Genomic DNA, 57,671 nt, shown 5'->3' on the forward strand with positions numbered 1-57,671 from the left:
CTATTTGGAAAATGTTGCGTTTCTAAACAAAACGCTGCTCTTTTTTGATATAAAATATCGTTTTTGCCTTCTAAGTTATTTAGATGATTGCCTGAATAAAATTGTACTCCGGGTTCTGTAGTATAAACCTCTAAACTTCTGCCAGATTTTTCATCAACTACTTTTGCAACAAAACCAGCATTCACATCGTCCAAAACAAAATTATGATCAAAACCACTACCTAATGCTATTTGTTGATGTTCTTTATTAATAACTTGCTTTAAGGTTTTTAGTTTTCTAAAATCGAAAGGAGAATTCATAACATTTTCTAAACTACCCAAAGGAACCATTTTATCATTTACAGGTAAATAATGACTTGCCTTTATTTGAAATAAATGATTTTCTATGGATTTATTAAAATCACCCGATAAATTAAAGTAAGAATGGTTTGTTAAGTTTACTACCGTTTTTGCATCTGAAACTGCGGAATACTCTATCTGTAATTCATTTTTATCAGTTAACGTATACACTACTTTCACTTCTAAATTACCCGGAAAACCCTGATCTAAATGTTTCGAAAAATAAGTTAATTCTAAAGTAGAATCTGATAGTTGTTTTGCTTGCCAAACAACAGCATGAAAACCTTTTTCACCTCCATGTAATTGGTTTTCTACTTCGTTTTTAGCCAATAAAAACTCATTATTATCTATGCTAAATTTACCCTTTGCAATTCTATTTCCATAACGACCAATAATAGCTCCAAAAAAATGATCTGGCTTTTCTAAATAATCTTTTGCAGAATCGTAGCCTAAAACAACATCTTTAAAAACACCATTTTTATCAGGAACAAAAAGGTTTACAACCCTACCTCCATAATTGGTAATCTGACTAACAATTCCGTTTTTATTTTTTAGAGTAAATAATTTAATTGATTTGTTATTTAAAGTATATCTAAAATTTTCAGGAGTGATTAAATTCATAAATCTATTTTAAGACTATTCAATTTTATTGATTCTAAATTATCAAAAGCAATCTGTTTATTGTATCGTTTCTAAAATAGCTTTTCTAGCCAATTTTGGTTGCATATCTCTATTATACAAAAGAGGGTAATTCGTTCTATTTGGTATTGGATAATCATTTTTCCAAGACATACCATCATGAACACCCCATAAAGTTACTCTATCAATTTTATCTCTGTTCTTTACAAAAATTTCAAATAATTCTTTATAACGATTCGCTAAATCCTGTTCTACTGCTTTAGGCAAACCATCTTTATAGGGATCTAAAAATGTTTCAAACTCTTCTAATTGAAATTGAGGTTCCATCATACTACGCCCTATTATTTGACCTTCTTTAGTAACTGGTAATACATCAACATCTAATTCCGTAATCATCACTTTTATTCCTAGTGCAGCATAGGCATCAATAGCTTCTTGAATGTACTTATTCTTAGGGAAATTAAGACCCCAATGTGCCTGAATACCAACACCGTCAATACGAATACCTGCTTCTTTAAGCATTTTTACCATGCGTACTATACCATCTCTTTTTTCTGGTCGCCAAGCATTAAAATCATTATAATACAATTCTGTATCAGGAGCATATTCACTAGCATATTTAAATGCCAACTTAACCATTTCATCTCCATCTCCAATGCTATTTACCCATGTTGTAGATCTATAAGAACCATCATTGTCAATAACCTCATTAACCACGTCCCAAGCATGTACTTTACCTGCATATCTACCTGCAACAGCTTTAATGTGGGTACGCAATCGTTCTTTTTGTTCTTCTGGAGTATTAGCTCCTCCTTTTTCATTGGTAAAAAACCAAGCTGGTGTTTGGTTATGCCATATCAAAGTATGTCCAACAATAAACATGTTATTTTCTTTCCCAAAAGCAACAAATTCATCTGCAGCTTTAAAATCATAAACTCCAGGCTTCGGATTTACCACCTCTGCTTTCATACAGTTTTCTGGTGTAATTGTATTGAACTCCTTTTTTACAATTTGGTTTAAAATATTCTCTTTTCCAGAAACAATATCATCGTTTATTGCACTACCTAATAAAAACTGTTTTTCAAAAGCGCGTTTTAGTGCAATATCTTTATTAGACACAGGTAAATTATTACTAGTTTCTTTTGGTGTTTTATCATTATTACAACTTGTAATTGCAAGCATTAAAACACAAATTAGCGTACATGTGAATTTTGATTTTTTCATGAAATTTGTTTTTTTTTAATTATATTAATTAGTATATCGAACGCCTTTAACATTCATTTGTAAAGTATAAACAGAATTTAAAGCAGTTATAAAAAGTGTTTTAAAGTCTTTACCTCCAAATGTAACATTGCCAGTCCATCCTTTTGGAACTGCAATTTGTTCGATTTTTTCACCATCAGCATTAAAAACGGTAACACCATCAGCTCCTGTTAAATAAACATTTGCCTTATTATCTATAGTCATTCCATCAGAACCCTTAGCGGTGAATAGTTTTTTATTAGCTAAATTTCCGTTTTCTTGAACATCAAAAACAAAAGTTTTATTGTCTGCTTGGTCTGCTACATACAATTTTCTACCATCTTTAGAACCAATAACACCATTCGGTTGCACATAATTATCATTAGATACAATAATTGGTTTATCTGCATTGGGAGCTAAATAATAGACTCTATTTTCTTTTTGCTGTGGCTTTTTGTGAGACCACCAATCACGTTGATAATAAGGATCTGTAAAATAAATACCTCCTTTAGCATCAACCCAAAGATCGTTTGGCCCATTTAATTTTTTGCCTTCAAAATTGCGTACTAGAACCGTTTCTTTTTTATCTGAATTGATACGCCACAATTCGTTTTTTTCATCAGCTGCAGATAGTAAATTTCCTTCATTATCAAAATAAAGTCCGTTTGAACGACCAGAAGGTTTCATGTATTCAGATACTAAATTGGTTTTTGCATTCCATTTTAAAATCCTATCATTTGGCTGATCAGTAAAATAAACATTACCTTCTTTATCGGCTGCCGGTCCTTCTGTAAATTCGTAATCATCTGAAATTAAGACCAATTCTGCTCCATTGACTATAATTTGATTACTCTGTTTTTTTTGAGCATTACATGAAGTACATAATACAAAAACCAAAATGATGTTTTTAAAACCTAAAAAGGTTTTTAATAATTTTTCTTTTACTTTCATTTTAATAAATTTACTCTCTTACATAGTTTAAAAATTTATTAATTTCAAACTCACCATCTAAAACACTTGCTTTAAAAACATATTTACCTGCTTTGGGAATATAAATACGTGGTGTTGTAGTATTTGGATTATTATTTTCGAACTCACAATCAGCAGGACCCTCTACTTGCTCCCATACTATTTCCGGGCTAATGGCATCTTTATCGTCGTCAGTAATCACAGCCGTAATTGCAAGACTGTTATCTGTTTTTGAATACGTATAATCAATAGAAATAGTTGGGGGTGTATTTATTGCAGAAACTAAAGCATTGGTATCATTTGCAAAGCGTTGCTCATCCTCTATACCTGCTGCCCAAAGTGCAATACGTTGTGCAAACACCCTATTATCGGAATGACTTAAACGGGTACCAGCACCGGCATTCCAAAACAAATTACGATCAAAAACACCTATTACTCTACCTTTACCTATTTCAGCTATTGCTAAAGCTACATCGGTATTTTCATTAAATTCACCATCATTTGAATTTACAACTAACCTACCGCCTAATCCGCCTTCTTGCGCTTTCGCTAAAATTACTGCTGGTTTAGAAACACGAACAAAACTTACTCCTTCTCCTCTAAAAGCAACGCCTTTATGTTTATTGTTTTTATTAATAAAATGATTTTGTACATACTCGTTCACTAGGTAGTTTCCAGCACCATTGTCGGTCAAAAAACGCATACCAAATTGCTCCATTAAAACATTGTCAGAAATTCGCCCCACTTCATTATCAACACCTACAATGCTATATTCTCCACCAAATCCGCTATCCGACCAAGCAATTACTCCGCCACCTTTTTTTACCCAACGTTTTAAATCTTTAGCTTCTACTTCTATAAAAACTCGCTGATTTGAGCCTAAAATTAAAACATCAATCTCCTTTAGAAATTTGGCATTAATTACAATTTCTTGATCGTAAACTTCGCTTATTGTGCACCCAACAGCTTCCAATGCTTTTTTGAAACCACTCATTCCTAAATCACCTTCATCATTCAAACGCATTTGGTGAAATGGTTCTTTACTTCCAGATGGTATCGCACCATCAGCAGCAACATCTCCATATACATAAACAATGTTTTGCGCATCTACAGCTAGAAAACAAATTAAACTTATAGCTAATAATATTATTTTATGTTTCATATTTTTATTTTTAGTGATACATTATTAATAGTATATAAAATGCGTATTGAATTTTCGATAATGGAATATTATTCCTTTTTTTATTATATAAATTGAGGATATTTTTAATAGAATTTCATCTAAAATGATTCAACTATATCCCCATAAGTTTCTCTATTTTTTTTGGTAAATCTGTATTATCGAAATACTCAGAGAACTCGTCTTGACCTTTACCTATAACTTTAACAGGAATCGGTGTGCCAGAATGATCGCCAGAACCCCAACTTATTCCTGCCTTTTTATTTAAAATATAGGCTGCTGTTTCTCCAATGGATTTTACCTCGGTTTTACTTAAATAATCGGCATCCGCATTTACGTTCTTATTTCCTTTAAACTGTTTGTTGTAGGCTGATTTTAATAAGGCTAATTCTTTATCATCTAAAAACAAACCGATATCATTGTTTCCTAAACCAAAATCTGCCTGTACTAAATCTAAAATAGTATTGAAAGAAACTTCTGGATCCGTATTTTTAAGTTCAGTCATTTTTCTTTTAAACTCTTGAACTGAAATTATTTGGTATTTCAACAATTCAGGATGTGTGGCATAATTTATCCCTGTAGTTAGAGCGCCTGTTTCATGGTCTGCAGTAACTATTATTAATGTTTCATCTGGTCGTTCTTTATAAAACTCATAGGCTTCTTTAATTGCATCATTAAAAGCGATTACTTCATGAACCATGGATACACCATCGTTTCCATGACAAGCCCAATCAATTTTACCTCCTTCTACCATCATAAAAAAACCTTTATCATTGTCAATTACTTCAATTCCTTTTTTTGTGAAATCGGCAAGAGAAAGCGCGCCTTCTTTTTTATCAATAGCCCAGTAAAATTCTCCTGAAGGATACATTTCAGGATTTATGGCAATTATTTTTTCATCACCATTTTTTAGTTTATTAAATTCCTTATGAGAATCTGCAATGGTATAGCCCTTTTTAATAGCATTTTCAAATGAATCTGGTTGATCTCCTTTTTTTCCTTTAGGATGATGAAAACCTCCGCCTCCAAAATAATCGATATTATAATTGGGTAACTCCATACTAATTTCGTAATACATATTACGAGAATCTTGATGTGCATAAAAGGAAGCTGGAGTAGCGTGATCTATCATTACACTAGATAATATACCTACTTTAAAACCTGCTTTTTTTGCTTTTTGAGATATGTTTTCATAAGCTATTTTTTTATCGGGTGATTTTCCTATAATACCATTATTCGTTTTAAACCCTGTTGACATTGCTGTTGCTGCTGCACAAGATGTGGTAACATAAGAACTAGCTGAATAGTTAGTCATATTCGAGTTCACCGGAAAACTACTCATTAATAGTTTGTCTGCTTTAATCTCATTAGATTTTGCATTTAAAAACATTTCGGTAGCATAAACTTGATTTGCCCCCATACCATCACCAATAAACAGAAATACATATTTTGCATTTTGTTTTGTTTGGCTATAACCAATAGCACAAAAAAAGGCTATTGAAATTATCATTAGATTCTTTATCATAATATTTATTTTAGTAAATGTAAAGTGAGTTCTATTTTTTTGATAAAACCAAATAGGCTCTAAAATTTTGTAAATAGTTTATTTAAGTTGCACCCAATATATTGCACCCAAAATATGATTCAAAAAGTTTTTGTCTTTAAACGATTCTGGTTTGTGACCTAAAGCTGTGTAAAACGATCTTCCTCCTTCATATTCTTGGTACCAAGAAATAGGATGTTCTGCTCCCATGCCTTTTAACGGAATATCATCATAACCCGCAGTAAAATCATAAGAAGCCTCATCAACAGTTAATAGAATATTCAGTTTATCTAAATTCATGTTTTTAAAGTTATACCATTCATCACTACGAAGCCATTTATTTGGTAGATGCCAAGTTGCTGGAAAATCATTATTCTTGACGTTTACAATTGCGGCTTGTAATTTTGGATGATCTACAAATTTTGCTCCAACAAGACCATCAAACCAAGCATTATCATTTTCACCATCTGCTGTTCCGTGTATACCAACAAAGCCTCCGCCTCGTTTCATAAATTTTTTTAAAGCATCCATATGTTTTGGTGTTAAAAAATTGGCATTGGCGTTCATAAATATGACTACATCATATTTTGGTAATTTTTCTATAAGATCATCTGGTCTTTGTGTCCAATCAAATTGAAACTGATTTTCTGATGCCATTTCTTGAAAAGCCCCTACAGCAACAGGAATGGTATTGTAGTGCCAAGTATCATGTTGGGTAAACAATAAAACACGAAACTGATCTTGCGCATTGGTTTTAATCATTGTAAATAAAAATATAGTTAATAAAAGATACTTCATTGTAAAAGCTTTCATAAGCAAACTGTTATTTTAATAATTCATAATAAATATATTCCCAAGCTAAACCGACACTAAACAAAGGTGGAAAGCTATAATCTTCAACTTCGGACAAGATATATTGAACTCCAGCTATTTCTTGATAGTTAAAAATATCTTTGAAATCTATTTTACCACTTGCACCTAATTCTTTATAGTCTTTTATATGCCAACTAATAAATCGGTTAGGATAGGTTTTAAAATAATGGATAGGATTTACACCGCCCACCTGCATCCAATATACATCAGATTGAAAATAGACATACTCAGGATTGGTGTTTTGAAGAAAATAATCATAAATAGTTACGCCTTCTATCTTTAAAAATTCATCAGCATGATTATGATAAACAAACTTCAATCCGTTCTCTTTACAAAGTTTTCCAACTTTATTATAATAATTAGAATACTCTTTAAGTTCTTTGATCGTCTTAATACCTTTTAATTTACTATTTGAGGTCGATAGATATTCTACACCTGCTTTTTTATGATCTTGTATCGTTTTATTCCACCACGTATTTATTGCAGCATCATCATTTTTATCTTCAGGATCGAAAAAAGTCATTGAGCCCAAAAATTTCATGCCTGATTTTTCAACCATAACCTTAAACTGCTCTGGACTTTGACCATAAAAGCCACCTTTTTTATATACAAAGGTTTCCACATAGCTATACCCCATTCTACCTAACTGAATTAAGGTTTGTTCTGGTTTTTTTAGCATCTCTTTGTGAACAGAAACCAATTGAATACCAATATTTTTGTCTTTAGGATTCTGCTTAATATATCTCGTTTTCCATAAACTCTTTTCATTAGTGTCAAATCCTTCCAATATAACATCCGTATAATTTTGAAAGTTAAAATCAACCTTCATTGTTTTATTACCATTGAGATCTTTGTCTTGCATGGTCCAATGATTTTCTGAAGAAAAGGCACCTTTTCCTGTAAAAAATGCGCCTTGTGCATTATGACCGGCAGCAAAAATAGTATCGGTAACCCTATCATAACCAATAATTTCATGCAGTATTTGATCGTATTGATTGGTACTATCTTTTTGTAAAACATCAACCGTGAGCGAATGATTATTAAAATTATTTATGCTACTCATTTTTATTTGAGGAAATTTTGCTACACTATCTGTACTGGGATTAATAGCACTTACCCATTGACCAGCATATTGTCTAAGTCTCTCTTTTTGAGAGAATAGACTATCCTTTTCTTGAGCAAAACTGACAAATGAATTTAAAACTAATATTAAATATAGAACGCTTTTCATTTTTTTAAATTTATTTTAAAACACTAGTTTACAGACTACTATTAATTTAAATTCTTATTTTTAAACCAATGATAAATGGCTTTGTTTGTACTTTTTTCTCCCAATGAAGTTGTGTACATTCCGTAAATTGTACCGACAAAACCTCCAGCAATTTTTGTACTTAAAAAAGTAGCATCAACATTTTTATTTAGAACTAGCCAATCTGTATTGTTTATTGAGTAGTAAAAATTATAAAATGTTCCTTTTGCTTCTATTTTAAAAGATATTTTATCGTTCTCTTTTATTGATTTAAAGGCAATTTCTTCTATTCCTTTTTCTGATGATTTTAATAATTGAACTACAGGTTTGTTTTCTTTTAAACTCTTACATAAGTAGTAATAATGTTTTTCATTTTGAAAAGCAATTAAGCCTGCTTTTTCATTTTCTGCAACTGCTTTAAAAGATAAGTTTGTGGTTACCTCACCAAATAAATGCTTTTGTCTATAACCTATAAAACTTGGGTTTGATGTACCTGAGGTAGTTTCTGAACGTGTATTTATAGTTAATTCTCCGTTTAAAAGTGAATACCATTTTTCTTTTGGTGTTCTTAAAAAAAGCCAATCGAAAGCTAAAATATCTGTATTAAATTCATCTATAAAATCTGCATTAACAGACGGTATATTTGCAAATGGTTTTTCTAATGTTATTTGATAATGGTCTTTTACAACATCTCCTTCTAAATCAAAAATAGGCCAATCATTTTCCCATTTTACAGGTGCCATAAAAGTTTCTCTACCTGTGTTAAAATGGTTATCACCATCATAAGGTCTACATCCTAAAAAAACGCCCCACCAATTCCCTAAATTGTCTTCTATAATATCTGCATGCCCTGTAGATGTAATTGGATTTTTTCTAGTATTCTTTAAATTTCTTTGTGTTAAAATTGGGTTATTTTCATAGCTTTTATAAGGACCTAAAACACTTTTACTTCTAAAAACAACTTCAGAATGATCTTCTGCGGTGCCTCCTTCTGCAGCCATTACATAGTAAAATCCGTTTCTGTTATAAATATGCGGACCTTCAATCCAAATGGGTTTGTCTTCTTGTTTTGCGCCTTTATTTATAATTATTTTAGCTTCACCAACAGTTTTTAGATTCTTAACATCTAACTCTATAATTTTAATAGTTCTATGTCCATCATATTCTGGTAAATTATTAGGAGGATTGCTATTAAAAACCACATATGTTTTTCCGTTTTCATCAAAAAACATAGAAGGATCTATGCCTTCTACTTCTGGCAACCAAGTTGGGTTAGACCAAGGTCCTGCCGGATTAGAAGCAGAAATAATAAAATTATTTTTACCACCAACAATTGTGTTAATAATATAAAACACTCCATTATGATAAGAAATTGCAGGTGCAAAAACGCCTTGAGAAACCTCTAAACCTTCTAAATCTAATTGTTCTGGTCTGTCTAAAGCATTTCCTATTTGTTTCCAGTTTACTAAATCATCACTTTTAAAAACAGGAATACCAGGAAAATAGGCAAAAGTTGAGTTTATTAGATAATAACTACTATCTACTTTACAAATACTTGGGTCTGGATAAAACCCTTTTAAAACAGGATTTGCAAATGAAGTTTCTACGAATTCACTAGTCATTTTATTTTCTTTTTTACCTGAACAATTGAAGCAAAAAACAGAAACAATTACTATTATAAAAAAATTCTTCATTACTTACTTTTTTCTTTTAATCCTTCTAAAAAACCAAAATAGGCAGGTTTTGGTGCTAATTTTTCGTCAAAAATAGTTGGCCAATCATTTAAATTAAAAAAACCATTAATCCATGAATCTCTATCTGTAAAATCCCAAAAAGTAATTCCGTATTGTTGTTCTTTTGGTACAATAGATTTGTACATTTTAACCAAATTCTTATATTTTTTGGCTTGTGCTTGTTTCATTTCTTCTGTAAGTTTTTCATAGACTTGTATACCGCCACCTCTAGTATCATCGTGTTTATTAAAAATAATATCTAACTCAGATATGTGAATTTGTAACCCTGTTTCTACAGCTTTTTTTAATGAATTTGCAATTACCTCATCAGGAGTATCCATTCTAATGTGCATTTGAAAACCTAAACCAGATATAGGCACTCCTTTTGCTTGTAATTCTTTAATCATAGTAAGCGTACTGTTTAGTTTTAACGTATCTCTTTCAATATTAAAATCATTATAAAACAAAATAGCTTCTGGGTCTGCTTCATGCGCATATTGAAATGCTTTTGCTATATAATCTTTACCAATTGCATTGTACCAAATTGTTTTTCTAACTTCACCTCCATGAGATTCTAATCCTTCATTAACTACATCCCAAGCAGCAACTTTTCCTTTATATCTTGTTACATACTTTGTAATGTATTCTTTCATAAAAGTACCCAACCACAAACTATCTTTGGATGCTTTTTCTTGAACCCAATTTGGTGTAGAACTGTGCCAAATTAAATTATGACCAAATAATCTTTGCTTGTTTTTCTGTGCATAATTAACAATGCTATCTACTATTTTCCATGAATAAACACCTTCTTTAGGCATAATACTATTCATTTTCATATCACTTGCAGAAGTAATGCTGTTAAAATTACTTTTCTGTAATTTTTGTAGTTGTGTATCTTTTAATAATGTATTTATTTTAATCGCAGTTCCTATAGGAAAACTGGCGTACTCTTTTAGCCCTTTCACCTCTTCTTTTTTTACACCATTGTTACAAGAAAGCAATAAAAAAATTGTTGTAAATATAAATACTGAATTAAAATGTTTACTGTAGTTCATAGTATGGTATTTTTAAAATTAACTAGTTTTTTTGATAAAAAAACAGTTAAACGTATGTAGATATTTAACTGTTTTTCAATTCAAAACTTCACTTAATAATTATTATTTACTTATTGTAACCCCTCTAAGAAACCATCATATGCTTTCTTTTTATTGAAATTATCATCATACATTAGTGGCCAATCTATATGACCCCAAAAATTTATTAACCAAGTTTCATTATCTTTTAAACCCCAAACTGTTAATGCGTATTTATTATCTAATGGAATTGAATTATAAATTTGAACAACTTCTTTAAATTTTGCTTTTTGCTCATCGGCTCTTTCAGCCGTTAAACTAGTTTGATCATTATCTGGGTTTGCTCTAACATCTAGTTCTGCAAAATGTAGTTTTAATCCTCTGGATACGGTACCATCTGCAACTGCCTGAATATTTGACTTTGATGGAAAATTATAATTAATATGCATTTGAGCTCCAACACCATCAATTAAATCGCCTAGACTATCTACTATTTTAAACATTGCAGCTCTTTTTCCAGGACTAGACGCCATGTTATAATCATTATAAAAAAGCAATACATCTGGGTCTGCATCTCTTGCCCATTGAAAACATTTTTTAATATAATCATCTCCCATTTTTTGTTTAAAAATAGAATTTCTTAAAGGGTTTCCACTTCCATCTTCGATTGCTTCATTTACAACGTCCCAAGAGCCTATTTTACCTTTATATCTAGTAACAGTAGTTGTTATATAATCTTTTACCATGGCTTCAAACTCAGAATCTGAACCAGCAAAATCTTTTACCCAATCTGGAGTTGCATTGTGCCAAATTAGTGCATGACCATGCACATTAATTGCATTATCAAATCCAAAATTTACAATAACATCGGCAGCACTAAAATCATAATTACCTTGAGAAGGATACATTACATTCATTTTCATTTCGTATTCTGATGTAATACTAGAAAAATCACTTTTTAAAACCTCTGTATGTTTACCGACAGCGTTTATTCTAGAGGCTCTTGTAATATTACCCACAAAAAATGTTGTTGTAGCATCTTTTAAAGCAGAAGAACTATTTGACGTACAATTTCCATTAGGGCATATTCCACCAGTTCCATTGTTTACAACTACCGTTTTACTATCTTCTGTAAAACCTGCCTCATTTGTAACCTTTAATGTTACGGTAAAGGTGCCATCAGTATCAAACCTTATTTCTTCTATTCCTGGTAAATCTTCTACGAAACCATTTCCTTGTCCAAAATCCCATTCACTCATAAACTCTCCCTTTCCAACCGTTTTGTTATCAAACAACATTACATTTGGATCTGATGGAGAAATTGACATATTAAAAGTTGCCTGAACTTTTGCTACTGGTATTATTATTGGGTCATCACTTTCATTTGGTCCTCCACAAGAAATGATTAATAGAAATAACGGTAATACCTTTAATAGATTAAATAGGTTTTTTAACTTCATTTATGCTTTTTTAAAATTTATTATTTTTTTAAATTGGTGGTTAATTTTATTACCCTTTTTCTCATAAATGGGTAACTGTTCTCAAGCTATCTGCCGCAGCTTTATAACTAGTAATATCAAACTCAAAAAAACTATTGTAAAGAAAAGTAGACTTAAAAAATTAGCACTTTTCATAATTAATTTAAATATTTTTATTTAGAACCTTAAAATTATTGATTGTTCCTTGCTTAAAACATAATAAATAATGCATTTTGTGAAAAAAATACATCATTTATAGTTTTTTACTGTCTTCTATTCCATTTAATTACCGTAAAGATAAAATTGAAATTATTTATTGATTTTTAAATAACTTACCTCTTCATTATTTCTCACTACTATTATATACTTGTTTTCATCTTTACTAATTGCTCCCATTCCTTTTACATCTCCTGATGCAAAAAAACCTGACTCCTTTCCTGAAATTGCTTTAAAAGCACCAGTACCATCTCCTTCCAAAAAACCACCATAGCTAGCATCGTTTCTTGGCGTTTCTACTTCAGACATCTGTAAATTACCCGCTATTAAAGCATCTAAATTACCATCGTCATTAAAATCTTTAACAATAATTTCATTAATACTTGAAATTTGTACTTCTTGAGGAAGTTTATGTACAATTAGCTTTCCGTTTTTATTTTCTAAATAAATACTTGCAAACGATTTAACTTTATAATGTAAAGCAGATTCTAATGCTTTATCAGAATAAACATCAATTAAAGTAGCTTCAGAAAAACTTTCATAATTTTTAAATTTCTTTTTAATTCCAGGTATTTGTTGTGATGAACATGATCTACCTCTTACAGGGTATTGTTTACCTTCATTATAATAACTTAATACAATATCTTGTTTTTTGTTTTTATCAAAATCATTTACAAAAATGTCAAAAGATTCATTTTTATTTGCCTGATACTTGTAATTAAGTCCATTATTCCCTAAAATATAATCTGTATCGCCATCATTATCAAAATCTCCTTCATTTATGCTCCACCACCAACCAGTAGTGTTTTTATCCAATCCTAATTTTTTAGAAACATCAACAAAACTATTTTTGTTATTTTTAAATACTTTAATTGGCATCCACTCTCCAACAACAATAATATCTAACCAATTATCATTATTATAATCTGTAATAACAGCTGAAGTTGCCATTCCTAAATCTTTAAAAGGTTTTGAAAAATCATCAGAAAAAAACTCAAATTTTGCATTTCCTTTTGAACCAACATTTTTTAATAAATAGGTTGTTGTAGGTAATGGATATTGTCCAGGTGTTTGACGACCTAAAACCAACAAATCTTCTTTACTATCTTTATCAAAATCTGCACTATAAACTTTTGAGCCGCTAGAAATAAACTCAGGTAAAGTTCCTTTTTTTGCTTTTACAAAATTTCCTTTTCCATCATTTAGGTATAATCTGTCTTGTAATAATTCTGACTTTGCATCAAACTCATAACCCCCACTAACAACATACAAATCATTATCTCCATCTGCATCTGCATCAAAAATTAGAGCGCCTAAATCTTCACTTAAAATATCTTCTTCTAAAAAGCTAGTACTTGCTTCTGTAAAACCTGTTTTCGTTTGATAAAATAAACTGCCTGTTTTACCTTTTGATCCTCCTATAAAATAATCTTCTAAGCCATCATTATTTAAATCTCCAATTGCTAAAGCTGGTCCTAATGAAGACATTTTATGAGGCAATAAAACCTGAGTATCAAAATCGTTGTGTTTATTTTCTTCATGTTTGTATTTTGGAAACACAGAATTCTCTGTTACAAATAATTTTTCTTGTTCTTTTTCTTCTTTAATGATGGGTTTTGTTGCATCGTCATAATTAAAAACAAGATTATTATTAGCTTCAACATTATTTAGAGTTTGTGTATTTCCGTTTTGCCAAACAACTTTTACTTCTTCTATTTTAGAAGTAGCACCTAAACCAAAATGTAATTCTGGCGCTACAGAAGACTGAAAACCTCTTGTTAACGTTAACTCTTGCATTTGAGTTTTATCAGCAGTTTTTACATAAACACGATTTCCTAATCCAAATTTATTATTTATACCTCCTTTGAAATTCACCTTTAAGAAATTGCTTTTTTCAGCACTTGTATTCTCAAAAATAGCTGCATAATCGTCTATATTGTTGGTAATAATTTCTAAATCTCCATCATTATCTAAATCTGCATAAACTGCTCCATTAGAAAACCCTTTGTATTCTATTCCCCATTTTTTATTTGCTTTTTCAAAATTTAGATTTCCATTATTTTTAAAAATAAAATTATCTATTTTTTCTGATGGAATTTGCAAACTCATCTCTAAAGATTTTTCTTTACCAAGATTCGCATCTTCTAGTTTATTAAAAAAATCTCTATTATTTACTTCTCTTCTTGTACCATTTGTAATAAAAACATCTTTAAGGCCATCATTATCAAAATCTGCCATTAATGGACCCCAACTCCAATCTGTAGAAGAAGTACCTGTAATTCGTGAAACATTTGAAAAATATGGATTTCCATCAGTAAAAACTCCCGAATTTACTTGAAAGCAGTTTTGCATATATTGATAATGAAAGCCCGCATCTACAACACTCCAAAATAAATCTGGATTCATACTTGCCATATTTGATTTTTGTCTACGGTTGCTTTTTGCATCCATATCAACTTGAAAAATATCTAAATTTCCATCATTATTAAAATCAGCAATATCAACTCCCATACCATAGAAAGCAGTGTGTGCAGTTGTTTTTTTCACAACTTCTTTAAACGTACCGTCTTTTTGATTGATGTACATAAAATCTGGTGAGCTAAAATCGTTTGAAACATACAAATCTTGCCATCCATCATTATTTAAATCTCCAACTGTTGCACTTAAAGACAAACCAAAGCTTTTTAAACCAGCTGCGTCAGTAACATTTGTAAAAGTATTTCCATCATTTCTATACAAATGATCAGACTCATTTTTTTTTACGTTTTTCATTTTCATTTGATATACAAATGCTGGAGAACTAAATTTTAAAGGAGGATAATTTGCCACATAAACATCTAAATCTCCATCGTTATCATAATCAAAAAAGGTGGCATTTATGCTATTTCCTTCATCAGCCAAACCATATTTTTGTGCTTGTTCTGTAAAAGTATTGTCTTTATTATTGATGAATAATTGATTTTTTTTAGATCCAAATTTCCCAGAAACGGAACAATAAATATCTAAAAAACCATCATTATTTACATCCGCCATGGTAACTCCTGTATGCCATTCCTTACTTCCAGAAACACCAGCCTTATCTGTAATATCCTCGAATTGTAAATTCCCTTTATTTAGATATAATTTATTTGAAACTTGGTTACCTGTAAAGTACAAATCTGGTAAACCATCATTATTGATATCTCCTACAGAAACGCCTCCCCCCATATAAATATATGAATACGTGAAATAATTAATAGAATCGTTTTCTGTAAGAATATTTTGAAAATCGATATTTGTATTCGTATTTTTTAGTTGACTAAAAATTTTTGTAGATTCTATATTAATTTCTTTTTCAGCTGATGTACAATTCCAAAGAGTAATTATTGTGAGCAATAATAAAATGTGTTTAAAATAAGCTTTCATTTTTATATTATTTTTTTCAATATGGATAATTCATTGTTATTATTTACGATTATAAAATATGTTGTATTGGCTATTTTTTGGTTGATAAAAAGTTTATTTTTTCTTAACTCTTTATTATTTAATGAAACAGATTTACACACATAAACACCTCACCACCAGCGTTGTTAATATTGATAGTTACAACTCCACTACCAACTAATGAGTATCTATAATTGATACGCATTGGTTTGCTCATCAATATTTTAAAATTCTATATTCAATTTTGTTCCAGAGACAAGTGTAAATTTCTTTTTTAGTATGTCTTAGAATTCATTTTCTTTATTGCAAAAAAAATAGTTAGATGTTATGTATTTTTAAAAATAAAAAAAACGGCGTTTCGTTAGAATACGCCGTTTTAATCAATCAACTCAAATTATTAATTTTTATTACCACCCAGGGTTTTGGTCAGCACTTGTAACATTTGGATTTGATGAAATTTCGGCAGTAGGTATTGGCCACAATTCGTTTTTACCTACCTGAAAACCAGTACCGGCTAAAAAAGTTGCAGCTCTATCCCAACGAATAAGATCATCAAAACGAACTTGCTCTCCTGCTAATTCTACTTTTCTTTCATGTACAATAGCTTCAAAAACTTGTTCTTTTGAAAGTGTAGTTGATAACAATGGAAACACCCCTCCTTCTGTTGCTCCTGCTCTAGCTCTTACTCTATTAATTAAGCCAACTGCAGTTGCTTGAGAACCACCTGGTCTTTCATTTTCACACTCTGCCATCATTAACAACACATCTGCATAACGAATTACTTTAGCATTAATTCCAGATTCTTGTACTTCATTTGGTTGCTTATAATAGTTTTGGTATTTTCTCCAACCTCTCCCTACAAAAAAGTTACTTGCTTCAAAGGTGCTATTTCCATTATTATAAGTATCACCAGCAAAATAGCATGTGTAATTTAATCTGTTATCACCAACTTCAAAAGAATTAACTAAATCATCTGAAGGGGCAGACCCAGACCAATCTATGGACCCATAATCTTGTGATCTAAAAGTAGCGTGGTTTTGACCTTGACCTTGAACATTTGAATTCCATTTAGCAGATGTTCCTAAAGTTAAATCGTACTGAACTTCCCATACAGATTCAATTCCATGCTCTGTTTCTTCTAAAAAGTTATCTAAATAATTAGGTTCTAAATCATACCCTTTCATTTTTTCGAATGATACTAATGCTTCTTCATATCTTTTTTCATACAAGAAAACTTTTCCCAAAAATGCTTGTGCAGCACCTTTGTTTGCTCTCCCTGCATCTTCATTTCCTTTTTCTAAAAGGTTCGTAGAAGCATATTCTAAATCTTCAATTATTAATTTAATTACATCTGCTTTTGGACTAATCGGTTTTCCTTCTGGCTGTGTAAAGTCTCCGTTTCTTAATGGAATGTCTCCAAATTTATTAACTAACAACCAATAGTATTGTGCTCGTAAAAATCTAGCTTCTGCATAAAATTTTAGCTTAGTTGCATTACTTAATTTAGATTCTGGAATTGCATCAATAATTGACGCATTACCAATTACAAAATTTGCTTTATTGATACCTCTATAACAAGAATCCCAATAATCGCTAATCCAGTTAGTTGTTGAGTTAAAAGTAAAGTATAAAAAAACTGCTTTATTTGGCTCCATACCACCGGCTTCCATGGCTTCTTGAGACATATTGTCATTCATAAACCACATCATTCTACCGTATAAAGCAATAGTTTGTAAGTTAGCATACGCTGCATTTACAGCTGCCTGAACTTGTGCCTCATTCGCAAAATAAGTTTCAGGGGTTATTTGAGTTGGATCTGATAACTCGAGATCATTTGTACTGCAAGAATTTATGGCAAAAACTCCTGTAAGAAACAGAAATAAAATTTTATATTTTTTCATGATTATTATTTTTTAAAATGAAACTTGAACTCCGAATAAGAATGATTTTGGTTGTGGGTATCTTCCCAAATCTACACCAGATGTTAATTCTGGATCTAATCCATTATAACCTGTTATAGTTAATAAGTTTTGTGCACTTGCATACACTCTAAATTTGGTAAAGTATCCGTTAAACACATCGTTTGGAACTGTAAATCCTAAACTAATATTTTTTAATCTAGTATAAGAACCATTCTCAATAAATCTATCTGATACCGCAAAGTTTTCTGTAGCCCCACCAAACCTTGGCATCGAAGTAGTTAAATTACCAGGGGTCCAACTATCTAATAAAGCAGTAGTTCCATTAAACACTCTACGAGAACCTCCTTCTAAATCAAATCTAACGGTATTATATACATCAACTCCCTGTACACCAGTAATAAACAAACTAGCATCAAAGTTTTTATAATTAGCACTTAAATTTAATCCGTAGGTAAAATCTGGAAGTCCATCTCCTAACACAGTTCTATCATCAGCATCAATCTTTCCATCGCCACTTATATCTTTATATCTTATATCTCCAGGTTGAATAGCTGTTTGTGTAGGATCTCCAGAAAAAACAGCATCAACTTCTGCTTGGTTTTGATAAATACCATCACTAATATAACCATAAAAATGGTTTATAGATTCTCCTTCTTGAATATTTGTAACGTTAACCCCAGCATCTTGAAGTGCAAATCCAGGAATTTCATCTACTCCTAAAAATAAAACTTTATTAGAACTAGAACCAATATTAAAATTAGCAGACCACATAAAATCTCCTTCAGAATCATTATACCCAAAAATAGCTTCAAAACCTTTTGTTTCTACAGAACCAACATTTGCTGTAATGTTACCAGCATGAGAACCAGAAGATAATGCCGTTGGTAATTGAACTAATAAATCATCACTTGTGTTTTTAAAATACTCTAAACTAGCCGTAAATTTATTATTAAATAAACCTACATCAAGACCTATATTAAACATAGAAATTTCTTCCCATTTTAAATCTGGATTTGAACCACCATTTTCGGTAAAACCAGCTCCGTTTGTATCTCCTAAAGGATATTGAAAATCTCCAACAAGTGTAGCAGCATATCTGTAATCTCCAATAGCATCGTTACCAGTAATACCATAACTACCTCTTAGTTTTAAATTATTAATACTGCTATCATCTCCAATAAAATCTTCTTCAGAAAGAACCCAACCTAAAGATGCTGATGGGAATGTACCCCAACGATAGTTTGCTCCAAATCTAGATGAAGCATCTCTTCTTACAGAAGCAGAGAAAATATATTTACTATCATAATTATAGTTTAATCGTGCTAAATAACCTAATCTAGTTGTTTTACTATTATTACTTCCAATAGTTTGGCTATCTGATCCAAATTGCTGTAATTCATCAGTAACAAGGTTTCTTGCACTACCACCAAAACCTAAACTAGTATTTTCTGTTTTTTTCGGCTAAAGCTAAAAACTCAACATTATGCTTTTCTGCAAATGTTTTAACATAGTTTAAACTGTTTGTAAATACCAAGGCTTGCCCCCAACTTGCATCTGCATTATAAGAAGCAAAGTCTTGTGAATGTGTATTGCTTGGATCATCAGAAAAACTAGGTACAAAAGTACTATTTCTGCTATTAAAATAATCTAAACCTATTTGGGTTCTAAATTTAAGACCTTCTAAAATGTTATATTCACCATACAAACTACCAATAATACCTAAATTATTGGTACTAAATGTTGGAAGTGTTTGAATTCGAACAGGATTTTCTGCATCTTGATCATCACCAGCATTAGAAGGCCCCTGAAAACCACCTGGATTGTTAGGATTGTATACAGGTAAAAATGGAACAGATTTAATAGCATGTGTTATTAGTGTTCTACCACCACCCATTTGTTCTCCTTTAGACTTACTTAGTGATATAGACATCGTTTGTCCAAACTTAAACTTTCCTGTAGTATAAGAACTGTTTGCTCTAAAAGAATAACGATCGAAACCTGTATTAATAATTGTTCCTTCTTGCTTTAAATATTCTGCTGAAAAAAATTGTGTGCTATTTTCTGTTCCTTTAGAATAATCTAATTTATAATCTTGTATTAAACCTACTTGAAATATTTCATCTTGCCAATCTGTATTGTTTTCAAATATTGCTGCAGGTCTGTCTGGAAAGACATCGTTATTAGCTGCAAATTGTAAATACTGAGTAGTGTTCATAAGATTATACCTTTTAGTAACCACCTGAGCACCAGTATATGCAGAAAAATTTAACTTTCCTCTACCTGTTTTACCTGTTTTAGTGGTTACTAAAACTACACCATTAGAACCTCTTGCTCCATACAATGCTGTTGTAGAAGCATCTTTTAATATCGAAACATTTTCAATATCAGAAGGGCTAATTCCAGAAAGATTACCTACAATTACACCATCAATAACATATAAAGGACTACTGTTACCAAAGGTACCTAAACCTCTAATTAAAACTTGAGGACTAGACCCTGGAGCTCCTGAATTAACGATAGTTACACCAGCAGCTCTACCTTGTAAAGCTTGTTCTGCATTTGTTACTGGTAATGCTGCCATTTCTGCTGCATCTACTGTTGCAATGGCACCTGTAACTGTTTTTCTACTTTGTTTACCATAAGCTACTACAACTATTTCATCAAGACTTTCTAAAGACGCTGTTAAAACAACATCTATATTTGTTCTATCTCCAACTAAAATGGTTTGACCAGTCATACCAATATAGGCAAAAACTAACTCATCTGTAGGCGAAATATTCTCAATCTTAAATAGACCATCAAAGTCTGTCTGTACTCCTTTTTGTGTTCCGTTTACTACTACACTAACACCAGGTAATAATTCTCCCATAGCGTCTTTTACTGTCCCGCTAACAGTCTTGGATTGTGAAAACAGACTCTGAGTACATATCATAACTAATGCTATGATCGCGATTTTCATTTTTATCATTTTGAGTAATTTAATTTTATTGAATTTGAACTTTAGTTACTAATACATTCTTTTCTGATGACAACTTTACATCTGGTTGTTTACCACCAATACTAATATTCATCGTTCCAGATTCTATTACTTTTTTTCCTTCTTCAGATATTCTCGCATATTTTGTAGATGGAATTTTAAATGTTATTGTTTTAGTTTCGTTCGATTTTATAAGTACTTTCTTAAAATCTACCAAACTTCTTATTGGGTTATTTTTAATTGTATCATTTTTATGCGTAACATAACATTGTACAACTTCTTCTCCGGAATATTTACTGTTATTTTTTACATCAACAGAAATAACGACATCATCATTCTTTGCAATTTTATCTGATATTTTTAAATTAGAATACTCAAATTTAGCATAACTTAAACCATGACCAAAAGAGAATAAAGGCTCTCCTTTAAAGTATCTATAAGTTCTATTTTCCATGTTGTAATTTTTAAAATCTGGTAAATCTTTTACAGATTTATAAAAAGTTAGTGGTAGTTTTCCTGACGGATTATAATCTCCAAAAAGAATATCTGCAATTGCATTACCACCAAATTCACCAGGATACCAAGCTTCTAAAATGGCAGGAATATTTTCTGCCGTCCAATTAATAGCCAAAGCACTTCCGTTCATTAAAACAACCACTGTTGGCTTGCCTAATTTCTGAATTTTTTTAACTAATTCTACCTGTGTTTTTGGTAGTGTAATTTTAGACCTATCACCTTTATCAAAACCTTCTATAACAACAGACATTTCTTCGCCCTCTATTTCTGGTGTTAATCCTAAACAAAGAATTACAACTTCAGATTTTTTTGCAGCTTTTATTGCTGGTGATAATAAGTCTTCATTTAATTTTGCCCAAACTAAATGAGCTTGAGGGTCTGAAAGTGTATTGCTATATTCTATTCTTATTTTATAAGCTTCTTTTGCTTTTAATTTTGCATTAAAATATTCTAATTTCGGCTCATAATCTGCACTATACTCAAACTTTAAAGAATCGTTAACATAAAGCTTTGCATAGCTACTTGCTTTTAAACCAATTCTATAATCTCCAGTTTCTTTTGGTACTATTTCTCCAGACCATCTTACTGAAAAATCATCCGATTTTAAATCTTCGATAGGTCTAATAGGTGTCCAAATAAAATTTACAGTTGCATCGTTTCTTACCAATACCGGTTCTCCTTCTAAATTACTATTGTTGTAATATTCAGCTTTAAGACCTGTACCATTTTCATTTTTTAAAACCTCACTAGGTATTGCTTTTAAGGTTGGCCATTCTTTTGCAATGTAAGAACCTAATGCATAATTAATAGTTGTGTTTGGCAATTTCTCTTGCAATCCTTTTAACGGTGTAATAAAGTTTTTTGGTGTTCCGTGATAATTACCTAACAATGCTTGTTTAGAATCTGCATTTGGACCAATGACTGCTATCGATTTTATATCCTTACTTAAAGGTAAAATATTATTATCATTTTTTAACAACACCATAGATTCTTTGGCTATTTGTTCTGACAATTTGTAATGCTTTTCACTAGCTACAACATCGTAAGGTATTTTAGACCATTTAACATTGTTCTGATCATCAAACATCCCTAATTTAAAACGAGCAGAAAACAATCTTACCAAAGCAACATCTAATTCTTCTTCATTTATTAACTGTTTTAAAACTGCTTCATTTAAATTAGGATCGTAAACACTACCACAATTTAAATCTGTACCACTTGTTACTGCCATTGCAGCTGCTTCTTCTGGTGTTTTTACAACAGCATGTTTGTCTTCTTCCCAAAAATCATTTATTGCCCAACAGTCTGAAACTACATATCCACTAAACCCCCAATCTTCTCTTAATATTTTTTGAAGTAATAAATCGCTACCACAACAAGGCTTATCATTATATCTATTATAAGCACACATTACAGAGTGTACTTTTGCTTCTTTTATAGCAGCTTCAAAAGCGGGCAAATAAGTTTCGTATAAATCTTTTTTATTAGTTACATAATTGTCTTGATGTCTCGATTTTTCTGGCCCACTATGAACTGCAAAATGTTTTGCGGTTGCTACAACTTTTAAATGCTTTTCATCATCACCTTGTAAACCTTTTATATAGTTTACCCCTATTCTACTTGTTAAATAAGGATCTTCTCCATAAGTTTCTTGTCCTCTTCCCCAACGTGGGTCTCTAAAAATATTAATGTTCGGAGTCCAGAAAGTAAGACCTTGCCCCATTCTTCTTTTTCCCTCACTAATAAACTGATGATATTTTGCTCTTGCCTCATCAGAAACAACAGTTCCCATGTTAAAAATTAAGTCTGGATTCCAGGTTGCTCCCATACCTATTGCTTGAGGAAAAACAGTTGCTTCACCAGCTCTTCCAACTCCATGCAAACATTCATTCCACCAATTATATTCTGGCACACCTAACCTTTCTATTGCAGGTGCATCATATCTCATTTGAGATATTTTTTCTTTCAAGGTCATTAAACTAATTAAATCTGTCGCTCTTTCTTCTGTTGATAAAGATTCATTTTGAAATTTAAATTCAGTATTTTCTTTACTACATGAAAAAACAAGAAATAATGAAAGGAAGCAGATATTAAAAGCGCTTCTAGGTTTTAGTTTGTTGATATTCATTTTACTTTTATTCAAGATCATTAATTAAATATTAAAACTAGTAACAATATTAAAACACCCACAATTACTATTTCTAAAATGATATTTCTTATGGGATATTTTTTCTGCATAATTAACTCATACTACCATCCAAATATAGAAAGTTGATGTACTTTTAAGTAAAAGAAAGAATGCATACGCTGTTAATTTTGGATCTTTTTAAGGTAAAATACCATAAAACAGTACTTCTATTAGCTTTTTGTAGCTAATTTCACATTCAAGAAATATAAAGGAAAAAAGTTGTTCTTTTTCTTTGATAATAACTTCAGTTGGAAATTTTCTAAAATGTGCTTTTAAACATTTTTGGAAAATAAAATGCAGAAGAAAAACCAACTTTGCTTATAAATGTAGAACCTGTCTATAATTTTTGATATGCTCTTTCTTATCTAATTATTCTTAACAGGTAGTTTGAGTTTGTTTTGTTAGATATTTAATTTATCTGTATGATTGACTTTTACTTAAGTTTAATTGACAAGACAATTCCTCTACATTGAAACTAGAATTGTTTAAATTTTAAATTATATAGACTAAAACTTTATTAATAAATTCTTAATAATACAATTCTATACTAGGTAAAAAGGAATAGGGTCAAGACTAAATGATTTTATCATCTCTTAGCCTTAACCCTATTTCTAATTAACCCTTTAATTTAATATTACATTAAAGGGTTAATGTTATTCAAAATCTAGGAACCTAGCACTTTAAATTAAGTATTTTAATTGGAAGTTTATAATTTTTCAAGTTTAACATATCTAACCATAATACCGTTGGTTTGATATCCATTATCCAATAAAATCCTAGCCGCATTTGTAGTATCATTCGTCATTGTAAACACATTTTCATAGGTTGCGTATTCTGAATCGGAAAGTGATACACTTCCTTGTGCGCCATAGGCACCCCAACCGTGACGCCCATCACCATCACCAACGGAAAAGCTAAAATTAAAACCTCCTTGACCAGTAACGGCCTTTAATTCTATAGTAAGTTTATATTTTACATCTTTCTCTAAAGTAATGCTTGGTTTATACAATTGTAGCGACCATGGGTTGGTTCCAGGAACAATATCTGTAGAAATCATAACTCCTTCTTCTGCATAAACATTAGAAGAACCACCATCATAACCTTGATTGGTCCAACCATCTATACCGCCAGTAAAATCAGATTCGTAGATAATCTCCGATCCTAAGGATATGGAAATAGTATCTGCAATACCTGGATAACTAACAACGATTTCCGAAGTCCCACCCACATAAGCTGTTCCTTCTGCTGGGTTTGTAGTAATACCATAGATTTCAAAATCTTCAGAGACAACTTTCACGTCACCTTTTCCAGTAACGGCTAAAATTACACTTAAGCCTTTAAGGTCTATTAATTCTCCAACAGCATAAAGCGTTTTATCAGGTTTAAATTCCAAAGTCATGCTAGTAACATTAATTTGGTTTACGGTTAGAGGTATTCCTACCATGGTTCCCGTAGCAGTAATTGCTTGAACTTCATTATCCGTAGCCTTCAATTTTTCCTCATTGGCCGGCGTGGTGGTAATTCCGAAAGCAGTAAAATCATTAAAAGAAAGCTCAAGCTCCAGACCACCTAGAAGTACATAATTAACAACTGTCCCCTCAAGGTTCAACCTTTCACCTACATCATATACATTTTTTGTAGGACCAGTCACTAAAGTAGCGCTTACTGGTTCAAATGGGATTACATTGATGGATTGAGTAACCTTTACTTCTGTTTCTAAATAAGAAATAACAACACTTGTATTATTTATGGCCAAAACATCACCATTCATAGGAGTGGTTGCAAACTTTTTTCCAAAATCAGCAAAAGCCACATCTGCTGTGGTTCCATCCTCCTGTACCGTAGTTACTACAAGGTCAGATAAATCTAATATTTCTCCACTTACATAATTCGTCTTAGGTTCTGTTTTTACTCTAAGCTCTACTATATCATTGGTAACATCTATGGCCTGAATCATACCTTTTCCAGTATTACCTACCGTTATAATCACGGCTTCATCAGAAAAATCTAATACTTTTCCATTGGTTGGCTCTGTGGTAATTCCTTTTTCTTCAAAAGAAGAATAAGGTATATCTTCACCATTCTCTCCTTCACCTAAGGTGATTATCATACTGGTAAGATCTAATGTTTCTCCCAAAACATACTTTACTTTGGGTTGCGTTTTCATTGAAATTCCACTTAATCTCGAATAAGTATTTTCTTCATCGTCACTACAAGATGTGCACAATAATATTAAAGGCAATACAATGGCAACGAACTTAAATAGTAAATTATTTATATTTTTTATCATTATCTATAGGTCTTTAAGTTCAACTGTAAACTCTTCAAAGATGGCTGTTCTATCTCGTATTACTAAAGTATCCTTTACGGTATGTGTCTCTGCGTTAACGGCATCTTTATAAGTATAATTTAAATAAATTACATCTTTTTTATTTCCTCCAAAAGAATCTCCGTCTTCAACAAATTGACCGGTACCTGTAACTCCATAAGGATCGTTTTTATAACTACTTATAGTACAAGTGTTATCCTCATTAAAGGAAAGTTCCATAACAACATTACCTGGGCTAGAGTTTTCACCACGCCCAATAAGGTTTTGATATTTAACCTTGTCCATTCCTGCTGTTTCTAAAAGTGTTAATTCATCTCTCTCTACAAAACCTGCATTATATACCCTTCCTACTGTAGAGGTAGGATCCGTAATCATATCATTACCTCTTCTAAGGTAGTTACCGTGAAACCTGTTCATAAATTTAATACCAAACAAGGTATAATCCTTCGGAAGTACATCCCAATCTAACGGGTTTACACGATCTGGATTAGACATAAAGCTCCTTCCTACGGACAAGGTATCTAAATTATCAGCCTTGGTCATTACCAACGGAATTACATAATTAGTGGTATTTACTTTACCAAACGACAAGGTGTCTTTAAAAAACGCATCACGTAATTGAACTTGAATCCTTCCCTTGGTAGAACCAGAAGGAATAGATACAGGACTTACCGTTTCAAACGTATAATATTCTGCAGGAAGTGCCTTTACATTTGCTACGTTGTTTAAAAGACTATTGTCTACTTCAAAATAGATTTTTCGTTCTTTATCATTTGTATAAACTCCAGTCATCAAGGCAGTTATTTCGAACCTATAATCATTATCATTATCGTTAAAGGCCAAATCATAATCTCCTAGTATAAGAGTACGAGCTGGGGTTTGATAAGGAAAATAAGCTCCTTGAAAATCGTAATCATCAAACTCCGGTTCGGTGTTGCTGCATGATAAAGCTATCAGAGCACCTATTAATAAAACTATATTTTTTGTATTCATTAATGAAGAATTTATTATTATTAAACATATTTTGGATTTAGTTCTCGACCCCTACCAGGAACCTAAACCAAACCTAATTTATTTTCTGGTTATACGATAGGTTACCAACCTTGGTTCTGTTCTAATTTATTAAATTTAACTATCTCGTTCTGTGGTATTGGGCCATAATTGGCATTATCACCATAAATTCTAGATTCAACATTTAAAATTGTATAATTAGCCCCATTATATTTCGCTCCTTTAGCGTTAGGTGTATTATCCAAAATCCCCCATCGTCTTAGGTCGTACATACGATACCCTTCAAAACAAAGTTCTAATCTGCGTTCGTTTCTAATCAATTCTCGCATATCTGCTTTAGAAGTGATACTAGACAAGTAAGCATCCCCATTACTTAGACCTACTCCAGCTCTAGATCGGATCGCTCCAATTATAGTACGAGCACTCATACCATCTACCATATTATCAGGACCTCCTAATTCATTGGCAGCTTCAGCCAACAATAGATATAGATCCGTATAGCGTAGATAAATACTCATTTTTTCTGTTGTAGTTGTACTTCCATCATTGCTGATTACTAAACCTGGAGCTACCAATTTCTTCATGTAGAAACCAGAACGTGTAGATTTACCTTGCACCTTATCCACCTCATCACTACCGCCACCGACACCGGTATTGATAACTCTACCATTAAGATCGTTGCCATTGTATAATATGTACAAAGCCAAACGAGGATCTCTATTGGTATATGGATTCGCTGCATCGTAATCTGGGTGAGAAGTTGAGAACGGAGTACCGTCTAACATTGGAAATGCATCTACTAAGTTCTGAGTAGGATTTACAGCTCCATCTCCATTTAAAGAAGGCGGAAAATTAGCTTCCTCTACCCATGCAGAACTATATACATTTTCTCTCCATAGTACTTCTGGAAAATTACGGGTACCGTTAGGAAAATCGTAAAAATTGGTTAACCCATTTGGATCCAATCCTACTACTCCTCCGTTATCGTTCAATAGACCACCCAAAATATTGGCTGCTATTTGGTAATTATCTCCAGATCCGTTTAAGAATGCTGGACTAGCTGCCAATATATTTAATTTTGCTTGAATGGCTTTAATAATCCTTCCGCTAACACGACCATCTTGAGAACTACCAAAAACAAACTGATATCTTTCAGCATCAATATCATTATACCTTGAAGGGCGTTTTGCAAGATCTCCATCCCAATCCATTGGCAAATACTCTAAGGCTTCCTCTAAATCTGTATTGATACGATTCACCGTTTCTTGAAAGCCTAATCTTGGTATGTTAAAATCAGCATCAAAAGATAATAACTCAGAAATATAAGGTATTCCTAATAATTCACCTGAATTGTTCTTACCTCCATGTTCTTGTAAAATCCAAAAATGTCTTATCGCTCTCAACGCAATTGCTTCACCGCGCATCCTTTCCTTAAAAAGTTGATTGGTAATAGTATCTCTTTTCCAAAACACATTATCAATAACATCTAGGAAGTTGTTCACATATAGAATTTGCTCATACTGTCCCCACCTACTTGTAGGTGTATTTTGAGAATTCCATTCACCTGTAGCCATACGTGTATAATTGTTAACTACATTATTTACTGCATCGTCAGTTGCCACATCACTAAAAGAATACTGATTAGGCATTTCATCATAGCCGTTAAGCAGTAAGCCTTCTGCAAAGACGGGGTCAATGTTTAATCGGTCTTCCCCTAGTAGGTTTTCATCTAAGGGCTCGAACATAGTACAAGCACCTGCGGATAAAAGAACCAAAACTATCGCTGTATATTTAAAAATATTATTCATGTCTAAAATCTATTTTTTTTAGTTAAAACTTCATTCTAAGTCCCAAAGAATAGTAACGGTACATTGGGCTATTACTTAATTGCAGTTCTCGAATGTCCTTATTTTTTGAAATCTCTGCAAGATTTGATCCGGAAGCAAATACACTAAAATCTTGCATCTTCATCTTCTGTACCCAATTTGTTGGTAGATCATAAGTCAATTGTACACGTTGCAACCTAAAGTTACTATTGTCATACAACCAAAAGTCTGAGTTTACACCTAAGTTGTTTGTATTTGGCAATGAAGACAGTCTCGGAAAAGTTGCCGTATTAGCTGTTTCTGGAGTCCAACGCCCACGAACCACTTCAGAGTATTTTTGATCTCCTTGAGGACGATAATAGTTACCATCGGCTACACCATTACCTCCAACTTCGGCAGTTAAAAGTGCAAAGAGAGTAAAAGGACCATAATCTAAGGTAATATCAGAACTGAAAGTCCAAGGAGAATCCCATCGACCTATGGAAACTTCATCTTGATTGTTTACCACTCCATCGTTGTTTATATCTTTATAACGAATATCTCCTGGCTGTAATGCCCCAAACTGCGTAGGTATACCTGCATTAAGGGAACCATCCGTGTTAAAATCATCCTCCCCAAAGAAGCCCATAGACTTCAAGCCAAAAATAGCATTTACAGGTTTACCCTCTCTATTCTGGTACTCGTCTGCATAAACTTCATCTACCTTCTTTCTAGTAGAATTGGTGTATAATACTCTGGCACCGATGTTCATTCCAAACTCACCAAAACGATCTAAATAGTTGGCACCGAATTCAAAACCAGAATATTTATCAGCGTTGAAATTAGAATAAGGTCTAAATCCTCCATAGTATTCTGGATACACAGTGGTTGCATTGATTACTTGGTCTGTCAAATCAGATCTAAAAACATTAGCCTCTACCCATAATTTTTTAGCAATCAAGGCTTCGAAACCAAGGTTATAGTCCATTCTTTTTTCCATACCCAAATTAGTATTCTGACCTCTGGCTATTGTCGTGTATTGGTTATTGAAACCAGAACCATTAGCATCTCCCCAATTATAAAATCCATTATTACCACCTTGTTGATAAATAGCATCATATAAAAAATATCCATCAATACCTATATCAGAATAAACAACTCCCATAGAAGATCGTAGTTTTAAATAATTTAACCAAGAAGAATCTTTTAAAGACTCTTCTTCAGAAAGTACATAGGCAAAACCTAAGGTAGGAGCAAACTTACCTCGATTTCCTTCTGCTAATTTTATAGAATTTACATAAGACGCATTAAAATCGAACATCAATTTGTTCTTGTATTTATAATTAACGATCAATCCTAAATGGCTATTCTTAGAAGATTGTTTTTCGTCTATAACCTGAGTGCTATTTGCAAGCGCTATTAAAGAAGTATTAATCTCATGATTTTTGCCTAACATTTTCTCGTAGTTAATCATCCCATAGAAACCGTAACGAATAGTAAACACATTAGAATTAATATTTTCTGTAAGTCCAGCAATGTCATTATCCCTTATGTTTTCCAATCCTATAATCTTACCCTCATCATTCCAAGTAGGCTCATAAGCGGCAAACTGATTTACATTACTAGTATTGTAGAAATTATAAAAATCAAAACTCAAATAGGTTTTAGCCGATAATCCCTCCGTAACAGCACTCAAATCAAAATCGATTGCATTGTTTACCTGACTTATTCTTGTTAAGTTGGTAGTACGCCCACCAGCATATACATTAGCCAAAGGCACATTGTCTCTAAAATTTCGATTTCCTCCTATAAGGAATCCATTAAATTTATTGGCAGCTTGTAAGACACCTGCTAATTCTGGATAGTTCGTGACATCTACAGCACTAATAGGTAATAAAGGAGAATATAGGTTTGGTCTAAAATTGTTACCTTCATCGTAAAGATTAGTTAAAGAAGCTTTATTTTGTTCAATAACAGCAATCATATCAAAGCTACTCTTGATCCAGTCATTTACTCGAAAGTCTATATTACCACGAACATTAAAACGTTTAACACCTTTATCGTTATCGGTAACATTCTGTATTGTCTGATCGTTCCTAAAACCAACATTGATATAGTATTTGGTATCTTCTACGGATCCTGAAAAATCGGCCACCACATTGGTAAATGAAGCGTTATCTTTCATATAATCACTACTGTAAAAATCTACATTAGGATACCTGTAAGGATTTACTCCACTGGCGTGATTAGCAATTTCTTCGTCGGAAAAACTTGGAGTTGCACCGTCATTAACTCTAGCTTCGTTAAAAAGCGTCATATATTCAGCAGATCCCAGATAATTTGGCATTCTTGTAGGAAATTTGATCCCTGAACTAACACTTACATTAAACTCTTGCTTTACTGCACCACGTTTCGTTTTTACAACGATAACTCCATTCTTTCCCATAGCACCGTAAAGAGCTACTGCATTGGCATCTTTTAGAATGGTGATTTCCTCGATTTCTTCCATATTTAGCAAATCGATACTTCTACCTGGAATACCATCCACAACGATTAAGGCAGAACCTAAACCACGGATGTTGTCGCTTCCTTTAAGCCCAAGCATTCTACCTGATAAGGCATCGCGAACCCATTGGGTGTTATCATATTTAAGGAAATCATCGGGTTCGATAGTTGATACCGCACCAACCACGTCTATATTCTCTCGATTCTGGAATCCTAAATTTACTTCTTCCTTAATTTTGGATACCAATTTATTGGTATTCATTTTAATGGAATCGGTTGTTGCGGTTAAATCATTGTCCTGAGCGGATACTGTAAGGGAAAACATCACAGAGACGCAACCAAACAACAATGATTTTTTATATTTATTAAAGTGTGTCATAGATTATTTATATTAACAAATAGTGAAACAGTTTTGATTTTACCATCCTGGGTTTTGTGGGAATCCTTCGTACAATTCCGTATCATTCTGAGGAAATGGTAACCAATAATGTTTTTCATCAAAAACTTTAGTACGTATTATTTCTTCTCTAAAATTGATTGGTTTTCCAGCTGCATTTCTGTCAAAACGAATACCTGTTTTCAAACGGTATTTCATATCTGTACCCAATTTCCAACGTCTTACATCCATCCAGCGGTGGTTTTCGTAACTCATTTCTACGGCTCTTTCTCTACGGATCTCATCCATAAATTTGTTTACACTGGTTAAATTCTGTGGCTTAACATTTAAACTTCCGTCAGGAACGGCACGTTCACGTATTGCATTAATAGCGTCTACTGCCGACATATTGAATCCAGGTGCTTTTCCGTCTAAGCCATAAGCCATTACAGCTGCCTCTGCATACATAAGGTAGATATCGGTAAGCCTTACATGAGATCTCCATCCAAATGCTTCTACATTATCGAACTTATTGAAATTTCTTGGAGACCATTTTTTCATTCCATACCCTGTTAAGGAACCAGTATTCTGGTTAGGATTACGGTGTGCTCCATCATTATATAATTGGGCATATCGGTGTACTTCATCAGCGCCAGTTGCGGCTCCTATGTTATCAATTAACTGATCACCATCAACAACAATCCATTTGTTAAAACGGGGATCTCTATTTTTCCAAGGATCCTGAGGATCGTACAAAGGACTATCGTCACATGACAAACCATCCTTCATACCAAAATAATTATGGATATAATTATGGGTAGGAGCTGCACCTGTATCACCAGAACTCATTGCAACATCTGTTAACTGCCATATAGACGGTAAATACTTAGGATACCAACCTACGTTTCCTGGTTGACTTAAAATAAACTCAGAAGAATAAGGATACTGTCCGTTCTCAGAATAGAACACAGAACCATAATTATCCCAAGGCACCAGATGATATCTAGGCATTTGTATTACCTGAGCTAATGCTTCGGCAGCTTTCATACTCAATTCCTTATTATATCCGTAGGTATCATTACTACCTTGCATTAATGGGCTAGCTGCATATAAAAGATTCTTTCCTTTCATAGCCATGGCCGCACCTTTGGTAATACGGAACATATTCTGTCCTCTAGTCTTAGCGCCAGGAGCCCAACTTGTATCGTCCCAATCTACAGGAAGCAATGCAATGGCTTTATCAAAATCTGCATCTATTTTTAATGCCGTTTCAGACCATTCTGCAGGTCTTGGCAACTGCCAATCATCCTCTAAAACCCTATCTATATATGGTATAGACCCCCAGAATTTCATAATTTCATGATGAAAAAACGCTCTAAAGAAATAGGATTGTCCCATAATTGCATCCCTTTCTTGTTGTGTAGCATCTACCATTAAGGTCTCTGCATTTTCAATAGCTATGTTTGCTTTTCGTATACCTTGCCAGCTACTTACCCAAACAGAACTTCTATCAAAAGGATAATCTGAATTAGTATCCTTTGGATTACCGTTACCCGAACCTTGGTTAATCATAAAGATACCTCTTAGATTTGCCCATTGACCGTATTCCCCCTGATCTATACTAAAATCGAACATCCAAGTACGGTTATTCACAGATTCTTCACCATAATAGCCGTAATACTGCCAGAAAGCTCCGGCATAATCAACCATCATAGCATACATTTCTTCTACCCAACCTTGAGAATTGTCAAAATCTTGAAAAACTTCATTGATGCTTAGGTCGGTTTCAATTGTTTTATCTAAATATTCTTCACAGGAAACTGTAAGTGTTCCTATCAAAAATAAGCAGCATATTATTTTAAATATTTTTTTCATTGTTATCGCTCTTAAAAGTTAATATTTACCCCTAGGTTAATTCTCCTAAACGAAGGATAGCTACCTCTAAAGTTACCATCTTCATTGCTCAATCTATCATCCGGAAGCTTCGACCAGAAAGCCAAATTGTTTCCGTTTATAAACACCCTATAATTGCTACCTCCCTCAGAATCAAAAGTGTATGCAAACTCCATGTTTTGTAATTTTATAAAAGATGCATCATACCATTGTCTATAAGAATCTGTACTGTGTTGTGTGTTATTAAATCCACTAAGAACGTGTTCTCCATCAGGATTATCTTTGCTCCAATAGTCAGAAAGAAAATCAAAGTACAAATGAGATTCTGCAACAAATGTTCTGTCTTGATATGACTTGGTCGCATTGTTAACTCCATAAAACTGAACACTAAAACTAAATTTCTTGTAGTTAGCCCCTAAGGATAAGTTAAAAGTATTTAGAGGACGTTCTGTATACCCAAAAGGTACTTGATCATAATCTGTACTTACAAACCCATCCATGTTCCAATCCTGTTCATCATAGAAACCTGGTCTACGAGCACTTTGGTTACTTTCTCGAGGATATGAGCCATATACATCATCCCAATTCTCCAATAAATCTCCTCTTATTAATTCACGTGGTTGCCCTATAGAAAAACCAGCCTCTTTTTGATACGAAGGTCTAAGTTCTGGATCTTCCTTATAAATTATCTCATCCTTGGTATAGGTGTAAGCTAAATTTGCATTAACACTCAAATTATCCGTAAGATCTTGTCTATAATTAAGAACCAACTCCAAACCTTTTACAGATGTTTTTCCTAGGTTGGCATCTGGCGGTTGAAAACCAAAAAAGCTAGGAACACTTCGGTCATTAGCAGGGATCACAATATTATCACGATCTTCCTTAAAGAAATCTACGTCTAAAGTGAACATATTGTTTAGTGCAGCTAATTCAAAACCAATATTTGCTTTCGTTGAGGTCTCCCATTGCAAATTTGGGTTTCCGATTGTAGTTTCTTTATAAAATGTATAAGGAGATTTACTCCATTTATCACTGTTGTTTAAATAAGCGCTTCCTCCACTACCCCATTGAGAGACATAACCCCATCTACCACCAGAAGAATCATCACCTACTACACCGTAAGAACCACGAATCTTAAGCTTGTTTAACCAACTTTTTGTTCCGCTCATAAAATTTTCATTAGTTACCATCCAGCCAAGTGCTACAGAAGGAAAGAGATCGAACCTAAAACCTGGCCCATATTTCTCTGATCCGTTATAAGCTCCGTTGACATCAATAAAGTAACGGCTATCATAGTTATAGGTAGCTCGGGCAACCCAATCTTCTCTATATCTTGGAAACATATTTCCAATAGCATACTCCTCTCTGTTCATTAAAGCCAACAGACCTACGGTATGTTTCTCTCCAAAAACACGATCATAATTGAAAGAAAGCTGATAAAACAAACGTCTACTAGAATTATTATCATTAATATTCAAACCATTTCTAGACCATGGCTGAACCACATAATCAAATTGATTTTCACCTGGAGGCGTTACATAATAAAAGCTTCCATCATCATTATAAATCTTAAAAACCACATTATCATCTGCATCAACTTTAGGGTCATTAATCCCCTCATTACCTCTAAAATTGTTATCAAAGGAGAACGAACCTCTAAAACTTAAACCTTCTGCAATAAAGTCTAATTTTTGTTGTAAGACAAAATCCGTATTTACCTGTACCCTATGTTCATTGACATCACTTCTTGCTGTTAAAGAAACTGCTGGATTAAGGACATCGTATCTATTAGGATCTGCACGCCCGTAAGTACCATCAGGATACAAAGGATAAAACAAGTCTGGCGACAATTCGTAAATACTGTTATTAAGTAATGATCTATCAACACTTGTACCTCCCTGAACACCATAATACCCAGAAAGATTTACGGAAAGACGGGTAGATTTTGTTATATCAAAATCTATATTACTTCTAAAATTAAAACGATTGTAAGAAAAATCGGTAGTATAACCTCTTCCTGTATCAAAGGCGTTTGCATCATAAATATCCCCTACGTGGTTATAGTTAATAGCTCCGAAATATTTTACAGTCTCGGTACCACCTCTAACAGAAAGATCTACCTTATAATCCATAGCAAAATCCTTTTGAGTTGTGTCTATCCAATCTACATTGGGATACACATACTTATCTGTATCATTAATTGGGTTTCTATATCTATCTGCAATTGACTCAGGCACATAAAACGTCCAAGCTCCTTCATTAGCAGGTACAGAACGCTCAATAGACTCATTGGCAACCTTTATACCGTTATAAGAATCGTATTTCCCTGGTAATTTCGATGGCTTTTTCAAGGTAGAACTAGCTGTTAAAGAAAGTTGTGCCTTACCAATTTTACCACGTTTAGTAGTGATAAGGATAACCCCATTGGCTCCTTTTACACCAAATACAGCCGTAGCCGAAGCATCTTTTAATACAGAGATACTCTCTACATCATTGGCATTAACATCATTCATACTACGCTCAATACCATCTACCAAAATAAGTGGCTGTCCACTTCCATTCCAACTACTCTTTCCACGAATAAAAATATCAGGAGACTCTTCTCCTGGACGCCCCGTAGAAGAAACAGTGGTAACACCTGGCAAACGCCCTGTAAGCGCTTGTCCTACCGTAGATACTCCACCAGACTCCATCAATTTCTCTCCTGTAACTTGTACAATAGAACCTACAACACTTTCTTTCTTTTGTTTACCGTAACCGACAATTACAATTTCACCTAGACTAGCTACATCTTCTACAAGTTCTACACTAATTGTTGCACTACCTGTTACAGGTATTTCTAAAGTTTTAAATCCTAGATAAGAAAACACTAACGTTTTGGTACCCAAAGTTAATTCAATAGAATAGTTTCCATCAAAATCTGTTGTTGTTCCCCTAGTCGTACCTTTTTGCACCACACTTACACCTGGTAAAGTCAGTCCATTTACATCCGTAACAACACCCGTAACATTTTCCTGTGCTTGCACATTAACAGCTGTAAAACTGCAGAAAACAAGTGCGAGTAACAACATAAATCCCGAAACTGGTTTCTCGTTTTTTAGTTTTTGCTTCATTTTTTGTTTTAAATTTTAATTATAATATAAACTGACTCAAAGTAAGAATACAATCAAAATCCATCATTGTAACATTACCAACACCTTGTTGTAGTATATTGGCACCGGTTACAGACAGATCCGCTTCTGTTTCAGTTACTAAACCTTTAACGGTAATATTTTGTTGAGAATTCTCATTGGCCCATATAGTAAAATGGGACATAAAAATGAGTAATACAAAAAGCCGCATTTTCCTACATAAATTAAAACAGAAAATGAGCTGTTTTGTATAAAGTTTTTGTTTTTCCATACATTTAAATCTTTTTTAATCACTTATGTCTATAAGTTTTGGTTGATATTTATTTTAACTAGCCAAAATCATTCGTAGAGTTTCTACTTATCATGGCTTAAATCTAACTAATACATCATTTCATTGTTTTTACTTCATAAATGTTAAATTAATTGCCCTTTATAAAAGCACTGTTATATATTTAGTTTTGTAGGTTGCTGAGTTACTCCTCAATGTTAAAGAAATCTTAAATAAATAAATATTTGAAATAAAGCATATACTATAACTAATATTGCATTAATTGTAATTAATTGCGATACAGAACATACTGACTAATTAAACCTACCGCTCTTTCTTTTGTTGATAAAGATTGATTTTGAAATTTAAATTCAGCTTCTTTTTTACTACAAGAAAAAACAAGAAATAACCAAATAATAAAAGCACCTTTAGGTTTTAGTTTTTTGATATTTGTTTTAGTTTTATTCAAGGTCATTAATTAAATATTAAAACTAGTAACAGTATTAAAATACCTACGATTACTATTTCTATAATGATATTTCTTATGGGATATTTTTTCTGCATAATTAACTCATACTACTCTCCAAATATAGAAAGTTGATGTACTTTTGAGTAAAAGAAAGAATGCATGCTATGTTAATTTTGGCTCTTTTTGAGGTAAAATAGCACAAAAACACTATCTATATTAGCTTTTAGTAGCTAATTTTACATTTAAGAAATAAAAAGGAAAGAGTTATTGTTTTTCTTTGATAACAACCTCCGTTGGAAGCATTCCAAAATGTGCTTTAAAACATTTTGTAAAATAAGACGCAGAAGAGAAACCAACTTTAAAACCAACCTCGCTTATAAATGCAGAACCTGTTTCTAATATTTGATATGCTCTTTCTAATCTAATTCTTCGTAACAGTTCGTTTGGAGTTTGCCCTGTTAAAGATTTTATTTTTCTGTATGATTGACTTTTACTTAAGTTCAATTCATTGGCTAATTCTTCTACACTTAAACTAGAATTGCTAATATTTTCACCTATGTATGCCAAAACTTTATTAATAAATTCTTTGTCTATAGAGGTAGCATTTGTGTTCTCTTTTGCACCACTCACTTCACTAAAGTATTTATCAAAAATTAATTTTCTACTGGTAATTAATTGAGACAGTCTTAACGTGAGCAAACGCATATCGAATGGTTTGGTCATATAGGCATCAGAGCCATGTTCTATTCCTTCAATACGATCATCAATTCTTGCTTTAGCAGTAAGCATTAATAAAGGAATATGACTTGTTTTAATATCTGTTTTAATACGTCTACAAAATTCAAATCCATCCATTTCTGGCATAATAACATCTGTTAAAATAACATCTGGAAAAGATTTTTCTGCAATTTTTAACCCTTCTAAACCATTATTTGCTAATAAAACTTTGTAGGTTTTACTTAATTCTGTTTTTAAATAATTTCTTAACTCAGTATTATCTTCTACCACTAAAATAGTATACTTTTTAGAGGTTGTTTTTTCAATCTCTTCTTGCTCTTCTGATCCCAAAATTTTATTTTCTGGGATAAAGTTTATTTCTTTTTTAGGAAGATCTGACTCCGCTTTAAAACTCTTAATTTCATCTTTAGTAAAATGCTCTTTTCCTTTTGGTAAAATTATTCTAAAGGTAGTTCCTTCATCTATTTTACTAGTTACTTCTATTTTACCTTTATGTAAATTAACAAAACTACTAACTACTTCTAGCCCGATACCCGTTCCGCCATAGTAAGTTTTATTAAGACTTTCTACTTGATAAAATCTTTCAAATATTTTATCAACCTGATCCTCTTCTAACCCTTTTCCTGTATCTGATATTACAATCTCTACTACTTTTACTGCTTTGGTTGATGAAATAAGTGGTAATATATAGTCTTCATCATTGTCTATTAAATTTACATTGATCACCCCATTATCTGGAGTCACTTTCATTGCATTAGATAAAATATTGAAGATAATTTTTTCGAGCATATTTTGATCTGCCCATGTTTTTATCAACGACATTTCTGTATCTAAAGTCAAGAATATATTTCTATTTGAAGCTTCTTCTTTAAAGAACAGCACAATATTCTTGGTAAAATCTACCAAATTTAATTCTGATGCTCTCACTCTTACCTTATCAAATTCTAACTTTCTTAAATCCATTAGCTCATTTATAAGCCTAAATAATCTATCAGAATTTCTATAAATAGTGCTGTGTTTAGATTTAACTTTTTCTGGTAAATTTAAAGTTTTATCCCTCATCATATCCTTCAAAGGATTTAATATCAACGTTAAAGGAGTTCTAAATTCGTGAGAAATATTTGTAAAAAACTGTAATTTATTTTTATTTAGAATCTCTTGTTGAATTCTTTGAGTTCTTTCGTTTTTAATGAGTTCTTTTTCTTTTATTCTACTTCTTGTTATTTTATTTAAAAGTAAAACTCCAAATCCAAAAAGTAGCACATAAGTAGCCAACGCCAAGTTAGATTTCCACCAAGGTGGTAAAATTGTTATTTTTAATTCTAATGGTTTTTCATTCCAAAGACCATCATTATTTGCCGCTTTTAACTTAAAAACATAGTCTCCGTAATCTAAATTGGTATAAGTAGCACTTCTTTGATTGCCTACATAATTCCAAGATTTTTCTAAACCTTCTAAATAATAAGCATATTTATTTTTCTCTGGTCTGGTGTAGTTAATCCCTGTATATTGTATGGTAAACACAGACTGCTCATGATTAAACTCTATACTAGATGTTTCTGTAATGGTTTTAGTAAGTGGCGAGTTTTCTTCATTAGGAATCACGTCCTTGTTAAAGATTTTTAAACCCGTTAAATAAAGAGAAGGTACACTAGAATTTGTACTTAAGTCTTTTGGGTTAAAAAAGTCTACTCCTTTATAATTTCCAAAATAAAGTTTTCCTTCGTCGTCTCTTAATACTGCATTAAAATTAAAATCATCAGATAATAAACCATCGTTTGTGGTGTAATTAACAACTTCACTTGTTTTTAAATCTAGCTTTGTAATTCCAGCATTTCCACTCACCCAAATATCACCTTTTTTATCTTCGATGATACTTGCAATGTTTTCTTCATTTAATCCAGAAAACTTATTAAACCATTTAAATTCGTCTTTAGTTTTATCATACCTACATAATCCAGCACCTCTTGTACCAATCCAAAGGTAATTATCGGTACTTTGATATAAAGATAATATGTGCGTTGAACTTCTTTGGTTATTGTTTGACTTAGCCAATTGGTTAACAAAAGATTTTACACTTAGTACACCTTGGTTATTATTTATTTTAAAGAGTCCAATAGTTGTTCCTAACCAAATTGAACCATCATTATCTACTAATATTTTTCTAACGTCGCTTGTAGGTATACCATGTTTTGCAAATTCATGCGAATTATGATACGTTAAAACATGTGTTTTTGGATTAAAACTATAAACACCTGTGTAAAAAGTACCTATCCAAATAACACCATCTTTATCTTCTGCAAAACTTAAGATAGCGTTAGAAAAAAGTTTTCCATTTGAACTTTTGATATTAATATTTGTAATATTTTTAAATCCATCTTTTAAAACGTAAATTCCATTATCCCAACTACCTGCCCAAATATTCTTTTTACTATCAATAAAAATAGTTTGAATGTGATTACTAGTAAGCCCCGAATATGCTTTATCATTAGCTTTATTAATATGGTCTACTTTAGATGTTTTAATATCAAAAACATCAATACCACCACCATCCATAGTAATCCATAATTTATCATGAGCATCTCTTACAATACCTGTAACAGATCCTATCTGCAAAGAATTTGGATTATTTTCTAAACTCTCTATGTTATCGAACTTATCAAATAAATGATCACTAACTACAACTCCATTATTGTAATACCCCATCCATACCCTCTTACTTTTATCAACAAATAATGACCAAATTGAATTTGAACGGATACTATTTTTGTCTTTTTTATTATAGAGGTAGTTTTTTATTAAAGCACCATTAGAATCCATGTGAAAAAGACCGTCATTTTCTGAACCAAACAGAAAGGTTTTATCGGCTAATTCTACTAAAGATAAGATGCGTTTTTCAGTTATCGGAAATTGCGAGAAATCAACAATATTATCATCTTTAAATTGATACTTAAAAACACCTTTGGTGTAGCTTCCTACCCATAAATTATTGTCATTATCTACCAATAAAGTTTGAATAGGTATCGCGAAATTTAAAATACTGGAATCCTCTATTTTTTTAGGTTTTAAAATTGTTGAGTTTAGAGTATCTAACTTTCTTAATCCTAAACTTGTACCCAAAAATATAGTACCGTTTTTAATCTTTTGTATACTATTTATAGCTGGCCTACTATTATCTTTACAAGCTATTCTTTGTATTTTATTCGTTTTTAAATTAAGCTTAAATAAACCATTTAACCTTGTACCAATGTAAAGGTTACCTCTAGATTCTAGAATACTTAAAACAGATATATTAGCATTATCTAATAACCCAACAGATATTTTTTTAAACTGATCTAAATCTCTATCATAAAGATTTAAACCATCTTCTGTACCAACCCAAAGGTTATTATCTTTATCTAAATAGGAAGAAAACACCAAATTACTACTTATAGAGGTTGCATCTTCTTGCATAAACTTGTAAGAAGTGTAATCAAGACCATCAAATTTATACAAACCAGATCCATTTGTTCCTATCCAAATAAAACCGTAATTGTCTTGTATAATCGTATAAATACCAACTTTAGAGATACCTTCTTTTATTGTTTCAAAATTAAAATTTTGCGTTTTATTTTGTGCCTCTATATGTACACAGAAAAATGTACATAAAGACAAAATAAAAGTAATACCCCATTTAAGTTGCATAATATTGAATTTTAATTAGGACTAAATTTACTGTTTTTTGTTAGAATAAAACGATCCATTTTAAAACCATCTTCTCTCATAGAAAAAGACAACACGTATTCTCCTGATTTATCAAAGTTTAAGTAAATTGTTTTTTCTGTACCACAATGATTATCTGTCATTCTTTGTGCAGAAGACCAAGTCCATTCATTTTTACCATCGCACCATTGCATTCTTGCGCCGCTTTCTTGCCAATTTTCATTAAAACCAACATGTACTCCATTATCTTCTGTACCGGTAGAAAGTGCGTTCACCCAAATATAGTATTTTCCGGGATTATTTATTTTTATTTTATAAGAAATCACACCTCCTGTACCCGAAACCGGAAAGAAATTTTCACCTAAAATAAGTGTATCATCATGTGTAACCCTTGTATCTGGTAATGCTTGGATATAACTGTTTTTATTAGCAGAATTACTATAGTTTTCTCCGCTTATTTTATCATCCAAAGATCTTACAACCCAATTTCTCTTTGTGCTGTAGTTATTTTTATAATGATAATTTTCAGCTTCAATTTCTAACATTCCGTCTTTTTCTTCAAAAGATTTTGTGTCTGCTAGTATTTTTAGCAACGAATAATCTTTAGGAGTAAAAGTAATAGAATTCCATCTTCCTCTAGACCAAGCTGTTTCCTTTCCTTCTGGAATTAAACCATTGGTAACTGCCTTAGAGGTTATTTCTAGGATATCATTTTCATGTAAAAAGACATTCTCAATTTGGTGTCTAACATTTTTAAAATCTTCAGAAACTCTAGGGTTTTTAATAGTATCTAAAGCAGTACCATTAATTTTAATTACATATTCAGATTCCCCATCATTTTCTGCGGTAGTTACAAAAGTAAAATTATAAATACCTGTAACTCCTTTAAATTTAGCAATTGCCGTTGCAAATTTGTCTCTATTATTTTCTTCTGATGCTTCAATTGCCAATACGTTGTTTGGAAAATCTTTGTAATATTCTAAACCATCATTTTTTAATAGCTCAAAATCTTGAATCGCATTTAAACTGATAATTTTTTGCTCATTTTCATTCGGACTTTCTTTTTCATTTTTGATTGCTATAATCAGTGCAACCCAATCTTTATCTTTATTTGGTGGAAAACCAATTGATTTTTCACTTCCACCTGTAATTTTTTTAATAGAACCGTTTACTAGTTTTCCGCCAGTTCTTGGATTGTACCATTTAACTGTGTACTTTTTGGGTGCACCAAATAAATTGATTTTAGTTTCTTTTACCTCTGGTAAATAAATAGCATACGTTTTATCATTTTCTACAAAAACATAATCATTTGGATTATCTGTTAAGCCATCTGCAGATTGCATTTTATCGAAAGATAAGTACTTATTAAAAAATTCTAATGCGTGTTTTGTTTGGTTCCAAACGTTTTCTCTTGATCTCCAATCTTCACAGTTTAAATCATTGTGCACATATTTATACCCAAAATACCACTCTACTCCGGCACCACCAGCCATTAAATTTCCCCATAAAACTTTATGTCTTATATTATCGTGATCAGGATCATCTGCATCTGGTTTTGCTCCTATTTCAGCAGGCCCGATTTCATCTTGTGTAACAATCCATTTTTTTCTGGTTAATTGAGATTCATTAACCCATTTTTTAGTGATATTATGAATTGAATCTGGACTATTTGTTTGCATAGAAGAACCGTCTAAAAACTCATAGCCTAACAAAGGCTCTAAATACAAATCTTGCTCTTTTGGAATAGAATGTGTGTGTAAAGCCACAAAATTCTGATAAGGATCATGTGTTTTAATATACTTTGACATCGCTTTTCTATCAGTATCATTTTGCCCTTTAGGAGACCAATGTACAGGCCCATTTTCTTCACCTAAATTCCAGGTAATTGCTAAATGATGTGCAAATCTTGCAATTAATTCTCGGTAATATAATTTACGTTGCGTTTTTAACTCACCAATATCTAATAACAATTCGTTTTCTGTTTCTTGAGTAACAATATGCAACATCAAACCTAAATAATCCATATGATCAAAGACAATTTCCCATTGATCTAATTTACTTGTATCAAAACGAGTTCTGTCATTTTTAGTAGTCCAAGGCCAAACATCATCTCCATCTCCCTGTACATTCATTGTTAAAAAATAAACAGAGTTCATTCCTTTAGATGCCAAATAATTTAATGCTCCAATAATGTTTTTCCCTTTTCCGTTTTGCCAAGTTGGATCACCTTCTTTCCAATCCTTAAAATGTGGTTGATACTTATGAGTTGCTGGAGTTTCATCAAACTCATAATACGCCAAAAAGTTTTCTGGACTATCTGCACCACCTTTTAAAAATGGTTTGTTAGATTCTGAATAATACAAATAACGTTCGTCTTTGTAAATTAATCGTCCATTGGTTCTATCTGCACTCTCTTTTATTACAAAACTTCCGGTTTCGTTATCGAAACCAACAGATTCCCCTGCTTTTTCATCATCATTTATAGCAATTTCATTTCCTTTTTTAAAAGAAGCTTCATAAGTCCATTTTCCTATTTTATTAGGCATAAAACGCACTTGCCAAACAGTTCCTTTTTTAGAACTTGTTTCTGCAGAATTTCCATCCGCAGCAAAAAAACCAGGAATTGTGATTTCTTCATCTCCGTTTTTAAAAGTTACATTTAATCTATAATTTAAGAAAGGATTGTCTTCATCGTTTTCGCTAAATTCTTTATAATCAAAATGAATGGTTACTTTGTTCCATTTTTCTAATTTTCCTTCGATTTTTCCTTGAGAAAATAAAGTAAAATTAAAAATGAACATTAAAAAATAGAGTACAATACTTCTTTTATTTATTGACATAAACTAAAAATTAAATTTTGAATTGAGAGAACTTAATCAACAATCTCGCCCCAAGGGTACGAGGTATGCTTCAGAAACATGTTATTTTATTTCGAGGCAAGCTTCAGGGAATTAAACCCTTGGCTATCGCCCTGCGATTAAAAGAATAAAAATACGTTTAAACTAAATTTATGGATAACAAAAAACGTGCATGAAATGTTATAGATTAAGCATATGATACTAATAACTTATAATTTACGAGGTTTATCCTAAAAACATTATTGCATAAAAAAAAGGTAAACTCTACATAGAATTTACCTTTTTTCCTTCTTCATAACAATGCTCACAGCATTAATTCCCCTTTTTATAATCTTCTAAAAACTTTGCCAAACCACTATCTGTTAATGGGTGATTTAATAAACCTGTAATTGAAGACAATGGTCCTGTCATTACATCAGATCCTAATTTAGCACAGTTAATAACATGCATTGTATTTCTTACAGATGCAGATAAAATTTGTGTTTTAAAACTATAATTATCATAGATCTGTCTAATTTCTTTAATCAAATGTAAGCCATCTGTAGAAATATCATCTAAACGCCCTAAAAAAGGAGACACATACGTTGCTCCTGCTTTTGCAGCTAATAATGCTTGTCCTGCAGAAAAAACTAACGTTACGTTTGTTTTAATTCCTTTATCAGAAAAATATTTACATGCTTTTACACCATCTGCAATCATAGGTAATTTTACCACAATTTGTGGATGTAAAGCAGCTAATTCTTCTCCTTGTTTTATCATTCCATCATAATCTGTAGCAATAACTTCTGCAGAAACATCTCCTTCTACAATGTCACAGATCTTTTTATAATGATTTAAAATATTCTCTGCCCCTGTAATTCCTTCTTTTGCCATTAAAGATGGATTTGTTGTTACTCCATCTAAAACTCCTAAAGCTTCTGCTTCTGCAATATCATTTAAATTTGCTGTATCTATAAAAAATTTCATACTTTTAATTTTATACTGTTTTTAAATATTCTAATACTTGTTGGCTTACTTTTTCGCCTGTAAATCCAAATTTATCATCTAAGATTGTTGCTGGTGCAGAATATCCAAAATGATCCAATCCGAACACTTTACCTGCATCACCAACCAAACCTTCTAAGTTTACTGGTAAACCTGCAGTTAAGCCGAATAATGGTTTATTTTTAGGTATAACACTTTGTTGATACTCCTTAGATTGTAACCTAAACACTCCTTCAGAAATTACAGAAGCAATATTTACTTTCAATCCGTTTTTTGCTTCTAAAATTTCTGCTGCAGCCACTAATGTTGCAACTTCAGAACCGTTTGCTACTAAAACAACATCTGGGTTTGCTACTTCTTTTACCAAATAACCACCTTTTTCTGCTGCTAAAGCTTCTTTATATCTTGATGATGCTCCTTTGGTTGGTAAATCTTTAATGCCTTGTCTAGATAAAATTAAACCTGTTGGTGTATTTTTATTTTCTAAAGCCATTTTCCAAGCAACACTTGTTTCTGCAGAATCTGCAGGACGTAAAGCCATGAAACTCGGATTTCCACTGTGGTTTTTCAATTTTTCTAACAAACGAATTTGTGCTTCTTGCTCTACAGGTTGATGTGTTGGTCCGTCTTCTCCAACTCTAAATGCATCATGAGTCCACACATATTTCACTCCCAATTCTTGAATTCCGCTTAAACGAATCGCTGGTTTCATATAATCTGAAAATACAAAGAAAGTTGCTACTACAGGAATAATTCCACCATGTAAAGCAATTCCGTTTGCAATACAAGACATAGTTAATTCTGCAACACCTGCTTGTAAAAATGATCCACTAAAATCTCCTTTTTTAAGCGCGTGTGTTTTCTTTAAAAATCCGTCTGTTTTATCAGAATTTGATAAATCTGCAGAAGAAACAATCATGTTTTCTACATTCTCAGCTAAATACCCTAAAACTCCAGAAGAAGCTGCTCTTGTTGCCAATCCTGCTTTATGTTCTATTCCTTCGAAATCTAATTCTGGTAATTCTCCTGATAAGAAGAAATCTAATTTTGTCGCTAATTCAGGATTTGCTTCTCTCCAAATAGAAATATCTACTTTCTTACTTTTAGCTTCTTCAATTTTTCTTTCTAATAATTCTTTATAAAAAACACTTACATCACCATAAATATCAAAAGGACTTTCAGGGTTTGCACCTAAATTTAATAAGGTTTTTGCATAATCTGCTCCTGTTGCTCCAATAGGCTGACCGTGTAATTCACATTCACCTTCAAAAATTGAATCATCTGCAGAAACACATCCTTTACCCATGATGGTTTTACCAATAATTAAGGTTGGTTTTTCTGTTTCGGCATTTGCGTCTTTTAACGCTTTTCTTATTTCATCATGGTTATGACCATCAATAGTTACTACTTTCCAACCCCAAGCTTCATACTTCATGGCTGTATCTTCAGAAGTAACTTCATCTGTTGATGTAGATAATTGAATATCATTAGAATCGTAGAACATAATAAAATTGTTCAACCCTAAATGACCTGCAATTCTTCCTGCTCCTTGAGATATTTCTTCTTGCACTCCACCATCAGAAATAAAACCATATACCTTATGATCCATCCAGTTACCAAAACGAGCTTTTAAGAATTTTGCTGCAATAGCTGCACCAACTCCCATAGTATGCCCCTGACCTAAAGGTCCAGATGTGTTTTCGATACCTCTTGCAACATCAACTTCTGGATGCCCAGGAGTAATTGAACCCCATTGTCTAAAATTAGCAACATCTTCCTTTTTATAATTTCCTAAAAGATAGTATTGCGCATACATTAAAGTTGATAAATGACCAGCATCCATAAAAAAACGATCTCTGAATGCCCAAGTCATATCTGACGGATCGAAATTAAAGAATTCTGAATATAGAATGTGCATAAAATCTGCACCTCCCATTGGTCCTCCAGGATGCCCAGAGTTTGCTTTTTCTACCATTGCAACCGCTAAAGCTCTAATATTGTCAGCCGATTGTTGGTCTATTTTTGTATTCATTTTTTTAAATTTATAAATTAACCCAATTGAGAAATAATAGCTTCAATTAGGATTTTTTTTTTAATTATTTCTTTTTCCAAAGACTTTCCATTTCTTCTAATGTTTTACCCTTTGTTTCCGGAACATATTTCATAATAAATAACATTGCCAGAACACTCATAATACCATATACCCAATACGCAAAACCATGGTTAAATAGCCCTGTTAAGTATGAATTATCATTCATCATTGGGAATGTTAAAGACACTAAATAGTTAGATATCCATTGTGCTGCAACCGCAATTGCCAAAGCTTTTCCTCTAATTTTATTAGGAAAAATCTCTGCTAACAGAACCCAAGTTACAGGCCCCCAACTCATAGCAAAACTTGCCACATACAACATCATACAAAACAATGCAAAATAGCCTGTTGCTCCTACATAAAACACAAAACCTAAGCTTACCATAGCTACTGCCATACCTGCTGCTCCAATAATCATTAACGGTTTTCTACCATATTTATCTACTGTTTTTACAGCAACAATAGTAAATAAGAAGTTTACAACACCTACAATAATGGTCATTAACAAGGCACTATCTGTACCTGATGAAATGGTTTTGAAAATTTCTGGTGCGTAGTACAATACCACATTAATCCCTACAAATTGTTGAAAAATAGAAAGTAAAACTCCAATGATAATTACCAACCAACCAAAAGACAAGATATGGCCTGAAGTTTTTTCGTTCATAGAAGCTTCTATTTCTGTCAAAACTCTATTTCCTTCTTCTTCTCCATTTACTTTTACTAAAACTTCTAACGCTTCTTCTGGTTTGTTTCGCAACATTAAAGAACGAGGTGTATCTGGCACAAAGAATAAAAGTCCTAAAAACAAGCCTGCAGGTATTACTTCTGATGCAAACATCCATCTCCAGCCAACAGAGTTTAACCAAGTATCTGAACCTCCACTTCTAGAAATAAAATAGTTTACAAAATAAACTACCATAAAGCCACCAACAATGGCTAATTGATTAAAAGAAACCAACTTACCTCTACTTTTTGCAGGTGCAATTTCTGCTATGTATAGTGGTGATAACATAGATGCTAACCCAACTCCAATACCTCCAATAATTCTATACACAATAAATATGGTTGAATATGTATGGTCTAACTCACCTAAAGTACCAATAAACATTTCTGGCATTGCAGAACCTAAAGCTGAAATTAAAAACAAAATTGCGGCTAAGATTAACCCTTTTTTTCTTCCTAATTTTTTACTGACTACCCCTCCAAAAACACCACCAATAATGCAACCTATTAATGCACTTGACACTAAAAACCCTTTAAAAGCACTTGCAGCTGTTTCTGATAATCCTTTTGGAATTACAAAAAAACTATCTAGAGAACCTACAGTTCCTGAAATTACACCGGTATCATAACCAAATAGTAATCCGCCTAAAGTGGCTACTAATGTTAACTTAATAAGATACCCTGAATTTGTTGATTTCCCCATAGTTTTCTAGAAGTTAGTTTGTGTGTCTTTTTTATAACTAAGTTTTATTAAAAGACCTTTCAAAATTAAATTTTGAAAGGTCTCTTCGTTTTATATATGTTGATTGATAATATTCTCAAACAACTCTTGTTTACCACTTTGTAATGTTAATTCCCCATTTTCTTGCGCAATGTTGTATAGGTCTTTTAATTCTAATTTCCCTGCTTCAAAATCCTTTCCTTTTCCTGCATCAAAAGAACTATATCTTTTTTCTCTTAAAGAATTATAAGAAGAAGAAGAAGTCATAATTTTATCTGCAGTAATTAATGCTCTTGCAAATGTATCTGCTCCACCAATATGTGCGTGAAAAACATCGTCCATATCCGTAGAATTTCTTCTGATTTTTGCATCAAAATTAACTCCACCTCCTTGTAAACCTCCTGCTTCTAAGAAAACTAACATTGCTTCTGTAACTTCTTGTATGTTGTTTGGAAACTGATCTGTATCCCAACCATTTTGGTAATCTCCTCTGTTTGCATCTATACTTCCTAACATGCCTGCTTTGGCAGCAACAGCCATTTCGTGCTGCATAGTGTGTTGTGCTAAAGTTGCGTGGTTAACCTCAATATTCATTTTAAAATCTTTGTCTAAACCATATTCTTTTAAGAATCCGATTGCAGTTGCAGAATCAAAGTCATATTGATGTTTCATTGGCTCCATTGGTTTAGGCTCAATAAAGAAAGATCCTTTAAAACCTTGTGCTCTAGCATAATCTCTTGCCATGGTTAAAAACTGCCCCATGTGGTCTAACTCACGTCCCATATCTGTGTTTAATAAAGACATGTAACCTTCTCTACCTCCCCAAAAAACATAATTCTCTCCACCTAATTTAATAGTAGCATCTAAAGCCAATTTAACCTGACCTCCTGCTCTGGCAACTACATCAAAATCTGGATTTGTAGAAGCTCCGTTCATGTAACGTGGATTAGAAAAACAGTTGGCTGTTCCCCATAATAATTTTACACCACTTTCTGCTTGTTTCCCTTTTATGTAATCTGTAATGGCATTTAATCTTGCTTCAGATTCTGCAAAGGTTGCCCCTTCTTGAATTAAATCGTAATCGTGAAAACAGAAATAATCAAAACCTATTTTGTTGATAAATTCAAAAGCGGCATCTGCTTTGTCTTTTGCTGCTTGTACTACGTCTGTAGATTTATCCCAACCAAAATTTTGTGTTCCTGGACCAAAAGGATCTCCTCCTTGACCACAGAATGTATGCCAATAAGCGATTGAGAATTTAAACCATTCTTTCATCTTTTTACCTGCTACTACTTGTTCTGGGTTGTAGTATTTAAAAGCCATTGGATTGCCTGACTCTTTACCTTCGAATTGAATTTTGTTGATTCCTTTAAAATATTCTTTATTTGCCATCTTTAAATGTTGTTTAATTGTTTATTTGTATAATTTTTTTATTGAGCTGTATTGCGTTAGGGATTGAAATGACATCCTTTTTGCTTTTTTGCAAAAAGATATAATGTAAAGCCCGACCTTTTTAGGGAACGCCCTAAATTTTATTATTTTATTGATTTTTTAAAACAAGTTCTAATTCTTTTTTCCAGTTGTTATAAGCCTCTAAATAAGGCTTTTGGTCTTTAAAAGGCATAAAAGTCATAACATGGTCATTGTCCATAATTACTTTTCCGAAAGCTTCGAAATCGCCTTTGTGTAAATTTGCTGCTCTTGCCGCACCAATAGCTCCGGTTGTATTATAGATTTCAATTTCTTGCTCTATTAAGGTTGCTACCGTGTTTGCAAATATTTCTGAACGGAATAAATTGTCGTTTCCTGCTCTAATAACGCTAGGCTTAATTCCGTCTGATTTCATGATTTCCATACCGTACACAAATGAAAAAGCAATACCTTCTAAGGCAGCTCTACACATATGCCCTTTGTGATGGTTATTTAGGTTCATATTTACAATTCGGGTACCAATTTCTTTATTGTTTAGCATACGCTCTGCTCCGTTACCAAAAGGAATTAAGCAAACGCCATCTGAACCTACAGGAATTTCTGATGCTAAAATATTCATCTCTTCATAAGAGTCTACAGCTAGATTATTTAACAGCCAACGGTACTGAATTCCGGCTCCGTTGATATTTAAAAGTTTCCCGATTATTGGATTGGATTTTGTATAATTTACGTGTGCAAAATTATTTACACGAGTGCTTTCTTTTCCTGATAAACTTTCTGTAACTGCATATACAACACCAGATGTACCACCTGTTGCAGCAACTTCGCCTGGATTAAATACATTTAATGACAATGCATTATTTGGTTGATCTCCTGCTCTATAAAAAATTGGAGTCCCAGCAGCGATTCCGCTTTCTGCTTCTCCTTTTTCATCTACTAAAGATTGAATACCAAAGGTGTCTACGATATCTGGTACCAAATTTTTATTGATACCATAATGTGTTAAAAGAAAATCTGCAATTGTGTTTTCTTTGAAATCCCAAAAAATACCTTCTGATAAACCAGAAATAGTGGTATTTATTTTGTTTGAAAATTTATAAGCTACATAATCTCCAGGCAACATAAATTTATGAATCTGACTGTAGATATCTGGTTCATTTTCTTGTACCCATTTTAATTTAGATGCGGTAAAATTTGCTGGTGAGTTTAATAAATGTGAAGCACATTTTTCTTCGCCAATCTTATTAAAAGCATTGTTTCCTATTGCAACGGCTCTACTATCGCACCAAATAATACTTTTACGAAGTGGATTTCCTTTTTTATCTACTAAAACCAAACCGTGCATTTGATACGAAATACCAATCCCTTTAATTTGAGTTCTACTTATATTGTATTCTTTTTTTAGCTTTGTAATTGCATTGCAAATATGCATCCACCAGTCGTTTGGTTTTTGTTCTGCCCAACCATTTTTTTGAGCAAACATCCCCATTTCTTCTTTAGGTTCTTGTACAACTCCTAAACTCTTTCCCGTTTCTACTTCTACCAAAGCCGCTTTTATAGAAGAACTCCCAATATCTAATCCTAAATAATACAAACCTTATTGTTTTAAGTTAAAAAAAATGGCCTAATACCGTTTATAATTCTTAAGCCTTTTATCGAGTAATAAAATTACTTTTAAACCCATTAAAGCAATAACAAAAAACGTGCATGATGTATTATAGAATAAGCAAATTACCCTATTAATAAAGAGAAATTTTAGATTACCAATTACAAAAGACAGTAAGTAGATTAAAAAATTAGAAAAACTAAAACTATTATTTATATAAAGTTTACAATCTTTATAATTCAGTTTTTTTTTAGATTTTATTTGCTTTGCTCTTTTATTTCATTCCTTTCAATAAAAAATACTTTTTGCTTTTTCTTTAATAAATCTAGAATATCTTTTAGTTATTCTTTTGAATTTGAATAAAACCAAAAACAGCGACTTAATTACGACATGACCTTATGTATACCATTTTGAGAATGCGCTATTTTTCGATATCTACCTGATGAAATTGTTTTCTATTTTTTAGTTGATTCAAATAATAGTTAGCTATTAAAAAAAGTTTTCGTTTTTTTAATTTAAAACTTTACTTTTTATTGCTGTTACCTACTGATAGTTTAATTCTATCTCAGCATCAATTAATTTTTTATTGGCCTCAGACTTTTTATTTAAAATAAGTTAATTGCTATATAAAAAATCAGGGTGAGACTTTTTAACAGCACAATTTTTATTATCCCTGTCAATTTGTTTTATATATTGACCAATAAAAATAAAAGTAGCTTTTCTATCCTTTATAATCCTGAGTGGAATAGGATATAATTTTTGAGAATTTACTTTTTTTATTAAAACTGCTTTAATTGAAAACTCTTTGTTAAATTTATTAAACTAAAGACACAAAATTCAGGTACAACATAGGTACAACATTTGCTGATATTATATGAAACCATTTAATATCAGAAAAAACTAAAACACTAATAAACAATTAATTACCAATACATTTAATTTATTTTGATATCTATTTTTTAGAATTCATAACCCTGAGGTCACGGGTTCAAATCCCGTTCTCGCTACAAACTTAATGTTAATTAAATCAACGAATTGTGTCTCATAATTCGTTTTTTTATGTCTACATTTTTCTTACTTTTACAAAGAGTACACGATAAAGTACACGATTGCACTATGAAATTGAATTATTCAGAGCCAAAAAATATTCACTGGAGGAGCTGATATTGGAGCTTGGTCTAAACTGTCAAAAAAAGATAAAAAAGAAGCATTATCCAAAAGTTGGTATGTCTATTATTCAATTAGAGATCCAATTACAGGAAAACTAAAAAGGCAGACTAATATAAAAGCTGGAGTCAACCTTTATAAGGATAAAAGAAGTAGAATACACATCTTAACTCAATTAAAAGAAAGTTTACAATATGTTTTATCAAAAGGCTTCAATCCTTATGAAGATAATAGTTCTTTAGCTGAATTTATCGAAAATCATCTTTCTCCTGAAAAAAGCGAAGTCAACAATACACCAACACAAAAGGAAACTCCAGTGTATCTTGAAAAAAAGGCTGTACAAGAAACACCGATCCTCTACCCCATTAACACTTCTTTTGACTTAGACTTAGCATTAGACACCAAATCCAAGGTTCTAAATAGGATTTCATATCAAAATTTTAAAAATAGAATTGAACGATTTAAAAAATGGCTCAATGAAGAAGACTATGACCTCTATGAAGATATTTTAACTATAAATAAGAAACTTGTAATACAATATTTAAACTGTATCTGATTTATTGTTAGCTTTAACCTACTGTCCAAATTATTTATCAAAGCTTTCAATTCCCGTCTGAAGCCATGAATGATAATCTTCTGGATTAGACATATAACCAACAGGAGGTAATAAATTTTCTTCGTTGTGATCCATCAATACATAAAACGGCTGTGAATTGGCTTTATACCTAATGGTTTGTAATTCACTCCATTTCTGACCAATATACTTTAACTGTTTACCTGGTTTTAGTTTAGACTCCGTAACTTCATTTGCTTCTAATGGGCGCTTATCATCTACATATAATGAGATTAAAACGACCTCATTTTTAAGAATGTTTAAAACTTTTGGGTTTGGCCAAACGTTTTGTTCCATTTTTCGACAATTTACACATGCCCAACCTGTAAAATCTATCATAACAGGTTTGCCTATTTTTTTAGCGTAAGCTAAACCTTTATCATAATCATTAAAGGCTAAAATATCATGAGGAGCTAATAAATGTGCACCATCTGGTAAACCTTCATTAACACTTAAAACTGAAGATGTCCCCATTCTAGAATACCCAACACCGTATGACGACTCACTATATTCTAGTGGTGGAGGGAAAGCACTTATTAAATTTAATGGAGCTCCCCAAAGTCCAGGTATCATATAAATAGTAAATGATAAAACAACTAACCCTAAACTTAATCTCCCTATGGAAATATGAGGTAATGGTGAATCATGTGGCAGTTGTATTTTTCCGAATAAATAAAATGCTAAAGTTCCAAAAATTGTAATCCAAATAGCTAAAAACACTTCACGTTCTAGTAAATGAGCTTGTAAAACTAAATCGGCCTGTGATAAAAACTTGAAAGCTAATGCTAATTCTAAAAAACCTAGAAAAACTTTAACAGTGTTTAACCAACCTCCTGATTTGGGCAAAGAATTTAACCAACCCGGAAAAGCAGCAAAAAGGGCAAAGGGTAAGGCAATAGCTAATGAAAACCCAAACATACCTACCACTGGCGCTACCCCACCTTTAGAAGCTGCTTCAACTAATAAAGTTCCAACAATGGGACCTGTACAAGAAAATGATACAATAGCTAAAGCCAATGCCATAAAGAAAATACCAATAAAGCCTCCCCGATCAGCTTGTGAATCGACTTTATTAGCCCATGAATTTGGTAACATAATTTCGAATGCTCCTAAAAAAGACACTGCAAAAATGACCAATAATAAAAAGAAAAAAATATTAAACCAAACATTAGTAGCTAGCGCATTTAACGCATCTGCACCAAAAATTCCAGTTACAGCGATACCTAATAACAAATAGATAACAATGATACAAATACCATAAGTAACCGCATTTTTTATACCTGCTGCTTTGGTTTTACTTTGTTTAGTAAAAAAACTAACTGTCATCGGAATCATAGGAAACACACATGGTGTTAACAAAGCTGCTAAACCTGATAAAAAGGCTATAAAAAATATACCCCACAACCCTTGTCCTGATTCTTCGGGGATGTTTTTTGATAGAGATTTATATGAAATAACCTGTGCCTCTTTCTCGGACATACCTCGAAGACTGAATGTTAACTCAACCTCTGTAGGCGATAAACATCGAGTATCATCACACACCATAAACTCCACAAAACCATCAATAGTCGCAACTTCTTTTTCAACCGTAATTTTTTGTTTGAACGTTGCTGTTTTTTCGAAGAATTTAATCGTCATACCAAACACAGGATCGTCTACAGTGTGCCCTACTTCTTCAGAAGTATTTCCTAAAATTTTAAAAGCCCCTTCACTATCATCATAAATAAATGTGGTAGGTATGGGACCATCTTCTGGAACTGTTTGAGCATATAAATGCCACCCCTCTTCTATGGTCGCTTTTGACACTAAAATATACTCGGTATCTGATGTTTTTTCAACAGAAGTACTCCATGTTACGGGATCTAAAATTTGCGAATAACCTATGGTAAAAGTTAATAAAACGTATAAAAAAATTAGTTTTTTCATTTATAAAATCTATCTTAAACTATTTGATATTAAAAATTAAACCTTCTTCACTTGGAGGCAAACACCTAGTATCGTCACAAACCATAAACTCTACAGTGGCATAGACACTAAATGGCATTTTTTCTTTTATTAAAATGCGTTGCTTAAATAAAGCTTTGGTTTCAAAAAATTTAATTTCCATATTAAAAACAGGATCATTTATAGTTTCTCCTATCGCTTCCTTTGTATTTCCTTTTTTTAAATAATTGGGACTACTTTTAAATGAAAACGTAGTAGGTATTGGCCCTTCTTTAGGTACATATTGTGAATATAAATGCCAGTTCGTTTCTATGTCTGCTTCGGCTACTAATTCATATTCTTTATCTGATATTTTATTTACAGATGTAGACCATGTTAGAGGTTCTAAAATCTGAGCGTTACCAATAGCAAAAACTAATAACGTTAGTAATAATGTAAGTTTTTTCATATTTCTAAATTTATATTTTATTAAAGGGTTGTTATTTATTTAACAACCCTTTGTTAATCTCTATTTGTATTAGTTTACCGACTAATTAACTCAAATAATTTCTAGATAAATAATAATAGAAAGAGATTAATATAACCTTAAGACAAAGACGTAAATACCAAATAAAAGGCTGATACGTTTTATAATTAAGTATTAAAAGACCTTTAATTAATGTAGTTATTTAAGACACTAACTGGTACCACTTCTTTTATAACCATTTGTATGTCTCGATTTGTTTTAGACCCCATTGTATAATGAGAAGAAGTAGCACTTACAACACCTATTAATTGTCCGTAACTATTAACTACAGGCCCTCCACTTGCACCTGTACCAAAATCTGCAGTTATAGATATTTTAGGCATGTTTGTACGACCATTAAGATATTCTCTAGCCACTATACCTTTAGACATAAAAAAAGTTTTTTCAAAAGGATGTCCCATCATAAACACATCTTCTCCTATTAATTCTTTTTCTGCCAACTCCAAAGGTTTTAGTTTCTTTCCTTGCATATCTAACTGCAGAACAGCTATGTCATTTAATTTACTAGCAGACAAAACCTCAGCAACAGAATACACATTACCTTTATCATCAATTGCGAAAATAGCAGATGATTTTAAATTTCCTTTCACATCAATTACATGATAATTTGTAACGATTATACCATCTTCGTTTATAACAAACCCCGACGCATTACTTAAATGCATATTGGGACATCTCGTACATAAAAAAGAATCTCCTATATATAAAGTACGCTCCTTTAAATAATTATATATTTCGTTTCCTGTTTTTATTTTAGAATCACCACTTTTATACATAGACACTTTAAATTTCACTTCAGTTTTATTTTCCTTTTGTTTTTGTAAAACCTCAAAGGGCGTGTATGCATTTTCACTTAATAGTTCCTTTGCTTTTTCCATTGCGTTATTAAGGAACACCGAACTGTTTTCTGGTTTAGTAACCTTAACGGTATTACTATTCAAATGGAAATCATCATGTATATTATTAATCGATCCACAACTAACCAAGGCTAGTGCCATTAAAGCACCTGTTAAATAACTAATTCTCATAATTTATATCTTTATTTTAGGAGCTGTAATAATTATAGATCAAGTTCATTAAATAACTTGATTAACTTCTCATCTGATGGTCTTGGTGCATTTGCATCAATAATTTTACCTTGGGGACCTAATAAGATAAATCTTGGAATACCACTAATTGCATAATCCTTTATAAACTGTGAATTAAAATTATTATCA

General features: G+C 32.1%; 33 protein-coding genes and 1 pseudogene (2 of these 34 cut by a window edge). All 34 read right to left on the reverse strand.

The window, feature by feature from the left end; genetic code table 11:
- Nucleotides 1-959, reverse strand: the 5' portion of a protein-coding gene (locus tag H0I29_RS01425) for an aldose epimerase family protein (RefSeq protein ID WP_218754167.1). The gene continues 91 nt to the left of window position 1, outside the view; the window shows 959 of its 1,050 coding nt (coding positions 1-959); the start codon lies at nt 957-959; its stop codon lies beyond the left edge, outside the window.
- Nucleotides 960-1,016: 57 nt separating this feature from the next.
- Nucleotides 1,017-2,201 carry an endo-1,4-beta-xylanase gene (locus tag H0I29_RS01430; RefSeq protein WP_218754168.1) on the reverse strand — a complete coding sequence of 395 codons (1,185 nt, stop codon included), beginning with the start codon at nt 2,199-2,201 and terminating at the stop codon, nt 1,017-1,019.
- A gap of 24 nt (nt 2,202-2,225) precedes the next feature.
- Nucleotides 2,226-3,170 (reverse strand): SMP-30/gluconolactonase/LRE family protein, encoded by a 945-nt coding sequence (locus tag H0I29_RS01435; RefSeq protein ID WP_218754169.1) that lies wholly within the window; start codon nt 3,168-3,170, stop codon nt 2,226-2,228.
- Nucleotides 3,171-3,180: 10 nt separating this feature from the next.
- Nucleotides 3,181-4,350 (reverse strand): hypothetical protein, encoded by a 1,170-nt coding sequence (locus tag H0I29_RS01440; protein WP_218754170.1) that lies wholly within the window; start codon nt 4,348-4,350, stop codon nt 3,181-3,183.
- A 133-nt stretch (nt 4,351-4,483) separates the two neighbouring features.
- A complete protein-coding gene (locus H0I29_RS01445) occupies nt 4,484-5,893 on the reverse strand; it encodes an alkaline phosphatase (RefSeq protein WP_218754171.1) in 1,410 nt (469 codons plus the stop codon).
- A gap of 78 nt (nt 5,894-5,971) precedes the next feature.
- Nucleotides 5,972-6,724, reverse strand: coding sequence for a ThuA domain-containing protein (locus H0I29_RS01450; protein WP_218754172.1), 753 nt, complete (start codon nt 6,722-6,724; stop codon nt 5,972-5,974).
- Nucleotides 6,725-6,734: 10 nt separating this feature from the next.
- A complete protein-coding gene (locus tag H0I29_RS01455; RefSeq protein ID WP_218754173.1) occupies nt 6,735-8,015 on the reverse strand; it encodes a sugar phosphate isomerase/epimerase in 1,281 nt (426 codons plus the stop codon).
- Nucleotides 8,016-8,056: 41 nt separating this feature from the next.
- Entirely contained in the window at nt 8,057-9,655 is a 1,599-nt protein-coding gene (locus H0I29_RS01460; protein WP_254712677.1) for a glycoside hydrolase family 43 protein, read from the reverse strand.
- Nucleotides 9,656-9,726: 71 nt separating this feature from the next.
- Nucleotides 9,727-10,821 carry an endo-1,4-beta-xylanase gene (locus tag H0I29_RS01465; protein WP_158838281.1) on the reverse strand — a complete coding sequence of 365 codons (1,095 nt, stop codon included), beginning with the start codon at nt 10,819-10,821 and terminating at the stop codon, nt 9,727-9,729.
- A gap of 110 nt (nt 10,822-10,931) precedes the next feature.
- Complete coding sequence (locus H0I29_RS01470; RefSeq protein WP_218754175.1) at nt 10,932-12,299, reverse strand: endo-1,4-beta-xylanase; 1,368 nt, start codon at nt 12,297-12,299, stop codon at nt 10,932-10,934.
- A 327-nt stretch (nt 12,300-12,626) separates the two neighbouring features.
- A complete protein-coding gene (locus H0I29_RS01475; RefSeq protein WP_218754176.1) occupies nt 12,627-15,938 on the reverse strand; it encodes a VCBS repeat-containing protein in 3,312 nt (1,103 codons plus the stop codon).
- Nucleotides 15,939-16,363: 425 nt separating this feature from the next.
- On the reverse strand, nt 16,364-17,857 hold the full coding sequence (locus H0I29_RS01480) for a RagB/SusD family nutrient uptake outer membrane protein (RefSeq protein WP_218754177.1): 1,494 nt from the start codon (nt 17,855-17,857) through the stop codon (nt 16,364-16,366).
- A 12-nt stretch (nt 17,858-17,869) separates the two neighbouring features.
- Nucleotides 17,870-19,249, reverse strand: a pseudogene (locus H0I29_RS18295) (SusC/RagA family TonB-linked outer membrane protein); the annotation flags it as partial.
- A gap of 67 nt (nt 19,250-19,316) precedes the next feature.
- Complete coding sequence (locus tag H0I29_RS18300; RefSeq protein ID WP_254712678.1) at nt 19,317-20,837, reverse strand: SusC/RagA family TonB-linked outer membrane protein; 1,521 nt, start codon at nt 20,835-20,837, stop codon at nt 19,317-19,319.
- Nucleotides 20,838-20,862: 25 nt separating this feature from the next.
- Complete coding sequence (locus H0I29_RS01490) at nt 20,863-23,499, reverse strand: glycoside hydrolase family 3 protein (protein WP_218754178.1); 2,637 nt, start codon at nt 23,497-23,499, stop codon at nt 20,863-20,865.
- 766 nt (nt 23,500-24,265) lie between these two features.
- Nucleotides 24,266-25,849: a carbohydrate binding domain-containing protein gene (locus tag H0I29_RS01495; protein WP_218754179.1), complete on the reverse strand. Its 1,584-nt coding sequence runs from the start codon at nt 25,847-25,849 to the stop codon at nt 24,266-24,268.
- 3 nt (nt 25,850-25,852) lie between these two features.
- A complete protein-coding gene (locus H0I29_RS01500; RefSeq protein ID WP_218754180.1) occupies nt 25,853-26,881 on the reverse strand; it encodes a DUF5627 domain-containing protein in 1,029 nt (342 codons plus the stop codon).
- 101 nt (nt 26,882-26,982) lie between these two features.
- Nucleotides 26,983-28,707, reverse strand: a complete 1,725-nt coding sequence (locus H0I29_RS01505; RefSeq protein WP_218754181.1) for a RagB/SusD family nutrient uptake outer membrane protein — start codon at nt 28,705-28,707, stop codon at nt 26,983-26,985.
- Nucleotides 28,708-28,729: 22 nt separating this feature from the next.
- Nucleotides 28,730-31,588 (reverse strand): SusC/RagA family TonB-linked outer membrane protein, encoded by a 2,859-nt coding sequence (locus H0I29_RS01510; RefSeq protein ID WP_218754182.1) that lies wholly within the window; start codon nt 31,586-31,588, stop codon nt 28,730-28,732.
- A 39-nt stretch (nt 31,589-31,627) separates the two neighbouring features.
- Nucleotides 31,628-33,460 carry a RagB/SusD family nutrient uptake outer membrane protein gene (locus tag H0I29_RS01515; protein ID WP_218754183.1) on the reverse strand — a complete coding sequence of 611 codons (1,833 nt, stop codon included), beginning with the start codon at nt 33,458-33,460 and terminating at the stop codon, nt 31,628-31,630.
- Between the two features lie 11 nt (nt 33,461-33,471).
- Nucleotides 33,472-36,591: a TonB-dependent receptor gene (locus H0I29_RS01520; RefSeq protein ID WP_218754184.1), complete on the reverse strand. Its 3,120-nt coding sequence runs from the start codon at nt 36,589-36,591 to the stop codon at nt 33,472-33,474.
- Nucleotides 36,592-36,610: 19 nt separating this feature from the next.
- Nucleotides 36,611-36,793 carry a hypothetical protein gene (locus H0I29_RS01525; RefSeq protein ID WP_218754185.1) on the reverse strand — a complete coding sequence of 61 codons (183 nt, stop codon included), beginning with the start codon at nt 36,791-36,793 and terminating at the stop codon, nt 36,611-36,613.
- Between the two features lie 817 nt (nt 36,794-37,610).
- The gene (locus H0I29_RS01530; RefSeq protein WP_218754186.1) at nt 37,611-41,768 is read right to left on the reverse strand and encodes a two-component regulator propeller domain-containing protein; all 4,158 of its coding nucleotides are present in this window, start codon (nt 41,766-41,768) and stop codon (nt 37,611-37,613) included.
- Nucleotides 41,769-41,779: 11 nt separating this feature from the next.
- On the reverse strand, nt 41,780-44,626 hold the full coding sequence (locus tag H0I29_RS01535; RefSeq protein WP_218754187.1) for a DUF5060 domain-containing protein: 2,847 nt from the start codon (nt 44,624-44,626) through the stop codon (nt 41,780-41,782).
- A gap of 330 nt (nt 44,627-44,956) precedes the next feature.
- On the reverse strand, nt 44,957-45,610 hold the full coding sequence (gene fsa, locus H0I29_RS01540; protein ID WP_218754188.1) for a fructose-6-phosphate aldolase: 654 nt from the start codon (nt 45,608-45,610) through the stop codon (nt 44,957-44,959).
- Nucleotides 45,611-45,620: 10 nt separating this feature from the next.
- Entirely contained in the window at nt 45,621-47,660 is a 2,040-nt protein-coding gene (locus H0I29_RS01545) for a transketolase (protein WP_218754189.1), read from the reverse strand.
- A 64-nt stretch (nt 47,661-47,724) separates the two neighbouring features.
- Nucleotides 47,725-49,149, reverse strand: coding sequence for a D-xylose transporter XylE (gene xylE / locus H0I29_RS01550; RefSeq protein ID WP_218754190.1), 1,425 nt, complete (start codon nt 49,147-49,149; stop codon nt 47,725-47,727).
- A gap of 90 nt (nt 49,150-49,239) precedes the next feature.
- Complete coding sequence (xylA, locus tag H0I29_RS01555; protein ID WP_218754191.1) at nt 49,240-50,559, reverse strand: xylose isomerase; 1,320 nt, start codon at nt 50,557-50,559, stop codon at nt 49,240-49,242.
- Between the two features lie 148 nt (nt 50,560-50,707).
- Nucleotides 50,708-52,192 carry a xylulokinase gene (locus H0I29_RS01560; protein ID WP_218731113.1) on the reverse strand — a complete coding sequence of 495 codons (1,485 nt, stop codon included), beginning with the start codon at nt 52,190-52,192 and terminating at the stop codon, nt 50,708-50,710.
- Between the two features lie 627 nt (nt 52,193-52,819).
- On the reverse strand, nt 52,820-52,999 hold the full coding sequence (locus H0I29_RS18460) for an Arm DNA-binding domain-containing protein (protein ID WP_218755170.1): 180 nt from the start codon (nt 52,997-52,999) through the stop codon (nt 52,820-52,822).
- Between the two features lie 958 nt (nt 53,000-53,957).
- Complete coding sequence (locus H0I29_RS01570) at nt 53,958-55,910, reverse strand: protein-disulfide reductase DsbD (protein WP_218754192.1); 1,953 nt, start codon at nt 55,908-55,910, stop codon at nt 53,958-53,960.
- A 19-nt stretch (nt 55,911-55,929) separates the two neighbouring features.
- Nucleotides 55,930-56,376, reverse strand: a complete 447-nt coding sequence (locus H0I29_RS01575) for a protein-disulfide reductase DsbD domain-containing protein (protein WP_218754193.1) — start codon at nt 56,374-56,376, stop codon at nt 55,930-55,932.
- 203 nt (nt 56,377-56,579) lie between these two features.
- The gene (locus H0I29_RS01580; protein WP_218754194.1) at nt 56,580-57,482 is read right to left on the reverse strand and encodes a serine protease; all 903 of its coding nucleotides are present in this window, start codon (nt 57,480-57,482) and stop codon (nt 56,580-56,582) included.
- 32 nt (nt 57,483-57,514) lie between these two features.
- Nucleotides 57,515-57,671, reverse strand: the 3' end of a protein-coding gene (locus H0I29_RS01585) for a thioredoxin-like domain-containing protein (RefSeq protein ID WP_218754195.1). The gene runs 1,205 nt beyond the window's last position; only the last 157 of its 1,362 coding nucleotides appear in the window; its start codon lies off the right edge, out of view; the stop codon is at nt 57,515-57,517.

The sequence above is a fragment of the Polaribacter sp. R2A056_3_33 genome, from assembly GCF_019278485.1.
In the GTDB taxonomy this organism is placed as follows: domain Bacteria; phylum Bacteroidota; class Bacteroidia; order Flavobacteriales; family Flavobacteriaceae; genus Polaribacter.

Excerpts from the sequence above, each read along its gene's own strand:
- H0I29_RS01450 (WP_218754172.1), bottom strand. The coding sequence starts at position 6,724 with ATGAAAGCTTTTACAATGAAGTATCTTTTATTAACTATATTTTTATTT.
- H0I29_RS01495 (WP_218754179.1), bottom strand. The coding sequence starts at position 25,849 with ATGATAAAAAATATAAATAATTTACTATTTAAGTTCGTTGCCATTGTA.
- fsa (WP_218754188.1), bottom strand. The coding sequence starts at position 45,610 with ATGAAATTTTTTATAGATACAGCAAATTTAAATGATATTGCAGAAGCA.
- H0I29_RS01520 (WP_218754184.1), bottom strand. The coding sequence starts at position 36,591 with ATGAAGCAAAAACTAAAAAACGAGAAACCAGTTTCGGGATTTATGTTG.
- H0I29_RS18300 (WP_254712678.1), bottom strand. The coding sequence starts at position 20,837 with ATGAAAATCGCGATCATAGCATTAGTTATGATATGTACTCAGAGTCTG.
- H0I29_RS01515 (WP_218754183.1), bottom strand. The coding sequence starts at position 33,460 with ATGAAAAAAATATTTAAAATAATATGCTGCTTATTTTTGATAGGAACA.
- H0I29_RS01435 (WP_218754169.1), bottom strand. The coding sequence starts at position 3,170 with ATGAAAGTAAAAGAAAAATTATTAAAAACCTTTTTAGGTTTTAAAAAC.
- H0I29_RS01430 (WP_218754168.1), bottom strand. The coding sequence starts at position 2,201 with ATGAAAAAATCAAAATTCACATGTACGCTAATTTGTGTTTTAATGCTT.
- H0I29_RS01570 (WP_218754192.1), bottom strand. The coding sequence starts at position 55,910 with ATGAAAAAACTAATTTTTTTATACGTTTTATTAACTTTTACCATAGGT.
- H0I29_RS01575 (WP_218754193.1), bottom strand. The coding sequence starts at position 56,376 with ATGAAAAAACTTACATTATTACTAACGTTATTAGTTTTTGCTATTGGT.
- H0I29_RS01530 (WP_218754186.1), bottom strand. The coding sequence starts at position 41,768 with ATGCAACTTAAATGGGGTATTACTTTTATTTTGTCTTTATGTACATTT.
- xylE (WP_218754190.1), bottom strand. The coding sequence starts at position 49,149 with ATGGGGAAATCAACAAATTCAGGGTATCTTATTAAGTTAACATTAGTA.
- H0I29_RS01505 (WP_218754181.1), bottom strand. The coding sequence starts at position 28,707 with ATGAATAATATTTTTAAATATACAGCGATAGTTTTGGTTCTTTTATCC.
- H0I29_RS01480 (WP_218754177.1), bottom strand. The coding sequence starts at position 17,857 with ATGAAAAAATATAAAATTTTATTTCTGTTTCTTACAGGAGTTTTTGCC.
- xylA (WP_218754191.1), bottom strand. The coding sequence starts at position 50,559 with ATGGCAAATAAAGAATATTTTAAAGGAATCAACAAAATTCAATTCGAA.
- H0I29_RS01460 (WP_254712677.1), bottom strand. The coding sequence starts at position 9,655 with ATGACTAGTGAATTCGTAGAAACTTCATTTGCAAATCCTGTTTTAAAA.
- H0I29_RS01510 (WP_218754182.1), bottom strand. The coding sequence starts at position 31,588 with ATGACACACTTTAATAAATATAAAAAATCATTGTTGTTTGGTTGCGTC.
- H0I29_RS01445 (WP_218754171.1), bottom strand. The coding sequence starts at position 5,893 with ATGATAAAGAATCTAATGATAATTTCAATAGCCTTTTTTTGTGCTATT.
- H0I29_RS01455 (WP_218754173.1), bottom strand. The coding sequence starts at position 8,015 with ATGAAAAGCGTTCTATATTTAATATTAGTTTTAAATTCATTTGTCAGT.
- H0I29_RS01440 (WP_218754170.1), bottom strand. The coding sequence starts at position 4,350 with ATGAAACATAAAATAATATTATTAGCTATAAGTTTAATTTGTTTTCTA.
- H0I29_RS01465 (WP_158838281.1), bottom strand. The coding sequence starts at position 10,821 with ATGAACTACAGTAAACATTTTAATTCAGTATTTATATTTACAACAATT.
- H0I29_RS01525 (WP_218754185.1), bottom strand. The coding sequence starts at position 36,793 with ATGTCCCATTTTACTATATGGGCCAATGAGAATTCTCAACAAAATATT.
- H0I29_RS01475 (WP_218754176.1), bottom strand. The coding sequence starts at position 15,938 with ATGAAAGCTTATTTTAAACACATTTTATTATTGCTCACAATAATTACT.
- H0I29_RS01490 (WP_218754178.1), bottom strand. The coding sequence starts at position 23,499 with ATGAATATCAACAAACTAAAACCTAGAAGCGCTTTTAATATCTGCTTC.
- H0I29_RS01535 (WP_218754187.1), bottom strand. The coding sequence starts at position 44,626 with ATGTCAATAAATAAAAGAAGTATTGTACTCTATTTTTTAATGTTCATT.
- H0I29_RS01545 (WP_218754189.1), bottom strand. The coding sequence starts at position 47,660 with ATGAATACAAAAATAGACCAACAATCGGCTGACAATATTAGAGCTTTA.
- H0I29_RS01470 (WP_218754175.1), bottom strand. The coding sequence starts at position 12,299 with ATGAAGTTAAAAAACCTATTTAATCTATTAAAGGTATTACCGTTATTT.
- H0I29_RS01500 (WP_218754180.1), bottom strand. The coding sequence starts at position 26,881 with ATGAATACAAAAAATATAGTTTTATTAATAGGTGCTCTGATAGCTTTA.
- H0I29_RS01580 (WP_218754194.1), bottom strand. The coding sequence starts at position 57,482 with ATGAGAATTAGTTATTTAACAGGTGCTTTAATGGCACTAGCCTTGGTT.